The organism is Streptomyces sp. NPDC058086 (genome assembly GCF_042885015.1).
Classification (GTDB): Bacteria; Actinomycetota; Actinomycetes; order Streptomycetales; family Streptomycetaceae; genus Streptomyces.
Genome location: NZ_JBHVST010000051.1, coordinates 1 through 42,202, shown reverse-complemented (window position 1 = coordinate 42,202; position 42,202 = coordinate 1). Strand labels below are relative to the sequence as shown.

The following is a 42,202-nucleotide window of genomic DNA, read 5'->3' as shown; positions in this document are numbered from 1 at the left end:
TTCGGGGGGTGGGGCCACCCCCGCCGCGGGGGGGGGGGGGGGGGCGGGGGCCCCCCCCCCCCGCCACATGTTCGCTCGGGCGACCATCGGAATGCGGGGCCCGCCCGCGCCTGCGACGATCGCTGCATGATCGTTCGGCTCCGGTCACTCCTGACACAGTGGACGGCCGTCGTGCCCGTGGTCGCGGTGGTCCTGCTGGTCTTCACCTGGGGGCGCGACCTGCCCGGCGCGATCGTCGCACTGGTGACCCTGGTCCTGGCCGGCGCGGTGCTGGCCGCGGTCCACCACGCCGAGGTGGTCGCGCACCGGGTCGGCGAACCCTTCGGTTCCCTCGTCCTTGCCGTCGCGGTCACGATCATCGAAGTGGCGCTCATCGTCACCTTGATGGCGGACGGCGGCGCAAAGAGCTCGACGCTCGCCCGTGACACGGTGTTCGCGGCCGTGATGATCACGTGCAACGGCATCGTGGGACTGTGCCTGCTCGTCGCCTCCCTGCGTCACGGGCTCGCCGTCTTCAACGCGGAGGGCACCGGCGCCGCCCTGGCGACCGTCGCGACGCTGGCCACGCTCAGTCTGGTCTTCCCGACCTTCACCACCAGCAAGCCGGGCCCGGAGTTCTCCACGGTCCAGCTCACCTTCGCCGCGCTCGCCTCACTCGTTCTGTACGGCCTGTTCGTGACGACCCAGACCGTGCGGCACCGCGACTACTTCCTCCCGATCACCCGTCTGGGCGAGGTGATCGACGTGGACGAACACGCGAACGCCCCGTCCGCCCGTGCCGCCGGGATCAGCCTGGGCCTGCTCGCCCTGGCCCTCGTCGGAGTGGTCGGCCTCGCCAAGGGTGTGTCGCCCACTATCGAGTCCGGCGTCGAGGCGGCCGGTATGCCGCAGTCCGTGGTCGGTGTGATCATCGCGCTGCTCGTGCTGCTGCCGGAGACCATCGCCGCGGTCCGGTCGGCCCGCCGCGACCGGGTGCAGACGAGCCTGAACCTCGCCCTCGGCTCCGCGATGGCCAGCATCGGCCTGACGATTCCCGCGGTCGCCCTGGCATCCGTCTGGCTCTCCGGACCGCTCGTACTCGGCCTCGGCTCCACCCATATGGTGCTGCTCGCGCTCACGGTGGTCGTGAGTTCCCTGACGGTCGTCCCCGGACGCGCGACCCCCCTCCAGGGAGGCGTGCATCTGGTGGTGTTCGCGGCGTACCTGGAGCTGGCGGTGACTCCCTAGCGGCTCGCGCGGTGGAGCCGCCGCTCGCACGGTGGAACCGCCGCTCAGCCGGTGGAGCCGACGCTCACTCCGTGGCCGGTGCGACGGCCATCCTGGGCACCGGCCGGGTCTCCGGCAGCAGTGCGAAACACCCGAGGCTGAACAGGGCGATCCCCGTCAGATACGCCGCCACACCCCAGGGCACCCGCTCCCCCTCGGCCACCGCTGTCGCCACGATGGGCGTGAGCGCGCCGCCCAGGACCCCGCCCAGGTTGTAGCCCACCGCCGCCCCCGTGCAGCGCACCCGAGGCTCGTACAACTCCGGCAGATACGCGGAGATCACGGCGAACGTCGTGATGAACGCGAGCAGCGCCACCAGGAAGCCCAGGAACATCAACAGGGGTTCGCCGGTCGACAGCAGCGCGATCATCGGGAACATCCACAGTGCCGAGGCCGTACACCCCGCCAGACACAGCGGCCGCCGTCCGTAGCGGTCGCCGAGAAGGGCCACCACGGGCGTCAGCGAGCCCTGCACCACCACGGCCGCCATGATGCAGGACAGCATGACGGTACGGCTCACTCCGAGCCGCTCGACGCCGTAGGCGAGCGCCCAGGTCGTCACCGCGTAGAACACGGCGTAGCCGACCGCGAGTCCACCGGCCGTCAGCAGGACGAGCCGCCAGTGGTCGCGCACCACCTCGGCGAGCGGCACACGCGCGTGGTCCTCCATTTCGAGGAAGCTGGGGCTCTCCACGAGCGAACTGCGCAGCCACAGCCCCGCAGCAGCGAGCAGGCCCGCCGCCCAGAACGGCACCCGCCACCCCCATGCCGCGAACTGCGCGTCGGACAGCGTCACCGACAGCGTCAGCATCACGCCGTTGGCCAGCACGAACCCCAGGGAGGGGCCGATCTGCGGGAAGCTCGACCACAGCGCGCGCCGCTCGGCGGGCGCGTGCTCCGCGGTCAGCAGCACCGCACCGCCCCACTCCCCGCCGAGCCCGAGCCCCTGCAGAAAACGCAGTACAAGAAGGAGCACGGGAGCGGCCGTACCGATCGAGTCGTACGTCGGAACGCATCCGACCGCGACGGTCGCGGCGCCGGTCAGCAACAGCGAGGTGACGAGCACCGGCCGCCGTCCGCGCCGGTCCCCGATGTGCCCGAACAGCACCGAGCCGAGCGGACGGGCGACGAAGCCGACGCCGAACGTCGCGAAGGCCGCCAGCGTTCCCGCCAGCGGTGAGAAGGTCGGGAAGAACAACGGCCCCAGGACCAGGGCGGCAGCGGTCCCGTAGACGAAGAAGTCGTAGAACTCGATGGCCGTTCCGGCGAGCGAGGCGGCCGCGAGCCGGAGCATGGAGGGCGCCCTTACGGTGCGTACGTCGTGCATGCCGCGTCAACTACCCACGGTGACCAACGGTTACGGGGGCGTGCGGGAGCATGGTGCGCGTCGGAGGCTGATCACGATGCGCCGGAGCAGACCGGCCTCGTACTCCTCGGAGCGGGTCCCATCACGGAATGGACGGCCCGTCACCGGCGCGCCGTAGCGTGATAGACCGGGTCCGAGCAGCGGTCCTCAACGGGCCGGCAGATCTGGAAGGACCGGAGGAACCGTGCCCCGCACCCTCGCCAACGCCCCGATCATGATCCTCAACGGGCCCAATCTGAACCTCCTCGGGCAGCGTCAGCCGGAGATCTACGGCTCGGACACGCTCGCGGACGTGGAGGCCCTGTGTGCCAAGGCGGCCGCCGCGCACGGCGGCACCGTGGACTTCCGCCAGTCCAACCACGAGGGCGAGCTGGTGGACTGGATCCACGAGGCGCGCCTGAACCACGCCGGGATCGTGATCAACCCGGCCGCGTACTCGCACACCTCCGTCGCGATCCTGGACGCGCTCAACGCCTGTGACGGCCTTCCGGTGGTGGAGGTCCACATCTCCAACATCCACCAGCGCGAGGCGTTCCGGCACCACTCGTACGTCTCGCAGCGGGCCGACGGGGTCATCGCGGGGTGCGGGGTGCAGGGGTACGCGTTCGCGGTGGAGCGGGTGGCGGCGCTGGCGGGGACGGGACAGGCGCAAGCCTGACTCAGAGCCGCCCCGCCTCCACGATCCGGCGCAGGAACCGCTGGGTGCGCTCCTGTCGCGGGCTCCCGAAGAGCTCCTCGGCCGTGCCGCGTTCGAGTACCACACCGCCGTCCAGGAAGCACACCTGGTCGGCGACCTCGCGGGCGAAGCCCATCTCGTGCGTGGCCAGCACCATGGTCATGCCCTCGTCCTTCAGGTCCCGGACGACGGACAGGACCTCACCCACGAGTTCTGGGTCGAGGGCGGCGGTGATCTCGTCGAGGAGCAGCAGCCGGGGACGTACGGCCAATGCGCGGACGATCGCGGCCCGTTGCTGCTGCCCGCCGCTCAGCCGGTCGGGATACTCGCCCGCCTTCGCGCCCAGGCCGAGCCGGTCGAGCAGCTCACGCGCGTGTGCCTCGGCCTCCGCGCGGCCCACGCCGTGCACGCGGCGCGGGGCGAGCGTGATGTTCTCCAGCACGGTCATGTGCGGGAAGAGGTTGTACGCCTGGAAGACCACGCCGATCCGACGGCGCACGGCGTCGTGGTCGGCCCTCGGGTCGGTGATCTCCTCGTCGTCCAGCCAGATCGCGCCGTCGTCGATCTCCTCCAGGAGGTTCGCACAGCGCAGCAGGGTCGACTTGCCGGAGCCGGAGGCGCCGATCAGCGCGGTCACTGTGTGCGGGGCGACCTCCAGGTCGACGTCCCGCAGTACGACGGAGTCGCCGAAGGTCTTGCGGACGGATTCCATCCGCAGCACCGGTGTGCCGGTCATATGGTCCCTCCCTGGGCCCGCTGACGGTCCATCCGGGCCGTGATCCAGTCCGTGAAGCGGGTCATCGGAATGGTCAGCGCGACGAAGACCAGTCCCGCGACGATGTACGGCGTGTAGTTGAGGCTGCGGCCCACGATGATGTCGGCGGCCCGCACCGCGTCGACCGCGCCGCCGATCGACACGAGCCCGGTGTCCTTCTGGAGGGACACCAGGTCGTTGAGGAGCGGTGGCACCTGGCGGCGTACCGCCTGAGGGAGGACGACGTAGCGCAGGGCCTGCCGGTTGGTGAGCCCGAGCGAGCGGGCCGCGGCGCGCTGCGAGGGGTGGATGGACTCGATGCCGGCGCGGAACACCTCGGCGACGTACGCCGAGTACGTCAGCGTCAGCGCCGTACCGCCCAGAAGGACCGGGTCCACGGTGACGCCCTGCAGCCGCAGCGCGGGGACGCCCAGGACCACGATCATCAGGTTGATGATGAGCGGGAGGCCGCGGAAGAAGTCCGTGTACGCGGCGGCCAGCGCCCGTACGGGGAAGAACACCGGGCCGCGCAGGGTGCGGGCGATGGCGATCAGCATGCCCAGGACGAGGACCGCGACGCCACATATCAGGAGCAGCCGTACGTTCAGCCACAGCCCTTCCAGGACCTTGGGGAACGCCTCGCGCGCGTACTGCCCGTTGAAGAACGTCTCCTTGGTGCGCGACCAGCCGGGCGCGTTGACGACGACGAGGTACAGCACGATGCCGGTGACCAGGGTGGAGAGCGCGGCGATCGCCGTCGCGCGGCGGGCGCGGGCGCGCTTGTGGCGCTCCCGATCGATCCGCCGCTGCGACGGGACGTACGCCTCGGGCATGTCGCCCTCGCCGGAGTCCTCTCCCGACTCCTCCTTGGTGAGGGTCACTTGAGCACCGGGGCGTCGACGGCCTCGGACAGCCACTGCTTCTCGATCGAGGCGAGCGTGCCGTCCTGGCGCAGGGCGTCCACGGCCTTCGTCACGCACGAGGTCAGGGCGCTGCCCTTGTCGAGGACGAGTCCGAACTGTTCGGGCGTGCCGCCGGTGTTCTCGAACTGCCCGACGATCTTGGCGTCGGTCACCTCGGCCGCCGTGATGTAGAAAGCGGTCGGCAGGTCGACCACGATGGCGTCGACCTGGCCGTTCTTCAGCGCGGACTTGGCCTGGTCGTTCTTCGCGTACGCGGCCGGCTGGCGGGTCGGCTTCACCACGTCGTCGATGTAGTTCAGGCTGGTGGTGCCGACCTGGGCGCCCAGCTTGACGCCCTTGAGGTCCGCGATGCTCTTCGCCTGCGCGGCCTTGGAGCCCTTGAGCGCGATGACGGCCTGGCGGACGTCGTAGTAGCCGGACGAGAAGTCCACCGCCTTCTTGCGCTCGGCGCTGATCGACACCTGGTTGATGTCGAAGTCGAAGGTCTTCACGCCGGGCGCGAAGGCCTTGTTGAAGGGGACGGTCTGCCAGACGACGGCGCTCTTGTCGTAGCCGAGCTGCTTGGCCACGGCGTACGCGACCGCGGACTCGAAGCCCTTGCCGTTCGCGGGCTTGTCGTCCTTGAACCACGGCTCGTAGGCGGGCTCGTCGGTCGCGATGGTCAGCTTGCCGGACGTCCGGGTGCCCAACGCGCCCTTCGCGCAGGCTTCCCCGGTTGTCCCGGAGGCCTTGGCGGAGGCTTTGTCCTCCGGCTGCGGGGCACAGCCCACGGCGACGGCGAGCAGGGCGACGGTGGCGGCGGACGCGGCGCGGCGCAGGGTGCGTTGGGCGAGATGCATGGCGGGAGAGTGACAGCGCGGCATGCCGTTTGTCGAGGTCACAACGGTAAATGTCCGCATAGTGGGAACGTGTGTTGCGGTCCCGTGAACGATCGATGAGAAGAGCCGCGGATCGGCCTGCGGACGGCTTTGCCGGGGCCGCCGGCCGAGGGCGGGGATCGATAGGCCGGCGGCCCGTTTCGCGTCAGGAGCCGTCGACCTGAGCGGGGCTGCTTCCAGTGGACTGCACCACTGCACGCGCCGGGAGCGCGCGCAGGGCACCGGCGCGTGCGCTCCATTCACACGGGGCGCGTGTTCGCGGACTTCACGCCCCCCGGCCGGGGTTCGTCACCTGGCCGGAGTCACCAGCCGCGCGCGTGCCACTCCGGAAGGTGCGGCCGCTCGGCGCCCAGCGTCGTGTCGTTGCCGTGCCCCGGGTAGACCCAGGTCTCGTCCGGCAGTGCGTCGAAGATCTTCGTCTCGACGTCGTGGATGAGACTGGCGAACGCCTTCGGGTCCTTGCGGGTGTTGCCCACACCGCCGGGGAAGAGACAGTCCCCGGTGAACACGTGCGGGTGCCCGTGCGGGTCGTCGTAGACGAGGGCGATCGAGCCCGGCGTGTGCCCCACGAGGTGGCGTGCGGTGAGTTCCACGCGCCCCACCCGGATCGTGTCGCCGTCGCCCACGAGGACGTCGGTCGGCACGGGGATGCCCTCGGCGTCGTCCCGGCCCGCGTAGGTACGGGCGCCGGTGGCCACCACGACCTCCGCGAGCGCCTGCCAGTGGTCGCCGTGCTGATGTGTGGTGACGACGGACGCGATGCCGTCGTCGCCGATCAGCGTGAGCAGGGTGCCGGCATCGTTGGCCGCGTCGATCAGCAGCTGCTCGTCGGTGGCCCGGCAGCGCAGCAGATAGGCGTTGTTGTCCATCGGGCCGACCGCGACCTTGGAGATCATCAGGTTCTGCAGCTCGTGCACATCGGCTGGTCCGCCGACCTTCACCGCTCCGCTGTACGTCATGACGGCAGCCTATAGCGGGGGGAGCGCGGGGAGGGGTCCGCCATCGGCGCTCAGCCCCGAACCGTCGCGCCGTCCGCAGAGCCAGCCGAGCAGCGCCGGAGCGGGACCGGTCACCTTGACCTCGGGTCCGCCCTCGGCGTCGCGTCCCGTGCTCCATGCGCGCGCGGCGTCGGTGATCCGTGTGGACGGCACCTCGGGGTGCCCCGTGAAGCGATCGGCGAGGAACTCGATCTCCCGTTCCACGAACTCCTCCGGGAGATCTTCGAGCTCGTACCCGATCCCCAGATCCACGTGATGCAGCTCGACCTCGGCCCAGCGCCGCAACGGCACCCGGGCCGCGGAGTCCGTGACCCCGTTGCGCAGCTCCACCGTGCGCGACCAGTCCGCGGGCACGGCCCCCACGTCCTGGAACCGGGCCGCGCTCTCCCGCAGGTCCGCGAGCTGTACGTCCAGCGGGCGCGGCGCGTCCCGCTCGATGTCGGCGTCCCGGGCTTCCCCGGAGACGTACATGGGGCGCCCGTCGAGGACGTTCACGAGTGCGTCCGCGTTACGGGCGAGGTGGGCGAGCACATGGCCGCGGCTCCAGCCGGGCAGCCGTGACGGCTCGGCCACGGAAGCGTTGTCCAGTTCGGCGGCTGCGTTGAGCAGTCGTTCGGTCGCGTCGCGTACAGACGCCAGGTCGCGCACATGATCCATCATGCGGCCGACCCTAGCCCCGCCACACGTTCGGGTGAAGGTGGTCGGGCACGCCCGCAAATCGAATGCACGTGCTATACCCTCGAGTGCGGCGTCGGGCATGCTGGATGGCCCGGGATTGTTGTGAACCAGGGAAAGCAACCGGCGCTGTCAGTGGCTCCCCCTAGTCTGGGAAAGACGGGGGCCTCGGCCCCTGTCACTTCTCTCAAGAAAGGTGCGGACCGGCGTGGCCGACCGTCTCATCGTCCGTGGAGCGCGCGAGCACAATCTGAAGAATGTCTCGCTCGACCTCCCGCGCGACTCGCTCATCGTCTTCACGGGCCTGTCGGGGTCGGGCAAGTCCTCGCTGGCCTTCGACACGATCTTCGCCGAGGGGCAGCGGCGTTACGTGGAGTCACTGTCCTCGTACGCCCGGCAGTTCCTCGGCCAGATGGACAAGCCGGACGTCGACTTCATCGAAGGCCTCTCCCCGGCGGTCTCCATCGACCAGAAGTCGACCTCGCGCAACCCGCGCTCGACGGTCGGCACCATCACCGAGGTCTACGACTACCTGCGCCTGCTCTTCGCGCGCATCGGCAAGCCGCACTGTCCCGAGTGCGGCCGCCCCATCACGCGCCAGTCGCCGCAGGCCATCGTCGACAGGGTTCTGGAGCTGCCCGAGGGGAGCCGCTTCCAGGTGCTGTCCCCGCTGGTGCGCGAGCGCAAGGGCGAGTTCGTCGACCTCTTCGCCGATCTCCAGACCAAGGGGTACAGCCGGGCCAGGGTCGACGGTCAGACGATCCAGCTCACCGAGCCGCCCACGCTGAAGAAGCAGGAGAAGCACACCATCGAGGTGGTCGTCGACCGCCTCACGGTGAAGGACTCCGCCAAGCGCCGCCTCACCGACTCCGTGGAGACCGCCCTCGGGCTCTCCGGCGGCATGGTCGTGCTCGACTTCGTCGACCTCCCAGAGGACGACCCCGAGCGCGAGCGCATGTACTCGGAGCACCTGTACTGCCCGTACGACGACCTGTCGTTCGAGGAGCTGGAGCCCCGCTCCTTCTCCTTCAACTCGCCCTTCGGCGCCTGCCCCGAGTGCACCGGTATCGGTACGCGCATGGAGGTCGACCCCGAGCTGATCGTCCCGGACGAGGACAAGTCCCTCGACGAGGGAGCCATCCACCCCTGGTCGCACGGGCACACCAAGGACTACTTCGGGCGGCTCGTCGGAGCCCTCGCCGACGCGTTGGGATTCCGGACCGACATCCCCTTCGCCGGTCTCCCGCAGCGCGCCAAGAAGGCCCTGCTCTACGGCCACAAGACGCAGATCGAGGTGCGCTACCGCAACCGCTACGGGCGCGAGCGTGTCTACACCACGCCCTTCGAAGGGGCCGTCCCCTTCATCAAGCGGCGGCACAGCGAGTCCGAGAGCGACGCCAGCCGCGAGCGCTTCGAGGGCTATATGCGCGAGGTGCCCTGCCCCACCTGTGAGGGCACCCGCCTCAAGCCGCTCATCCTCGCCGTCACCGTCATGGAGAAGTCGATCGCGGAGGTCTCCGCGATGTCGATCAGCGACTGCGCGGACTTCCTGGGCGAGCTGAAGCTCGACGCACGCGACAAGAAGATCGCCGAGCGCGTCCTGAAGGAGGTCAACGAACGGCTGCGCTTCCTGGTCGACGTCGGCCTCGACTACCTGTCGCTCAACCGCGCGGCCGGCACGCTCTCCGGCGGCGAGGCCCAGCGCATCCGCCTGGCCACCCAGATCGGCTCCGGCCTCGTCGGTGTCCTGTACGTCCTCGACGAGCCGTCCATCGGTCTGCACCAGCGCGACAACCACCGGCTGATCGAGACCCTGGTCCGGCTGCGCGACATGGGCAACACGCTCATCGTCGTCGAGCACGACGAGGACACCATCAAGGTCGCCGACTGGGTCGTCGACATCGGCCCCGGCGCGGGTGAGCACGGCGGCAAGGTCGTGCACAGCGGCCCCTTGAAGGAGCTGCTCGCCAACCCCGAGTCGATGACCGGCCAGTACCTGTCGGGCAAGAGGGAGATCGCGCTTCCGGACATCCGCCGCCCCGCCGACCCGGGCCGCAGACTCACCGTGCACGGCGCCCGTGAGAACAACCTCCAGGACATCGACGTGTCCTTCCCGCTGGGCGTGCTCACGGCGGTCACGGGTGTCTCGGGTTCCGGCAAGTCGACGCTGGTCAACGACATCCTGTACACGCACCTGGCGCGCGAGCTCAACGGCGCCCGGAACGTTCCCGGGCGGCACACGCGCGTGGACGGCGACGACCTCGTCGACAAGGTCGTGCACGTCGACCAGTCGCCCATCGGCCGCACCCCGCGGTCGAACCCGGCGACGTACACCGGAGTCTTCGACCACGTCCGCAAGCTGTTCGCCGAGACGACCGAGGCGAAGGTGCGGGGCTACATGCCCGGCCGCTTCTCCTTCAACGTCAAGGGCGGCCGCTGCGAGAACTGCTCGGGCGACGGCACCATCAAGATCGAGATGAACTTCCTGCCGGACGTGTACGTCCCCTGCGAGGTCTGCCACGGGGCGCGCTACAACCGGGAGACCCTGGAGGTCCACTACAAGGGCAAGTCCATCTCCGAGATCCTCGACATGCCGATCGAGGAGGCCCTCGGCTTCTTCGAGGCCGTCCCCGCGATCGCCCGCCACCTGCGCACGCTCAACGACGTCGGTCTCGGCTACGTCCGGCTCGGTCAGTCCGCGCCGACGCTGTCCGGCGGCGAGGCCCAGCGCGTCAAGCTCGCCAGCGAGCTCCAGAAGCGTTCCACGGGCCGCACGGTGTACGTGCTGGACGAGCCGACCACGGGTCTGCACTTCGAGGACATCAGCAAGCTGATCACGGTGCTCTCCGGGCTGGTCGACAAGGGCAACACGGTCATCGTCATCGAGCACAACCTCGACGTCATCAAGACCGCTGACTGGGTCGTCGACATGGGCCCGGAGGGCGGCAACGGCGGTGGTCTCGTGGTCGCCGAGGGCACGCCCGAGCAGGTCGCCGGGGTTCCGGCCAGCCACACCGGCAAGTTCCTGCGCGACGTCCTGGGCGCGGACCGGATCAGCGACGCCGCCCCCGTACCGGCCCCCCGCAAGGCGGCGGCCAAGAAGGCGGTCGCGGCCAAGGCGACGGCCAGGAAGACGACCACGAAGGCCGTGAACAACACGGCCACGACGAAGGCCGCCGCGGCCACCAGGACGACGGCCACGAAGAAGGCCGCCCCCGCGAAGAAGACCACGCGGGCACGCAAGGCCTGATCCGGCCGGACGGGCCAGGCCCGATACATCACGAGAATGCGGTGCCCCATGGGAACTCCCCGTGGGGCACCGCCCGTTGCACGGTCAGCCGCCCTTGGACCACATCGGTCGCAGAGGATCCAGCTGCCTCAGGGGGCGTCGAGTTCCGCGGCGAACGGCGGCTCCGCGCCCGCTCGTGAGCAGGTGATCGCCGCCGCGCGGGCCGCGAACCGCAGCAGCTCGCTCCAGCCGTCGGGGCCCAGCTCGGCCAGCGCCGCCGGGGACAGCGCGTCCCGCGTGGCCAGGCCGTGCAGCAGGGCCGCGTTCACCGTGTCTCCGGCGCCGATGGTGTCCACGACCTCGACCGGCTCACCGGGCACGGAGTGGACGGAGCCGTCCTGGGTGAACACCGTCAGGCCGTCGCCGCCCTGGGTGATCACGACGGCCGCGGGACCGGACGCCAGCCACTCGCGCGGGGTGCCGCCCAGCCACAGCGCGTCCTCCTCGGAGAGCTTGAGGAGCGACACCGACGGCAGCCAGCTCTTGAAGCGGGCCCGATAGGCGTCCGCGTCGGGGATGAGCACGGCCCGGATGTTCGGGTCGAGCGTGGTGAACACACCGCGCGCGGCGGCGGCCCGCATCAGCTCCTCGTAGGCGCTCGCGCCCGGCTCCAGGACCAGCGAGCAGGTCCCGAAGGACACCGCCCGGGTGGCGTCCGGGAGGCGGTCCGGTACGGCGAACAGGCGGTCGGCCGTGCCCTCGACGTAGAAGGAGTAAGCCGCCGAGCCGTCCGCGTCGATGGAGGCGACCGCGAGGGTCGTCGGCTCCGTCCCGCGCTGCACGGAGGAGACATCGACGCCCGCCTCGTGCAGCCCGTCGAGGAGCGCCTCACCGAAGGCGTCGTACGAGACCCGGGAGCAGAAGGCGGTGGGGGAGCCGAGGCGGCCCAGCGCCACCGCCGTGTTGTAGGGGCCGCCGCCGCGTGCGGGCCGCAGGCCGACGAGCGCTCCCGCGCCCTGCGGTACCAGGTCGATCAGGGCCTCACCGGCGACGACGATCACGACAGGGATCCTTTCGCGGGACTCTTCTGACTCAGGTCGGTGTGGGTGGCCCCCGACGTCCTGGGGGGCTCGGCGCAGCCGCACGAGGTGCGGTGGACGAAGGCGCAGGGGAGCCGCACGGTGCGGGCCGGGTGGTCCGGCGAGGCGAGCCGTTCCAGGAGCAGCCGGACGGCCTGCGCGCCGATCTCCTTGCTGGGCTGGGAGATCGCGGTCAGCCGGGGCGCGAACAGATCCGCCCAGGCGAAGTCGTCGAAGCAGCACAGCGCCAGGTCGTCCGGCACGGACAGACCGCGTTCGCGCAGGGCGCGCAGGGCTCCGATGGTCATCGCGTTGTTTCCGGTGACCAGCGCGGTCGGGGGCGCCGCCAGGGACAGCAGCGCGTCGGTGCCACGTTCGGCGGCCGTCGCCTCGGAGTCGCCGTGTGCCGCGAGCCGTTCGTCGTAGGGGAGCCCGGCGCCCGCGAGGCCGTGGCGGTAGCCGGAGATCCGCTCGTTGGTGGTGCTGAGCCCGGGCAGGCCCGCGACGAGTCCGATGCGCCGGTGACCCCGTTCGGCGAGATGCCCGACCAGCTGTGCCATCGGCTCGGCGTTCTCGGCGCAGACCTGGTCGAAGCGGAAGGGGTGGCCGGCCGGGGCCTCGACCAGGCGGTCCAGGAAGACGGTCGGCACGTTGTGCTGCCCTAGGTAGCGCAGGAGTGCGTCCGGATCGGCGGAGGGCGCGACGATCAGACCGTCGACGCGTCGCTCGTGCAGCAGCTGGACGACCTTCCGCTCGTGCTGGGGGTCGTCGTGGGGATCGGCGAGGAGCAGCCCGTATCCGTGCTCCAGGGCGCCCGCCTCGACGCCCTGGAGGATCTCCGTGAAGTACGGGTTGCTGATCGCCGACACCGCGAGGCCGATGGACCGGGTGCGTGCGGTGACCAGCGAACGGGCCAGGGTGTTGGGCGTGTAGCCGAGCGCGTCGATGGCGTCCAGGACGGCCTGGCGGGTGTGGGGCAGCACAGGGCGCGTGTCGTTGAGCACATGGGAGACGGTCGCCACGGACACTCCCGCGTGCGCCGCCACGTCGACCATCGTTGCCATCGCCCTGCCTCGCCTCTCCCCGGGCGCCCCTCTGGGGCCCTCCCCGAACTCTCGGCCTGCTCCGGCGGGAACGTATCGCATTCGCCGGTGGACGTAAACGCTTGCGCAAACGTTTACGTCCTGTCACTCACACCTGTGCGGACCCCCTTCAGGCGGAATGATCCGTACCGGTATCGTCGACACGCACCCGGCCCCGACCTGTGGAGACGCCATGCCTGCCCGCCGTACCGTCCTGCGAGGAGCCGCGCTCGCCCCGGTCGCCGGGATCGCCCTCAGTGCCTGCTCCGGCGGCAGCGGTGGCGGGACGCCGGCGACGCCGACCGCGCCGGTCGAGCTGGGCGCGGAGAGCGAGATCGCCAAGGGCGGCGCCAAGCTGTACCGGGAAGAGAACGTCGTGGTCAGCCGCGCCGAGAACGGCTCCCTGAAGGCGTTCAGCACGATCTGCACGCACGCCGGGTGCGCCATCAACAAGCTTCAGGGCACGACGCTCATCTGCCCGTGCCACGGCAGCGAGTTCGACGCGGCGACGGGCAAGGTGCTGCAGGCCCCGGCCACCGTGGCGCTGAAGGAGCTGTCGGTGGAGGCCAAGGGCGGCAGGATTGTCGCGGGTCCCTGACCGCAAGCGCGGTGACGCCGCGTTCCCGGCCGACCGGGATCACTCCCAGTCCCAGCCGATGCCCACGATGCCCGACCGCACCCGCGGCTCGACGAGATGCACCGAGCGATGGCGCCCGCTGAGGGGGAGCTCCTGGCGGCCGCTGCGTGGCGCCGCCGCCGAGTGCTGGGTGAACCGGTGGCAGCGCACGGGCAGTACCTCCTCGGCGAACCGCACCTGGAGGGCGTACTGCCCGCCCGCGAAGCCGAACCCGCGTACGTACTCGCTGGACGCACCGGCCGTGCCGTCCTCGAAGCCGTAGCGGAACAGGAACGTATCTCCTGCACGCAGCCGCGTGTCGAAGAGCAGCTCGGCGACCAGCACTCCGGTGTCGCGGTGCCAGCGCACCCGTCCCGTACGGCAGTTTTCCAGGGCTCGGACCGCCGTGCGCTCCGGGGCGCAGCCCGGGTCGCCGTGGTGGACGGCCACATAGCGGTCCACGCCGTCCTTGTAGGCCCGCACGATGTGGTGGGACTCACGCGCGAGCAGCTCGCGGTGCGTGCCTATCCGGACGAGTTCGTGGTGGCCGAGGGTGTGCAGCCCGCCGTCGAGCGGTGACTCCAGCTCGGCCAGGAGCCGCTCCAGGACGCCGGAGGCCTCCACCAGGGAGCGGTACGAGCGGCCGGTGGGGCGCTGGGGGGCGCAGCGCTCGTCGGCCTTGGCCAGCAGCCGGATCAGCGATTCGTCCGGGAGCTGGAGGATCTCCTCCAGAGCGCGTACGGCGCGCAGCGACTCGGGGCGCTGCGGGCGCCGGGCGCCCTGCTGCCAGTAACTCAGGCTCGTGACCCCGACTTTGACCCCGTACCGCGACAGATGGTGCTGCACGCGCTGCAGGGGCAGGCCGCGTGCGGCGATCGCGGCGCGCAGCGCGACATGGAAGGGGCCGCCCGCCAGGGCCGTCTCCAGTTCCGCGATGGCGACGTCCGCGTGCTGTGTGCCGTACCGCATGCAGGGGCCTTTCTGTGAATGTTCACAACGGCTGGTCAGACCGTTGGATGCAGGTCGTCGGGGGCGCCCGGCCGGCGCGCGGGGCTTGTTCACACGCGCCTGTCGCCGTCCACGACCCCGAGTTCCCACGCATTGAAGCGTGTTGACCAAGCCCCGACAACACCTGATACGCAACCTACTCAACCTGCCGTACCGCCCTCTGGCCGATCTGCGATCGCGGTCCCGGCGGCCGAGTCCACGGGCGGGCCGGGAGGTCGTCGCGGTGTCAGCCCTCGCCAGTAGGGTGTGTGACATGGCCGACCCCTCCAGCTACCGCCCCAAGCCGGGACAGATCCCGGACTCTCCCGGGGTGTACAAATTTCGCGACGAGCACCGCCGGGTGATCTACGTCGGAAAGGCGAAAAGCCTGCGCCAGCGCCTGGCCAGCTACTTCCAGGACCTGGCGGGCCTCCACCCCCGCACCCGCACCATGGTCACCACGGCCGCGTCCGTGGAGTGGACGGTGGTGTCCACGGAGGTCGAGGCGCTGCAGCTGGAGTACTCCTGGATCAAGGAGTTCGACCCCCGGTTCAACGTCAAGTACCGCGACGACAAGAGCTACCCCTATCTCGCGGTGACGATGAACGAGGAGTTCCCGCGGGTGCAGGTGATGCGCGGCCACAAGCGCAAGGGCGTGCGCTATTTCGGTCCGTACGGGCACGCGTGGGCGATCCGGGACACCGTCGACCTGCTGCTGCGCGTCTTCCCGGTCCGCACCTGCTCGGCGGGCGTCTTCAAGAACGCCGCCCGCACCGGCCGCCCCTGCCTCCTGGGCTACATCGGCAAGTGCTCCGCCCCCTGTGTCGGGCGGGTCTCCGCCGAGGAACACCGTGACCTGGCCGAGGAGTTCTGTGACTTCATGGCCGGCCGTACGGGGACGTACATCCGCCGCCTCGAGAAGCAGATGACGGACGCGGCCGAGGAGATGGAGTACGAGCGGGCGGCCCGTCTGCGTGACGACATCGAGGCCCTGAAGAAGGCCATGGAGAAGAACGCGGTCGTGCTCGCCGACGCGACCGACGCCGACCTCATGGCCGTCGCCGAGGACGAGCTGGAAGCCGCCGTGCAGATCTTCCACGTGCGCGGCGGCCGGGTGCGCGGCCAGCGCGGCTGGGTCACCGACAAGGTGGAGGCCGTCACCACCGGTGACCTGGTCGAACACGCGCTGCAGCAGCTCTACGGGGAGGAGAGGGGCGACTCCGTCCCCAAGGAGGTGCTCGTCCCGGCACTGCCCGACCCCGTGGAGCCCGTCCAGGAGTGGCTGACCGAGCGCCGCGGGTCGAACGTGTCCTTGCGCATCCCGCAGCGCGGCGACAAGAAGGCGCTCATGGAGACCGTGCAGCGCAACGCGCTCCAGGCGCTGGGCCTGCACAAGACCAAGCGCGCCTCCGACCTGACCACCCGCTCGCGCGCGCTGGAGGAGATCGCCGGAGCCCTCGACCTGGACAGTGCCCCGCTCCGGATCGAGTGCTACGACATCTCGCACCTCCAGGGTGACGACGTGGTCGCCTCCATGGTCGTCTTCGAGGACGGGCTGCAGCGCAAGAGCGAGTACCGGCGCTTCCAGATCAAGGGCTTCGAGGGCCAGGACGACGTCCGCTCCATGCACGAGGTGATCACCCGCCGCTTCAGGCGCTATCTCGCCGAGAAGGAGCGGACGGGCGAGTGGACGGACGGCGAGAACGCCTCCACCGACGGGGCCTCCGCCGAAAACGCCACGCTGGGGAACGCCACTCCGGCGACCGCCACCCTGGAGAACGCCACTCCGGAGAGCGACACCACGGGGAACGCCTTCGCGGGGAACGCCTTCACCGAGGAGGACGGCCGCCCCAAGCGCTTCGCCTACCCCCCGCAGCTCGTCGTCGTCGACGGCGGCCAGCCGCAGGTCGCGGCGGCCAAGAGGGCCCTCGACGAACTGGGCATCGACGACATCGCCGTCTGTGGCCTCGCCAAGCGTCTGGAGGAGGTCTGGCTGCCGCACGAGGAAGACCCGGTGGTCCTGCCCCGCACCAGCGAGGGCCTGTACCTGCTCCAGCGGGTCCGTGACGAGGCCCACCGCTTCGCCATCACCTACCAGCGCACCAAGCGGGCCAAGCGTTTCAAGGCGAGCCCGCTGGACGAGGTGCCGGGCCTCGGCGAGACCCGCAAGCAGGCGCTGGTCAAGCACTTCGGCTCGGTGAAAAAGCTGCGATCCGCGACCATCGACCAGATCTGCGAGGTCCCCGGCATAGGCCGCAAGACCGCCGAGGCAGTCGCCGTGGCCCTCGCCCAGGCGGCTCCGGCCGCACCCGCCGTGAACACGGCGACTGGAGAGATCATGGAAGACGAGGAAGCCGGGGCGTCCGCCACCACCACCACGGGCTCCCCGGAGGAGCCCGTGTCCGCGGGCACCTCACACGAGCGACGGGGGCAGGAGACATGAGCGACAACGAACGACAAGAGAACCCAGCACAGACCGAGCAACCGGCCGAGCAACCGGCCGGACCGCAGACCGGACAGACGGCCGCACCACAGGCCGCCGACGACACCCAGGGGGGTACGACGATGGAGACGCCCGCGGTGCCCGAAGCCGCCATCCCCGAGCTGGTGATCATCTCCGGGATGTCCGGGGCGGGCCGGTCGACGGCCGCCAAGTGTCTGGAGGACCTCGGCTGGTTCGTCGTCGACAACCTGCCGCCCGCGCTGATCCCCACGATGGTGGAGCTCGGCGCCCGCTCGCAGGGCAACGTGGCGAGGATCGCGGTCGTCGTCGACGTACGAGGCCGCCGCTTCTTCGACAACCTCCGCGAGTCCCTCGCCGACCTGGAGGCGAAGAACGTCACCCGGCGGATCGTCTTCCTGGAGTCCTCCGACGAGGCCCTGGTGCGCCGCTTCGAGTCCGTGCGCCGTCCGCACCCCCTCCAGGGCGACGGCCGCATCGTCGACGGCATCGACGCCGAGCGCGAGCTGCTGCGTGAGCTGCGCGGCGACGCCGACCTGGTCATCGACACCTCCAGCCTGAACGTGCACGAGCTGCGCGCCAAGATGGACGCCCAGTTCGCCGGCGAGGAGGAGCCCGAGCTGCGGGCCACCGTCATGTCCTTCGGCTTCAAGTACGGCCTTCCGGTCGACGCCGACCTGGTCGTGGACATGCGCTTCCTGCCCAACCCGCACTGGGTCCCGGAGCTGCGCCCCTTCACCGGCCTGAACGAGGAGGTGTCGGCGTACGTCTTCAACCAGCCCGGCGCCAAGGAGTTCCTCGACCGCTACACCGAGCTGCTCCAGCTCATCGCCGCCGGCTACCGCCGCGAGGGCAAGCGCTATGTGACCATCGCGGTCGGCTGCACCGGCGGCAAGCACCGCTCGGTCGCCACCTCCGAGAAGCTCGCCGCTCGCCTCGCCTCGCAGGGCGTGGAGACCGTGGTCGTCCACCGGGACATGGGGCGCGAGTGACCGGACGTGCCGCACTGCGGCTGAGCAGGCTGCGCCGGGTCGCCTCCGAGGGACGCGGCGACAGGCCCGCCGAGGCGCGCGGCGGGAAGCCGCGCCGCCGCGGTGCCCAGCCCAAGGTCGTCGCCCTCGGCGGCGGCATGGGGCTGTCCGCCTCGCTCGCCGCGCTGCGCCGGATCACCGGCGACCTCACCGCCGTCGTCACCGTGGCCGACGACGGCGGTTCCAGCGGGCGCCTGCGCGACGAGCTGGGCGTGCTGCCGCCCGGCGACCTGCGCAAGGCCCTGGCCGCACTGTGCGGCGACGACGACTGGGGCCAGACCTGGGCCCGCGTCATCCAGCACCGCTTCCAGTCCCAGGGCGATCTGCACGAGCACGCGGTCGGCAATCTGCTGATCGTCGCCCTGTGGGAACAGCTCGGCGACCATGTCCAGGCCCTGGACCTGGTCGGCAGGCTCCTCGGCGCGCACGGCCGGGTGCTGCCCATGTCCGCCGTACCCCTGGAGCTCCAGGCCCTGGTCAAGGGGCACGACCCGGAGCGGCCCGAGGACGTGGACACGGTACGGGGACAGGCGACCGTGGCCCTCACCCCCGGTGAGGTGCAGTCCGTGCACGTCGTCCCCGCCGACCCGCCGGCCGTCCCCGAGGCCGTGGCGGCGGTCCTCGACGCGGACTGGGTGGTCCTCGGCCCCGGCTCCTGGTTCTCCTCGGTGATTCCGCACCTTCTCGTGCCCGAGCTCCTCGATGCGCTCACCGAGACGAAGGCGCGCCGGGTACTCTCCCTGAACCTCGCCCCGCAGCCCGGAGAAACCGAGGGCTTCTCCCCGCAGCGTCATTTGGAGGTTTTGGGACGACACGCCCCTAAACTCGCCCTGGACGTGGTGCTGGCCGACGAGGCCGCCGTGCCCGATCGCGACTCACTCACCGACGCCGCCAAGCGGTTCGGCGCCGCGGTCGAGCTGGCGCCGGTGGCCCGGACCGACGGATCTCCGCGGCACGACCCGGAGCTGTTGGCCGCCGCGTACGACCGTATTTTTCGGATGCATGGAAGGATCGGCCCATGGCGATGACGGCAGCGGTGAAGGATGAAATTTCCCGGCTCCCCGTCACCCGGACCTGCTGCAGAAAGGCGGAGGTCTCCGCCATTCTGCGGTTCGCCGGCGGCCTCCACCTGGTGAGCGGCCGGATTGTGATCGAGGCGGAGCTGGACACCGCGATGGCGGCGCGCCGGCTGAAGCGGGACATTCTGGAGATCTTCGGCCACAGCTCCGAACTGATCGTGATGGCGCCCGGCGGTCTGCGCCGCGGCTCCCGGTATGTCGTACGGGTCGTCGCGGGTGGCGACCAGCTGGCCCGCCAGACGGGGCTCGTGGACGGTCGTGGCCGTCCGATCCGGGGCCTCCCGCCGCAGGTGGTCTCGGGGGCCACCTGCGACGCCGAGGCGGCCTGGCGCGGGGCCTTCCTGGCGCACGGCTCGCTCACCGAGCCGGGCCGCTCCTCCTCCCTGGAGGTGACCTGCCCGGGTCCGGAGGCCGCGCTCGCGCTCGTCGGCGCCGCTCGTCGGCTCTCGATCGCCGCGAAGGCCCGCGAGGTGCGCGGCGTGGACCGCGTGGTCGTCCGTGACGGAGACGCGATCGGCGCGCTGCTCACCCGCCTCGGAGCGCACGAGTCGGTGCTGGCCTGGGAGGAGCGGCGGATGCGCCGCGAGGTCCGCGCCACGGCCAACCGGCTCGCCAACTTCGACGACGCCAACCTGCGCCGCTCGGCCCGTGCCGCCGTCGCCGCCGGGGCCCGCGTGCAGCGCGCCCTGGAGATCCTCGCGGACGAGGTGCCCGAGCACCTCGCGGCCGCCGGACGGCTGCGCATGGAGCACAAGCAGGCCTCCCTGGAGGAGCTGGGCGCGCTCGCCGAACCGCCGCTGACCAAGGACGCCGTCGCCGGCCGTATCCGGCGGCTGCTCGCGATGGCCGACAAGCGGGCCCAGGATCTCGGCATCCCCGGGACGGAGTCGAACCTCACCGAGGAGATGGCGGACAACCTCGCCGGCTGACTGGTCCGATCGATCGCCAGAAGCCCAACACGCCGGTGCCGATGCCCACTTGGGACATCGGCACCGGCGTTTGTGTTCCTGTGAGGCACCCTTGACTTGACCATGAAGTGTCATGAGCCTGGCATCTGTTCGCTGCTGTGGCGGACTCACGCAAGGGGGGCTCATGAGACGAAGAGCGAGAGCGATCCTCGCTACGGGCGCGCTCCTGCTGGGCGGTGCGGGCATGGCGCCCATCGCCCAGGCGCAGAACGGCGGTTCACCCAAGCCCGACGCGAACGCCGTGAAGGTGTTCCACGCGGAGATCACGAAGCAGCAGGTACCCCTGCTGCTCGCGGCCGGGCAGGACGGCCACGAACTCGGCGACACGACGTGGAAGAACGGCAAGAGCGCGGTCGAGGTCTACGTCACCGACCAGCAGGCCAAGAAGCTGGAGAAGCAGGGCGTCGACCTCACCGAGCACACCCTGACGGCCAAGGCCGAAGCACGGGTGGAGAAGGCGGCCCAGGGCGTGTTCCGCCCGTACAGCGGCAAGGGCAATCTCCAGGAGGAGATCGTCAAGACCGGCGCCGCCCACCCCGACCTCACCAAGGTCGTCTCCATCGGCAAGACGGTCAACGGCCAGGACATCCTCGCGCTCAAACTGACCAAGGGCGCGAAGAAGACCAAGGACGGCTCCAAGCCGTCCGTGCTGTACCTGTCCAACCAGCACGCGCGCGAGTGGATCACGCCCGAGATGACACGGCGTCTGATGCACTACTACTTGGACAACTACTCCACGGACAAACGCATCAAGAAGATCGTCGACTCCACCGAGCTGTGGTTCGTCCTGTCGGCCAACCCCGACGGCTACGACTACACGTTCAAGGACGCCGACGCCCGCCAGTGGCGCAAGAACCTGCGGGACGTGAACGGCGACGGGGTCATCTCCACCGGTGACGGTGTCGACCTCAACCGCAACTTCGCCTACAAGTGGGGCTACGACGACGAGGGTTCGTCACCCAACCCCACCAGTGAGACCTATCGCGGCGCGAGCCCCGGCTCCGAGCCCGAGACCAAGGCGCTCGACGCCTTCGAGAAGCGGATCGGCTTCACGTACGGCATCAACTACCACTCCGCCGCCCAACTGCTCCTCTACGGAGTGGGCTGGCAGGTGGCGACGCCCACCCCGGACGACGTGCTCTACAAGGCGCTCGCCGGAACCCCCGAGCACTCCGCGATCCCGGGCTACCACCCCCAGGTCTCCTCGGAGCTCTACACGACCAACGGCGAGGCGGACGGCCACGCGGGCAACGTCAACGGCATGGCGATGTTCACCCCCGAGATGTCGACCTGCCAGACCGCCTCGGACATCGACCCGAACGACGCCTGGAACGCGGCCGACTGCGCCTCGGTCTTCACCTTCCCGGACGACGAGAAGCTGATCGAGCAGGAGTTCGAGAAGAACGTCCCGTTCGCGCTCTCCGTCGCCGAGACCGCGGCCCACCCCGACCAGCCGTCGTCCTCGGTGGGCCTCGACGCACCCGACTTCACCCCGGCCCCCTTCACGACGTCGTACTCCCGCGGCGCCGACCAGGAGGTCTCCGTCGTCGTCCGCAGGTCCGTACGCGACAAGGAGCTCAAGTACCGCGTCAACGGCGGCCGTACGCTGGACATGGCGCTCAAGGCCTGGAAGGGCGGCGAGACCTACGGCGGCAAGGACAACCTCTACTTCGACGAGTACCGCGCCAAGGTGAAGGACGGCGACCCCGGCGACAAGGTCGAGGTGTGGTTCACCGGTGAGACCAGGAACGGCAAGAAGACCTCCAGTACGCGCTTCACGTACACCGTGGCCCAGCGGCCCGGTGCCGACACGCTGGTCGTCGCCGAGGAGGGCGCGACCGCCACGCAGTCCCAGGCCTACGTCGACGCCCTGAAGGCCAACGGCAAGAAGCCCCTCGTCTGGGACGTGGCGGCCCTGGGCGCGCCCGACGCGCTCGGCGTGCTCGACCACTTCAAGACGGTCGTCCACTACACCGGCGCCGCCCGGCCGGGCAACGCCACCCAGCTCCAACTGCGCGCCTTCCTCAACGAGGGCGGCAAGCTGATCGAGGCGGGCGAGCAGGCCGGCGGCAACGTCGACCTCGGCGGCGGCACCCTTTCGAACGACTTCAGCCAGTACTACCTGGGTGCCTACTCCCGTACGTCCACTCCGGGGGCCAACGGATTCGCCGGCTCCGGAAAGCTCACCGGCTTCACGGGAGCACTCGGCGACGCGCCCGGCAATCCGCTGAACTCGGCGGGTACCTACGGCGTCACCTCGGACTCGCTGGCGGCCGCGCAGTACCCGCAGTTCGCGTCGAGCGCGGGAGCGGGCCAGTTCGCCGGGACCGTCAACCCGTACGGGCCCTACGCGGGCTCGTACATGGCCGCCGCCGTGCACACCGACGACGCCTACAAGCGCCTCACCCGGACCATCGACCTCACCGGTGTCGGCGCCGCCGACAAGCCGACGCTGCGCACCCAGCTCCTGTGGGACACCGAGCCCGGCTACGACCACGCGGTGATCGAGGCCCACACCACCGGGGCCGACGACTGGACGACCCTCCCCGAGGCGGGCGGCGCCACCAGCACCGCGGTCCCCGCGGAGTGCGAGGCCGGATTCCTGGTCAGGGAGCACCCGTTCCTCAAGCGGTACCTGACGGTGAGTTCCACCGGCTGCGCCAACACCGGTACCAGCGGGGCGTGGAACAGCTTCACCGGCGCCTCCAGCGGCTGGCAGCAGGTCAACTTCGACCTCAGCGCGTACGCCGGCAAGTCGGTCGAGGTGTCGCTGAGCTACATCACCGACCCGAACACCGGCGGTCACGGCGTCCTCGCGGACAACGCCTCCCTCGTCGTCGGCGGGGCGGCCACCGAGACCGAGGGCTTCGAGACCTCGCTCGGGCCCTGGAGCGCCTCCGGACCGCCTGCGGGCAGCCCCTCCGTGCTCAAGGACTGGGCGCGCTACGGAGAGCTGTTCAAGACGTACGGCGGCATCACCACGGACGACACCGTGCTACTGGGCTTCGGCCTGGAACACGTCACCGCGGCGGCCGACCGCGCGGCCCTCATCAAGAAGGCGCTCGGGGCGCTGAAGAGCTGACCCTGTGTGACTATCTCGTCAACACCGAGGGTGTTCCGTACCCCTACTGGTGGGTACGGAACACCCTGCCGTGTATGGGGCATCTCGATGTCACCGCAGACGCCTCAGGGAGGTAGGGTCGTAGGCGGTCGGGGACATCCCATACAACTCGCCGGCACTGAGTCGGCGTACCTAACGAGGAGATCGGTTCGTGACGATCCGCGTAGGCATCAACGGCTTTGGCCGCATCGGTCGTAACTACTTCCGCGCGCTGCTGGAGCAGGGTGCTGACATCGAGATCGTGGCTGTCAACGACCTGGGTGACACCGCGACCACCGCTCACCTGCTGAAGTACGACACCATCCTGGGCCGCCTCAAGGCCGAGGTGTCGCACACCGCCGACACGATCACCGTCGACGGCCACACCATCAAGGTGCTCTCCGAGCGCAACCCCGCCGACATCCCGTGGGGCGAGCTGGGCGTCGACATCGTCATCGAGTCGACCGGCATCTTCACCAAGAAGGCCGACGCCGAGAAGCACATCGCCGGCGGCGCCAAGAAGGTCCTGATCTCGGCTCCGGCCAAGGACGAGGACATCACCATCGTGATGGGCGTCAACCAGGACAAGTACGACCCGGCGCAGCACAACATCATCTCCAACGCCTCCTGCACCACCAACTGTGTGGCGCCGATGGCCAAGGTGCTCGACGAGAACTTCGGCATCGTCAAGGGCCTGATGACGACGGTCCACGCGTACACGAACGACCAGCGCATCCTGGACTTCCCGCACTCGGACCTGCGCCGCGCCCGCGCCGCCGCCGAGAACATCATCCCGACCACGACCGGTGCCGCCAAGGCCACCGCCCTGGTCCTCCCGCAGCTCAAGGGCAAGCTGGACGGCATCGCCATGCGCGTCCCGGTCCCGACCGGCTCGGCCACCGACCTGGTCGTGACCCTCCAGCGCGAGGTCACCAAGGACGAGGTCAACGCCGCGTTCAAGAAGGCCTCCGACGACGGCGACCTCAAGGGCTACCTGTCGTACACCGAGGACCCGATCGTCTCCTCGGACATCGTCGGCGACCCGGCCTCCTGCACCTTCGACTCCTCCCTGACGATGGTTCAGGAGGGCAACTCGGTGAAGATCCTCGGCTGGTACGACAACGAGTGGGGCTACTCCAACCGCCTCGTCGACCTCACGGTCTTCGTCGGCGGCCAGCTCTAAGTCCCGGAGCAGGCACCTCTGATGTGAGAGCAGGGCTCGGGCAGCGCACAGCCGCGTTGTCCGAGCCCTGCTCTGTGCACGGATCGATCAGCCCTCCCGGACAACACAGAGCCCTCCTAGGAGTCCTTTCATGAAGACGATCGACGAACTTCTCGCCGAAGGCGTGGACGGCAAGCGGGTCTTCGTCCGCGCCGACCTGAACGTGCCGCTGGCCGACGGCCTCATCACCGACGACGGCCGTATCCGCGCCGTCCTGCCCACCATCAAGGCCCTCGCCGAAGCGGGCGCCAAGGTGGTCGTCGCCTCGCACCTGGGCCGCCCCAAGGGCGCCCCGGACCCGGCGTTCTCCCTGCTGCAGCCCGCCGAGCGTCTCGGTGAACTGCTCGGTGCCCCCGTGGCGTTCGCCCAGGACACCGTCGGGGCCGCCGCCCACGACGCCGTGAACGGCCTCCAGCCCGGCCAGGTCGCCGTGATCGAGAACCTGCGCTTCAACCCGGGCGAGACGTCCAAGGACGACACCGAGCGCGGCGAGTTCGCCGACCAGCTCGCCGCCCTGGCCGATGTCTACGTAGGCGACGGTTTCGGCGCCGTGCACCGCAAGCACGCCTCCGTGTACGACCTCCCGGCGCGCCTTCCGCACTACGCGGGCTACCTCATCGCCACCGAGGTCAACGTCCTGAAGAAGCTCACCGAGGACGTCAAGCGCCCCTACGTCGTCGCGCTCGGCGGCGCCAAGGTCTCCGACAAGCTCGCCGTCATCGACCAGCTGCTCGGCAAGGCCGACCGTCTGCTCATCGGCGGTGGCATGGCGTACACCTTCCTCAAGGCCAAGGGGTACGAGGTCGGCATCTCCCTCCTCCAGGAGGACCAGGTTCCGGCCGTCAAGGAGTACATGGACCGCGCGGAGAAGAACGGCGTCGAGCTGGTCCTCCCCGTCGACGTCCTGGTCGCTCCGGAGTTCCCGGACCTCAAGACCAAGGCCCCCGCCAACCCCACCACCGTCGCCGCGGACGCCATCCCGGCCGACCAGGAGGGTCTGGACATCGGTCCGGAGACCCGCAAGCTGTACGCCTCGAAGCTCGCCGACGCGGCCACCGTCTTCTGGAACGGTCCGATGGGCGTCTTCGAGCACCCCGACTACGCCGAGGGCACCAAGGCGGTCGCCCAGGCCCTCGTCGAATCCCCGGCCTTCACGGTCGTCGGCGGTGGCGACTCCGCCGCGGCCGTCCGCATCCTGGGCTTCGACGAGAAGGCATTCGGTCACATCTCGACCGGTGGCGGCGCCTCCCTCGAATACCTCGAGGGCAAGACGCTCCCCGGCCTCGCCGCACTGGAGGACTGACCCCGCATGACGACCCGTATGCCGCTGATGGCGGGCAACTGGAAGATGAACCTCAACCACCTCGAGGCCATCGCGCACGTCCAGAAGCTCGCCTTCGCCCTGGCCGACAAGGACTACGAGGCCTGTGAGGTCGCCGTCCTGCCGCCCTTCACCGACCTGCGCTCCGTGCAGACCCTGGTCGACGGCGACAAGCTCAAGATCAAGTACGGCGCGCAGGACCTCTCGGCGCAGGACTCCGGTGCCTACACCGGCGAGATCTCGGGCCCGATGCTGTCCAAGCTGAAGTGCACGTACGTGGCGATCGGCCACTCCGAGCGCCGGCAGTACCACAACGAGACCGACGAGATCGTCAACGCCAAGATCAAGGCCGCCTTCAAGCACGGCCTGACCCCGATCATGTGCGTCGGCGAGGAGCTGGAAATCCGCGAGGCGGGCAACCACGTCGCGCACACGCTCTCCCAGGTCGACGGGGGTCTCAAGGACGTCCCGGCCGAGCAGGCCGAGTCGATCGTGATCGCGTACGAGCCGGTCTGGGCCATCGGTACCGGCAAGGTCTGCGGCTCCGACGACGCCCAGGAGGTCTGCGCGGCGATCCGCGCCCGGCTGGCCGAGCTGTACTCCCAGGAAGTGGCCGACCAGGTCCGCATCCAGTACGGCGGCTCCGTGAAGTCCGGCAATGTCGCGGAGATCATGGCGAAGCCCGACATCGACGGCGCCCTGGTCGGCGGTGCCTCCCTGGACGCCGACGAGTTCGTCAAGATCGTCCGCTTCCGCGACCAGTAAGTATGCGCTAGCGGCGATTCGTCGTACCCTTGCGGGGGTCGTGGCCTTCGGAGTGGGCTTGAGGTGCTCACCCAGTAGGCTTCGGCCCCCGTCGTCCATTCAGTTCCGAGGAAGTTGGTCCAGCCGTGGTTTTGGGGTTCTCGATCGCCCTGATCGTCTTCAGCCTGCTGCTGATGCTGCTGGTGCTGATGCACAAGGGGAAGGGCGGCGGTCTCTCCGACATGTTCGGTGGCGGCATGCAGTCGTCCGTCGGTGGCTCCTCGGTCGCCGAGCGCAACCTCGACCGCATCACCGTGGTGATCGGTCTGCTCTGGTTCGCGTCCATTGTCGTGCTCGGCATCCTGATGAAGGTCAACAACTGATCACCGACCGGCATCGGTACAGCAGCACAACTGCACATTACGCAAGCACAATCCGCACGTAAGGCCCCATGTCCGGTACGCGCCCCCAGGCGCGGCCTATCATGGGGCTTGCGTCTAGGGGCCGGGGTGTAACTCCAATCACTGGACGCGCGTTGGGCCTTACGTAGACTGAGGCGCTCGCAGCGAAGCGTCACGCCGACTCGCTTCGCGGCACCATCACGCAGGGAGTTACGACCGTGGCAAGTGGCAACGCGATCCGAGGAAGCCGGGTCGGGGCGGGGCCGATGGGCGAGGCCGAGCGCGGCGAGTCCGCGCCACGGCTGCGCATCTCCTTCTGGTGCTCCAATGGGCACGAGACGGTGCCCAGCTTCGCCAGCGACGCGCAGGTTCCCGAGACCTGGGACTGCCCGCGCTGTGGCTTTCCCGCCGGACAGGACCAGGACAACCCGCCGGACCCGCCGCGCACCGAGCCGTACAAGACGCACCTCGCGTACGTACGGGAGCGGCGCAGCGACGCGGACGGCGAGGCGATCCTCGCTGAGGCGCTCGCCAAACTGCGGGGCGAAATCTAGGGGTTGAGAACCGGCCGGGCACCGAGGTGCCTGGCCGGATGTGTTTCGTACGCCGGGTCGCGCACGGGCGCACCGCCGGGGCGCACCGTCGTGCCGACCCGGTTGCGCAGCGCCCGCGGCGCTGCCGCGAGCCGATTGTCAGTGGTGCCCTCTACGGTTCTTGAAGTGGCGGAACCAGAGGGGGCGTTGTGACGACGGTCGAGGCGGCGGGGGTGCGGGCACCCGCGTGGCGCGGGGGCTTCGGGCGCCTGTGGAGCGCGGCGGTGGTGTCGCGCTTCGGGGACGCCCTGCGCACCGCCGCGCTGCCGCTGCTCGCCGTGCGGCTCACGGACGATCCGCTCGTCATCGCCTCCGTCACGGCCTGCGGCTACCTCCCCTGGCTCTTCTTCGGGCTGCTGGGCGGCGCGGTCGCGGACCGGGTGGACCAGCGGCGGGCGATGTGGGCCGTCGACACCGTGCGCGGCGGGCTGGTGGCCTGCTTCGCCCTCGCCGTCGGGCTCGGCCACGCCACGATCGGCCTGCTGATCATGCTCGCCTTCGCCCTGACCACCCTCCAGACGCTGTTCGACAACGCGTCCACGGCCCTGCTGCCCTCTCTGGTGGACAAAGAGGCCCTGGGCAGCGCCAATGCCCGGCTGATGAGCGGCCAGCAGTTCGCCGGCGGTTTCCTGGCCGGCCCCTTCGTGCCGCTGCTGCTCACTCTCGGTGCCGCCGCGCCGTTCGCGGTCGACGCGCTCACCTATCTGCTGGCCGCGGCCCTCGTGGCCTCCCTGCGGATCCGGGCGCCCGAGCGGGAGCCCCGGCCCGCCGGGAGCACCCTGCGGGCGGAGGTGGCCGAAGGAGTGCGCACCCTGTGGCACGACAGGGTGCTGCGCGCGGTCTGCACGGCCACACTGCTGTGCAACATCGGCATGGGGGCCCTGATCGCCACGCTGGTCCTGCACGTGACCGGCTGGCTGCACGCGGGAAGCGCGGGCTTCGCGGCCGCGATGACGGCCTACTCGGCCGGATCCCTGGCCGGGGGAGTGCCGGCCCAGTGGATCGCGCGCCGGATCGGACGGGTGCGGAGCCTGTTCCTGTGCGGATGCGTCCAGACGGCGGCCCTGGTACTCCTCGGCACCGTCCGCCACCTGGGTGCACTCCTCGTGGGCATGGCACTGCTCGGACTGATGGGCATGGTGTGGAACGTCAACCAGGTCACGCTGATGCAGCGGCGCAGTCCGGCAGCCATGGTGGGCCGCGTCAGCTCCGCGTTCCGCACCGCCTCCACCTCCGGGGCCCCGCTCGGCGCTCTGCTCGGCGGCACCGTGGCGGGTGCCTACGGGCTGAACGGGCCCGCGCTGTTCGCGGCCGTCCTCTTCGGGCTCGCCGTCATCTCGCTGATACCCGCGCATCTGCCGGACGTATCTGTTGTTGAGCCGGACGACGGCGCTACGACAGCTCTCGTCAAGCCCTGATCAATTAGGTTGGGACCGGCAGTGGGGCGAGGCAAGCAGCAGCACACGCAGGAAAGAAGGCGGAAGCCAGAGATGAACGCAGACAGCCGTGCCAGGCTCAACCAGACGCCCGAGTGGACCGCTCTGGCCAAGCACCGCGAGGAGCTCGCGGAGACCCATCTGCGGGACCTGTTCGCAACCGACCCCGGGCGCGGAACGGGGTACACCCTTCAGGTCGGCGATCTGCACGTCGACTACTCCAAGCACCTGGTCACCGACGAGACGCTGCGGCTGCTGCGCGAGCTGGCAGCGGCGACCGACGTCTTCGGGCTGCGGGACGCCATGTTCCGCGGCGAGAAGATCAACGTCACCGAGAACCGGGCCGTGCTCCACGTGGCGCTGCGCGCCCCGCGCGACGCGGTGATCGAGGTCGACGGGGAGAACGTCGTCCCCGGCGTGCACGCCGTGCTCGACAAGATGGCCGACTTCGCCGAGCGGGTCCGCTCCGGCGAGTGGACCGGCCACACCGGCAAGCGCATCAAGAACGTCGTGAACATCGGCATCGGCGGCTCCGACCTCGGCCCGGCGATGGCGTACGAGGTGCTGCGCTCCTTCACCGACCGCGACCTCACGGTCCGCTTCGTGTCGAACGTGGACGGCGCCGACCTGCACGAGGCCGTCCGTGACCTCGACCCGGCCGAGACGCTGTTCATCATCGCCTCGAAGACGTTCACCACCATCGAGACGATCACCAACGCGACCTCCGCGCGCGACTGGCTGCTGACCGAGCTGAAGGCCGGTCAGGAGGCCGTGGCCAAACACTTCGTGGCGCTGTCGACCAATGCCGAGAAGGTCGCCGACTTCGGTATCGACACGGCCAACATGTTCGAGTTCTGGGACTGGGTCGGCGGACGGTACTCGTACGACTCCGCGATCGGTCTGTCCCTGATGATCGCGATCGGTCCGGACCGCTTCCGGGAGATGCTCGACGGGTTCCATCTCGTCGACGAGCACTTCCGCACCGCGCCCGCCGAAACCAATGTGCCGCTGCTGATGGGCCTGTTGGGCATCTGGTACGGCAACTTCCACAACGCCCAGTCGCATGCGGTGCTGCCGTACTCGCATTACCTTTCGAAGTTCACGGCGTATCTGCAGCAGCTGGACATGGAGTCCAACGGCAAGTCCGTGGAGCGCGACGGACACGACGTGGAGTGGGAGACCGGCCCGGTCGTGTGGGGGACGCCCGGTACCAACGGGCAGCACGCCTACTACCAGCTCATCCACCAGGGCACGAAGTTGATCCCGGCGGACTTCATCGGCTTCGCCGAGCCGGTCGCCGATCTGCTGCCGGGGCTGGTCGCCCAGCACGACCTGCTGATGGCGAACTTCTTCGCGCAGACCCAGGCCCTCGCCTTCGGCAAGACGCCGGACGAGGTGCGCGCCGAGGGCGTGGCCGAGGAACTGGTCCCGCACAAGACGTTCAAGGGCAACCACCCGACGACGACGATTCTCGCGAGGGAGCTGTCGCCGTCGGTGCTCGGCCAGTTGGTCGCCCTCTACGAGCACAAGGTGTTCGTCCAGGGCGCGGTCTGGAACATCGACTCCTTCGACCAGTGGGGTGTCGAGCTCGGCAAGGTCCTCGCCAAGCGGGTCGAACCCGCGCTGACCGAGGGTGCGGAAGTGCCGGGCCTGGACGAGTCGACGAAGGCGCTCGTCGCGAAGTACCGGGAGCTGCGCGGCCGGTAGGCGCGGACGCGCGTGGGTCACGGAAAGCGGGCGGCGGGAGTCCGCCCGCTTCCCGTAGACTCCCGGGCGATCATGCACATGAAGGCTCGGGGGAGCGGAAGTTGACTGGTTCGCATGGGAGTTGGACGGGCGGCACGCTGACGGCGAGGTCGTTTCTGAAGCCGAAGCGGGTCGCGGAGGCGGTCTTCCATCCGGCGTGGATCCCGGAGGCGGTCGATCCGGGGGTGGAGCGGCTCAAGCGGGTACGGGTCATCGCCGGGGCGGTCGCGGCGGTCGGTGTCTACACCTTCGTGCAAGGCGGGTTCGCCTTCACGGAAATGCTGCAGAACATGCTGACGGCGTCCGTCGTGCTGCTGTTCATCACGCCGTTGACCGTCGGGGCGATGCTCTTCGTCTGGCGGCGCACCGGGACGGTCCGGCAGCTGCGGGTGCCGCTCGGCAACTCGTTCAAGCTGCTGCTGGCCTTCGTCGGGTCCATCGTCCTGACGGTGCTGATGTGGTGGCTCGCCGCCGGGGTCGGAGGGTTCGCCCTGGTGCTGGGGCTGGTGGCGATCTGGCTGACCGGGTTCGTCGGCTCGGGTGCGTTGAAGGTGTCCGGCAACTTCTTCGGTACGGCGGCGGTGCATCGCTGTCTGCCGCCGTTGCTCGCCACCGTGACGACGTGGCTGATGGCCATTCCGGACCTCGCCACGGGGGATCTGCACGGGCTCAGTCTCGGGATGGGGGTTGTCTTCATCCTGGGGGCGCCGGTGACGGTCACGGGGATAGCCGCGGTGGAGATGTACCGGTTGCGAAGTCGGCACGGGATACGGCTGGGGGCGCATCCGGCGTCGTTGCCGCCGCCGCGGCCCGCGTACACGCCGGGGGCCGGGTATGTGCCGCCGCAGGGCAACCCGTACGGGCTGGGTCCGGCGTACACGTACAACCAGGGCAACCCCTATGCGCCGGGGCCGCGGAACCCGTACAACCAAGGGCCGCGGAACCCGTACAACCAAGGACCGCAGAACCCGCACGGGTTCTGACGGCGCTCGGGTTCCGGGCTCAGGCCACCGCGCTCAGGGTGTCCGCGAGCCGTCGTCGGGCGGCGCGGCCCGCGGGGAACGCGGCGAGGGCGGCGGCACCCAGGACCGCGGCCAGACCGAACAGCGACAGCAGGAGGGGGGACGGCCCCCGGGCGATACCGGCGCCGATCCCGCTCGACTTCCCCTGGGCGTCGATCAGCCAGTGCGCCAGAGGCAGCCCCAGCGCCGTACCCGCGAGGACCGCTGCCAGCGCGGTGCAGGCGGTGCCCGTGACGGTGACCGCCGTGATCTGCCGCGGGGACAGCCCGATGGCCTTGAGTGCCAGCAGATCCCGCTCGCCCTCGCGCACGGTGCCGCCGATCGCGGTCAGCAGTTCGATGAGCCCGATGAGGGCCAGTACGGCGATCAGCCCGACGACGACGCCGCGCAGCGGCGAGAGGCCGTCGGCCGGGTTGGTCACGGCGTGCACGTCCAGGTGCCCGTGCCCGGCCGCGGTCAGCTCGGCGGCGACCTTGCCCGGGTCGGCGCCGGGGCGCAACTGGAGCTGGTAGAGGGTCGGGCGGAGCTCCGGGTCGTTCTCGCGCAGGGTGTCGAGCGAGGTGGAGATGACGCGGCCGCCGTTCTCCGGCTCGATGCTGCGGCCGACGATGTGCAGGATCTGCGGGCGCGCGCCGACGGTCATCCGCACCCAGTCCCCGACGCGCACGTCCAGCAGGTCGAGCAGCCCCTGACCGGCCACCGCCTCGTCGGGTCCGCGGGCCGGGCGGCCCTCGGCCAGCGTGAACGGGTACGGGTCCTGGTGCGTACCTAGCCCGCGCAGTGCGATCGTCGCCGTCTGGCCCGGAACCAGAGCGGCCACCTCGGCGCCCGGGTGCACGGCGGTGACCTGTGCGTTCCGGGCGAGCAGGGCGCGGGCCGCCGGATCGCCGAGGCTCTCGTCCGGGTGCGCCGTGAGCGCGGCCGCGAGGCCGATCCGCTCGGGTTCGCTGTGGAAGCGGTCGATGGTGGTCCACGCGCTCAGCGCGACCACGATCAGCAGCAGTGGCAGGGCGAGCCGGGCGACCGTGGCCAGCGAGCGCGGCCGCCGCGGGAACGCCTGGTGCCAGCCCAGCACGAGCGCGGGGGGCAGTCGCAGTCCGAGCGCCCGGCGGGCCACACCCGACAGGCGGCCGGCCGGCGGTGCCGCGGCCCGCAGCACCGGCACGGGGGGCACTCGGCCCGCCCGCCACGCCGCGATCCCGGTCGTCGCGCCGATGAAGAGCACCGCGGCCACCGGTACCGCCAACAGTGCCGCGGTGTGCCCGGGCAGTCCCTGCCAGACGCCCAAGGCGTCGCCGAGACGGCCGGGGATCCTGCTCCCCAGCGCCTGGGTGAGCGTGGCGGCGACCAGGGCGCCCAGCGACGCGTACACCACGTGCTGGATCAGGAAGATGCGCACCACCTGGGCGGGCGTGAACCCGATCGCCTTCAGTACCGAGATGTCCCGCAGGTGGCCGCGGATACGGGTGCCGATCGCGCCGTACACGGCGAGTGCGGCGGCGAGGAGCGCGCCGAGGCCGAACAGGCCCAGCACCTGTCCCAGCAGCCGGTTGTCGCCCTGGGCCTCGGCGCGGGCCTGCTGCCAGTTCGACACCTGGGTGACCGCGCCGGAGCCGAGCGCCGTCACCGCGCGCTGCACGGCGTAGTCCGTGTCGCCGGGATCGGTCAGACGCAGACCGATGACCTGGCCCGTACGTCCGTCCGCGCCCCACACCGCGGAGGGCAACGCCCAGACGACCCCCGACCGCTCGCCGGGGCGGTAGCGGGGCTCGGCGCTGTCGGCCACGCCCAGGACGGTCAGGGTGCGCGCGGTGCCGGGCACGGTGAGGGTGTCCCCGGGCTCGGCCCACAGTGCACGGGCGAGGCTGTCCTCCAGGACGACTCCGTCGGGCCGGGCGTGGTCGAGCCAGTGACCGGAGACGAGCAGCGGCCGACCGGTGGCGGGCGGCTCGACGGCGCCGCGCAGCTCGACATAGGCGCGGGTGCCGCGTGACTCGACGGTGGCGGACGCGGTGCGGTACGGGCCCGCCACGGACTCGACGCCGTCCAGCCGCGCGAGCCGCCCGGCGTCGGCGGACGCGCCGGTGTGGATCCACACATGGGCTCCGTGCGACTGCGTGAAGACGCGCTGCCAGGGGTTCGTCGCGTATCCGAAGAGCGCCGCGGCGAGCAGCAGCGAGGCGACGATTCCCGCGGTGGCCAGCACGATGAACAGCGCCTCGCCCCGATGCGTGCGCAGATCGGCATGCGCCCAGCGCAGAGTGGCCCGCACGCTGCTCAGTCCCTCAGTTCCAGCACGCCGGATATCCCGGCGCCGCGTGACGGCGTGCCGTCGAGTTCCGCGTCGTCGGCGATGCGGCCGTCGAAGAAGCTGATCACGCGGTCCGCGGCGCTGGCGAGCCGGGCGTCGTGGGTGACGAGCACGATGGTCTGACCGCGCTGGTGGAAGCGGGACAGCAGCCGCATCACCTCACGGGTGCCCTTGCTGTCCAGGCTGCCCGCGGGTTCGTCGGCCAGCAGCAGGGACGGATGGTTGACCAGTGCCCGGGCCAGGGCGACGCGCTGCTGTTCGCCGCCGGACAGCTCACCGGGCATGCTGCGTCCCTTGCCCTCCAGGCCCAGCTCGGACAGCAGCCGCTCGCGCTCGGCGCGCGCCCGCCTGGGGGAGACCCCGGCGAGCAGGGCGGGCAGCTCCACGTTGTCGGCGACCGACAGATTGGAGACCAGGTTGAAGAACTGGAAGACGATGCCGATGCGCCGTCGACGTTCCACCGCCCAGCGCGCCTCGCTGTACGCGTCCGTGCATTCGGCGTCCAGCCAGACGCTGCCGGAGTCGGGCCGCTGGAGGCCGCCGAGGAGGTGCAGCAGCGTCGACTTGCCGGCGCCGGACGGGCCGGTGACGGCCACGAACTCGCCCTGGCGCACGGCAAGATCCACTCCGCGTACGGCATACGCCGGGGCGCCCTCGCCGTAGTGGGTCTTGACCAGGCCCTCGGCGCGCAGCAAAGGACCGGTGTGGCTCATTCCAGACCCTCCAGTTCCTCCTGGCAGCGCTCCAGCCAGTCAAGATCGGCCTGCAGGTGCAGCATGGCGCCCTCGATCAGCAGCTGGGAGATGCGGTTGTCCCGGTCCTCGGCCGCGGCGAGCTTCGACAGGTTGCGCATGGTGTTCAGATACTGCCGCCGCTGCCTGTTGATCAGGGCGATCTGGTCGGCCAGGCCGGTTGTCGGGGCGAGCGCGAGTTTCATGAAGAACTCGTCCCGTACCCGGGGCTCGTCCGCAGTCTCCTGGTACCAGGAATGCAGCGCTTCGCGCCCGGTGTCGGTGAGGTGGTAGATCTTCTTGTTGGGCCGGCTCGACTGTTCGACTTCCTCGCCCTCGATCAGTCCCGTCTTCTCGAGGCGGCCGAGCGTGACGTAGATCTGGCCGACGTTGGGCTGAGGGTACGCGGAGCCCAGCAGTTGCTCAAGGTCCTGCTTGAGCTCGTACCCGTGGGCCGGGCCTCGCGCCAGCAGGGCCAGGAGGGGCAGCCGCACCCGTGCTCTCCTCCCCGCATCCTTGTCATGTGCCGCGCACCGATGTCAGGCCGCCGCCCGGTCGATGCGGCCGCAGGCCAATGTGTCGCAGGCCCTAGTATCGCCCATACCTAACAGGTATACATGGCCACTGACGCCGGGCGAAGGTGCCCGACGCCGGTGTACAGGGAGGAACCTATGCGGTGGATACGTGCCGCCGGTAGGGGCTTCCTGGTCGCAGCGGTGGTCCTGACCGGATACGTCGCCTCCGACACCCCGGCCGACGGGGCGCACGGCGCCGGTCGCGGCCCGCTCACCCTGGCGACCGCGGGCGACCTCACCGGCTATCTGGGGCCGCTGCTCGAAGGGTGGAACCGTACCCACGCCGGCGAGAAGGTGACCCTCGTCGAGCTCCCGGACTCCGCCGACGAGACGCACGCGCAGATGACGACCGACCTGCGCGGCGGTGGCAGAAGCCGCTTCGACGTCCTCAACATCGACGTCGCCTGGACCTCGGAGTTCGCCGCCGCGGGCTGGATCTCTCCGCTGGACCGCGGCCGCTTCCCGCTCCACAGCTTCCTGCCGCCGGTCGTGGACACGGCGACGTACGACGGAAGGCTGTACGCGGTCCCGTACGTCACCAACGCGGGACTCCTCCTGTACCGCAAGGACGTCCTCGCCAAGGAGGGCGTCGCGCCGCCGCGGACCTGGGCCGAGCTGGAGCGGCAGGCGAGGACCATCGCCCCGAAGTACGGACTCGACGGTTACGCCGGCCAGTTCCTGCCCTACGAGGGTCTCACCGTCAACGCGGCGGAGGCGGTCTACTCGGCGGGCGGCACCATCCTCGGCGACGAGGGCGAGCGCGTCACCGTGAACTCCGAGGCGGCCCGCGAGGGCATCGGGTTCCTCGCCGACGGCGTGCGCGACGGATGGATTCCGAAGAAGGCGCTGACGTACAAGGAAGAGGAGTCGAAACAGGCCTTCCAGGACGGCCACCTCCTCTTTCTGCGCAACTGGCCCTACGCCTACGTCGGTGCTTCCGGCAAGGGATCGGCGGTCGCCGGGAAGGTCGGCGCGGTCCCCCTGCCCGGACCCGACGGACCGGGCACGAGCGTGCTGGGCGGCTCCAACCTGGCCGTCAACACGCATGCGCGGCACCCCGATTCGGCCGCGCGCCTGATCGCGTACCTCACGACCGAGCGGGCGCAGCGCCAGGTCCTCACCAAGGGTGCGCTGCCGCCCGTACGGGCGGCGCTGTACCGGGACCCGGAGCTGATCCGGGAGTTCCCCTATCTGCCCACGCTGCGCGCCAGCGTCCTCGCGGCTGCCCCACGCCCCAAGAGCCCGCGTTACGACCAGGTCAGCCTGGTCGTGCAGGCCGTGGTCCACGACGCGATGACGGGGCAGGAGACGCCTTCCGCGGCGGTACGGCGGCTGGCGCGCGAGCTGGTGGCGATCTCACCCCGTTAGCACCCCGGCGGTGCCCTGTCGGCATCCTGCTAGTTACTTGTTAGGTAACGGGAGCATCCCATCTCCGGGTTTCGTGCCCGAAAAGTCTGCATATGGCTGCCCAACTTCCCAGTTGATGCTGCCTACTCGTTGACACCCGTGCGACACGCCTACTTAACATGCATGCATAACCACAGGCACGCACAGACAGGTCCAACGGGTGACCCTCAACACGCACCGCTGGTGGCGCGACGCAGTGATCTACCAGGTGTACGTCCGCAGCTTCCTGGACAGCACCGGTGACGGCATCGGCGATCTCGCCGGGGTTCGCGCGGGCATGCCGTACCTCAAGAAGCTCGGTGTCGACGGCATTTGGCTGAGCCCCTTCTACCCCTCGCCGCAGCACGACCACGGCTACGACGTCGCCGACTACTGCGACGTGGACCCGCTCTTCGGCGACCTCGCCGAGTTCGACCTGCTGATGACCGACGCCCGCCGCCTCGGCATCAAGGTGCTGTTGGACATCGTCCCCAACCACTGCTCCAGTGAGCACCCGTGGTTCCGGGCCGCGCTCGCGGCGGAGCCGGGCAGCCCGGCCCGTGCCCGCTTCCACTTCGCCGACGGACGCGGCCCGGAGGGCGCCGAGCCGCCCAACAACTGGCACGCCATGTTCGGCGGACCCGCCTGGTCCCGCGTCACCGAGGCGGACGGCAACCCCGGCCAGTGGTACCTGCACATGTTCACGTCCGAGCAGCCCGACCTGAACTGGCGCAACCCCGAGGTCGGCGCGCACTTCGACCAGGTGCTGCGGTTCTGGCTCGACCGGGGCGTCGACGGCTTCCGCATCGACGTCGCCGCCGGCCTCTTCAAGCACCCCGACCTGCCGGACTCGCCCGACCCTGAGGCCGACGCCCGTACCCGCGACTCGGTCAACCCGCTCGCCTGGAACCGGCCCGAGGTGCACGACGTGTGGCGCCACTGGCGGTCCGTCTGCGAGGAGTACACCGGGCGCGACGGCCGAGACCGGCTGCTGGTCGGCGAGGTCTCGGTGCCGACGGCCCGCGAACACGCCCAGTACGTACGCCCGGACGAGCTCCACCAGGCCTTCTTCTTCGACCTGCTCAGCGCGCCCTGGAACGCAGACGCCTTCCGCAAGGTCATTTCCGAGGCCATGCAGGACATAGCCGGCACCGGATCGACGGTCACCTGGGTCCTCAACAACCACGACCAGGTCCGCACCGTCACCCGCTACGGCGAGCTCGGCACCGAGGGCAGCGGCCTCGGTACGGCCCGTGCCCGCGCCGCCGCGCTGCTGATGCTGGCGCTGCCCGGAGCCGCGTACATCTACCAGGGCGAGGAGCTCGGGCTGCCCGAGGTCGTCGACCTGCCCGACGACGTGCTGACGGACCCGATCTTCCGCCGCACGGGAAGCCGCGCCCGTATCCGCGACGGCTGCCGGGTGCCGCTGCCCTGGTCCGGGCACACCTCGCCGTTCGGCTTCACCTCGGGTGCGGAGAGCGCCAAGCCGTGGCTGCCGCAGCCCGCCTACTTCGCCGAGTACGCCACCGACCGCGCGCTCGCCGACACCCGCTCCTTCTGGCACCTCTACCGCGACGGACTCCAGCTGCGCGCCGGACTCCCGCAGTTGGGCGAGGGTGCGCTGCGCTGGCTCCAGGCGCCACCCGGCGTCCTCGCCTTCGTCCGCGGCGACGGCCTGGTGTGCGCGGTCAACTTCGACGCGGCCCCGACGCCCGCACCGGTCTCCGGCACCCCGTTGCTGTCCAGCGGCCCCTGTCCGGCCGGCGTCCTGCCCGGCTCGACGGCCGCCTGGTGGATCAGCGACTGCACGAATCCCTGACCGTCCCTCCCTCCGCTTTCCGTTCCTCTGCCTTCCGTTCCTCTGGTTTCCGTCAATTCCCCTGCCCTGAAAGGGACATCAACGATGATGCGACGACGTACGACCCTGCTCGCGAGCTGCACCGCCCTCGCCCTGGCCCTCGGCGCCACCGCCTGCGGAGGCGGGCCCGTAGCCGCCGGAGGCGGCGGTAAGTCGCTCAGCGGCCAGACGATCACCGTGGCCGGTGTCTGGTCCGGCAGCGAGCAGAAGAACTTCCAGAAGGTCCTGGACGCCTTCACCGCGAAGACGGGCGCCAAGACCCAGTTCGTCTCCACCGGCGACAACGTCTCCACGGTCGTCGGCAGCAAGATCGAGGGCGGCAACGCCCCCGACGTGGTGATGGTCCCGCAGGTCGGCGTCCTCCAGCAGTTCGCGAAGGAGGGCTGGCTCAAGCCGCTCTCCAAGACCACCGAACAGTCCGTCGACACCAACTACGCGAGCGTCTGGAAGAAGTACGGCAGCGTCGGCGACACCTTCTACGGCCTGTACTTCAAGGCCGCCCACAAGTCGACCGTCTGGTACAGCCCCGACGCGCTCGACCAGGCCGGTGTCAAGCCGCCGACCACGTACGACGCCATGCTGAAGGCCGGACACGCCGTCTCCGACTCGGGCCTCGCCGCCTTCTCCGTCGCCGGACAGGACGGCTGGACGCTCACCGACTGGTTCGAGAACATCTACCTCTCCCAGGCGGGCCCCGAGAAGTACGACGCCCTGGCCGCCCACCGGCTGAAGTGGACCGACCCGACCGTGGTCAGGGCGCTCACCACCCTCGGCAAGCTCTTCAAGGACAAGCAACTGATAGCCGGCGGCCAGAAGGGGGCCCTGAACACGGACTTCCCCGGCTCCGTCGAGAAGGTCTTCGGACCCAAGCCCGAGGCGGGCATGGTCTATGAGGGCGACTTCGTCGCCGGGGTCGCCAAGGACCAGTTCGGCAAGAAGATCGGCCAGGACGCGAACTTCTTCCCCTTCCCCGCGGTCGACGGCGGCAAGGCGCCGGTGGTCAGCGGCGGCGACGCGGCCGTGGTCCTCAAGGACGGCAAGAACCAGAAGGCCGCCATGACGTTCCTGGAGTACCTGGCGACCCCCGAAGCCGCCGCCGTCTGGGCCGGGGCGGGCGGCTTCCTCTCCCCGAACAAGAAGCTCGACCTCGCCTCCTACAGCGACGACATCGCCCGCGAGACCGCCAAGTCCCTGGTCGCCGCCGGGGATTCGGTCCGCTTCGACATGTCCGACCAGGCCCCCGCCGCGTTCGGCGGCACCAAGGGCGCCGGCGAGTGGAAGATCCTCCAGGACTTCCTCCGTGACCCCTCGGACCCGAAGGCGACCGCGGCCGAACTGGAGAAGGCCGCGGCCAAGGCGTACCAGGGCTGATCACCATGACCGCCACCCTTGTGAAAGAGGCGAGCCCTCCGGCCGTCGGCATGGCCGACCACAGACGGCGCGCCAGGCGCCGCGGCCGGATCGTCGCCCTCGTCTTCGTCCTGCCCGCCCTGCTCCTGCTCGGCGCGCTCGTCGTCTACCCCGTGGTCTTCTCCGTGGGGCGCAGCTTCTTCGACGCCTCCGGCAACCGGTTCGTGGGTGGCGACAACTACACCGAGATGTTCCGCGACCCGGCCACGCTCAAGGCCGTACGCAACAGCGCCATCTGGGTCGTCGTCGCGCCGACGCTGCTCACCGGGCTCGGCCTGGTGCTCGCCGTCCTGGTCGAGAAGATCCGCTGGGCCACCGCGTTCAAGCTGCTGCTTTTCATGCCCATGGCGGTCTCCTTCCTGGCCGCCGGCATCATCTTCCGGCTCGCGTACGACGAGGACCCCGACAAGGGTGTCCTGAACGCCGCCGTGGTCGGCGTCCACGACGCGTTCGAGGGAACCTCGTCCTATCCGACCGCCCGCGCCCGCGACGGCCGAGGCCTCACCAAGGGCGCCGACGGTTCGTACCGTACGACCGCCTCCGCCTCGCCCGGCCACACGGTCGGCCTCGGGCTCGTCGGCGTCCTCTCCAAGGACCTGCCGAAGGACGCGAAGCCCGCCTACGCGGCCGCAGGGCAGAAAGCGGCCCGGGACGAGCTGCGCGGTGTCGTCTACCTGGACTTCACGCCCGGCGGGGGAGGGAGACAGGGCCAGGTCGACCGCGGGGAGAGCGGACTGCCCGGGATGAAGGTGGAGGCGGCGCGCGACGGGAAGACGGTCGCGAGCACGACCACCGCGGCCGACGGCTCCTTCCGCTTCCCCGGGCTGGATTCCGGCTCGTACACCGTGCGGCTGCCCGCTTCGAACTTCAGCCCGCCGTACGAGGGTGTGTCCTGGCTCGGTCCTGCGCTGGTCACCCCCGCCATCATCGGCGCGTACCTGTGGATCTGGACCGGCTTCGCCATGGTGCTGATCGGCGCCGGACTCGCCGCCCTGCCGCGCGACGCGCTGGAGGCGGCCCGGATGGACGGCGCCAACGAGTGGCAGATCTTCCGCCGGATCACCGTGCCGCTGCTGGCACCCGTGCTCACCGTGGTCTTCGTCACGCTCGTGATCAACGTGATGAAGGTCTTCGACCTCGTCTACATCATCGCGCCCGGACCGGTGCAGGAGGACGCCACCGTGCTCGCCACCCAGATGTGGCTGGTGTCCTTCGGCGGCGGCAACAACCAGGGCCTGGGCAGCGCACTCGGTGTGCTCCTCCTGCTCCTGGTCGTCCCCGCCATGGTCTTCAACGTCCGCCGCTTCCGAAGGAGTCAACGATGAACGCGCTCAGGCGGGGGCTCGGCAACGGCCTGGTGCAGGCGTTCCTGGTGATCGTCGGCCTGGTCTGGGTCACCCCGCTCGCAGGGCTCTTCCTCTCCTCGATGCGCTCGTCGCAGGACACCGCCAAGGGAGGCTGGTGGACGGCGCTGACCAGCCCCGGTCAGCTCTCCTTCGACAACTACTCCGCCCTCCTGGGCAATGCGGGGATGACGCGGGCGTTCTGGAACACCGTGCTGATCTCCGTGCCTGCCACCGTTCTCGTCGTGGTGATCGCGGCGCTCGCCGGATACGCCTTCGCCTGGCTGGAGTTCCCCTTCCGGGACACGATCTTCCTTGTCGTGGTGGCGTTGTTGGTGGTGCCGGTTCAGATCGGGCTGCTGCCGGTCGCCAAACTCTTCGGTGCGCTCGGGCTGTTCGGCACGATCCCCGGTGTCGTGCTCTTCCACGTCTCCTACGGGCTGCCGTTCGCCATCTTCCTGCTGCGCAACTACTTCGCGGAGATGCCGAAGGAGATGCTGGAGGCCGCCCGGATGGACGGTGGCAGCGAGTGGCGCATCTTCACCCGGCTGGTGCTGCCGGTCGGACGTCCGGCCATCGCGAGCCTGGCCATCTTCCAGTTCCTGTGGGTGTGGAACGACATGCTGGTCGCCCTGCTGTTCGCCGACAGTTCCTCGCAGCCGTTGACGGTCGAACTTCAGTCCCAGATACGGCAGTTCGGCAGCAACATCGATGTGCTGGCACCCGGGGCGTTTCTGTCGCTGATCGTTCCGGTGGTGGTGTTCTTCGCGTTCCAGCGGCACTTTGTGCAGGGGGTGATGGCCGGGTCGGTGAAGTGACGGGCTTTCTCGCCCCCGCCAAAAGACTCGCGAGGTTCGAGCGGCCCCGCTTTAGGCGGGGGGGCGGACGGGCGGAACAGGGGGTGGGGGGGAGCCGCCGGGCGGGGCAGTGGGCGG

Annotated in this window: 34 protein-coding genes; 22 read left to right on the top strand and 12 right to left on the bottom strand. The window is 70.1% G+C overall.

Annotated elements, in window-relative coordinates; genetic code table 11:
• The first annotated feature begins 126 nt into the window (after positions 1-126).
• Entirely contained in the window at positions 127-1,227 is a 1,101-nt protein-coding gene (locus ACFVWD_RS32510) for a calcium:proton antiporter (RefSeq protein WP_389601290.1), read from the top strand.
• Between the two features lie 64 nt (positions 1,228-1,291).
• Here ACFVWD_RS32510 and ACFVWD_RS32505 read toward each other — a convergent pair whose 3' ends face one another.
• On the bottom strand, positions 1,292-2,593 hold the full coding sequence (locus ACFVWD_RS32505; RefSeq protein ID WP_389601288.1) for an MFS transporter: 1,302 nt from the start codon (positions 2,591-2,593) through the stop codon (positions 1,292-1,294).
• A 223-nt stretch (positions 2,594-2,816) separates the two neighbouring features.
• Between ACFVWD_RS32505 and aroQ the strand changes: the two genes are divergently transcribed.
• Positions 2,817-3,290: a type II 3-dehydroquinate dehydratase gene (aroQ, locus tag ACFVWD_RS32500; RefSeq protein WP_168490478.1), complete on the top strand. Its 474-nt coding sequence runs from the start codon at positions 2,817-2,819 to the stop codon at positions 3,288-3,290.
• A gap of 1 nt (position 3,291) precedes the next feature.
• Here aroQ and ACFVWD_RS32495 read toward each other — a convergent pair whose 3' ends face one another.
• The 5 genes from ACFVWD_RS32495 to ACFVWD_RS32475 form a co-directional block, all read right to left on the bottom strand.
• A complete protein-coding gene (locus ACFVWD_RS32495; protein WP_067364105.1) occupies positions 3,292-4,044 on the bottom strand; it encodes an amino acid ABC transporter ATP-binding protein in 753 nt (250 codons plus the stop codon).
• Positions 4,041-4,943 carry an amino acid ABC transporter permease gene (locus ACFVWD_RS32490; protein WP_389601286.1) on the bottom strand — a complete coding sequence of 301 codons (903 nt, stop codon included), beginning with the start codon at positions 4,941-4,943 and terminating at the stop codon, positions 4,041-4,043. The genes ACFVWD_RS32495 and ACFVWD_RS32490 overlap by 4 nt, the downstream gene beginning before the upstream one ends.
• Complete coding sequence (locus tag ACFVWD_RS32485) at positions 4,940-5,824, bottom strand: ABC transporter substrate-binding protein (protein ID WP_389601284.1); 885 nt, start codon at positions 5,822-5,824, stop codon at positions 4,940-4,942. Before ACFVWD_RS32485 ends, ACFVWD_RS32490 begins: the two co-directional genes overlap by 4 nt.
• A gap of 341 nt (positions 5,825-6,165) precedes the next feature.
• Positions 6,166-6,822 carry an MBL fold metallo-hydrolase gene (locus ACFVWD_RS32480; RefSeq protein WP_075026258.1) on the bottom strand — a complete coding sequence of 219 codons (657 nt, stop codon included), beginning with the start codon at positions 6,820-6,822 and terminating at the stop codon, positions 6,166-6,168.
• A gap of 9 nt (positions 6,823-6,831) precedes the next feature.
• Positions 6,832-7,521: a maleylpyruvate isomerase family mycothiol-dependent enzyme gene (locus ACFVWD_RS32475; RefSeq protein ID WP_389601282.1), complete on the bottom strand. Its 690-nt coding sequence runs from the start codon at positions 7,519-7,521 to the stop codon at positions 6,832-6,834.
• Between the two features lie 223 nt (positions 7,522-7,744).
• Here ACFVWD_RS32475 and uvrA point away from each other — a divergent pair, with 223 nt between their 5' ends.
• A complete protein-coding gene (gene uvrA / locus ACFVWD_RS32470) occupies positions 7,745-10,786 on the top strand; it encodes an excinuclease ABC subunit UvrA (RefSeq protein ID WP_389601281.1) in 3,042 nt (1,013 codons plus the stop codon).
• Between the two features lie 128 nt (positions 10,787-10,914).
• Here the strand turns inward: uvrA and ACFVWD_RS32465 are convergent, their stop codons facing one another.
• Together ACFVWD_RS32465 and ACFVWD_RS32460 are read right to left on the bottom strand one after the other, a co-directional pair.
• Complete coding sequence (locus tag ACFVWD_RS32465; protein WP_389601279.1) at positions 10,915-11,826, bottom strand: carbohydrate kinase; 912 nt, start codon at positions 11,824-11,826, stop codon at positions 10,915-10,917.
• A complete protein-coding gene (locus tag ACFVWD_RS32460; RefSeq protein ID WP_389601278.1) occupies positions 11,823-12,908 on the bottom strand; it encodes a LacI family DNA-binding transcriptional regulator in 1,086 nt (361 codons plus the stop codon). Before ACFVWD_RS32460 ends, ACFVWD_RS32465 begins: the two co-directional genes overlap by 4 nt.
• Before the next feature lie 211 nt (positions 12,909-13,119).
• On the opposite strand from ACFVWD_RS32460, the gene ACFVWD_RS32455 reads away from it, so the two are divergent.
• A complete protein-coding gene (locus ACFVWD_RS32455; RefSeq protein ID WP_168508072.1) occupies positions 13,120-13,524 on the top strand; it encodes a Rieske (2Fe-2S) protein in 405 nt (134 codons plus the stop codon).
• A 39-nt stretch (positions 13,525-13,563) separates the two neighbouring features.
• On the opposite strand, the gene ACFVWD_RS32450 is transcribed toward ACFVWD_RS32455, so the two are convergent.
• Positions 13,564-14,511 carry a hypothetical protein gene (locus tag ACFVWD_RS32450; RefSeq protein WP_389601276.1) on the bottom strand — a complete coding sequence of 316 codons (948 nt, stop codon included), beginning with the start codon at positions 14,509-14,511 and terminating at the stop codon, positions 13,564-13,566.
• A gap of 292 nt (positions 14,512-14,803) precedes the next feature.
• Here ACFVWD_RS32450 and uvrC point away from each other — a divergent pair, with 292 nt between their 5' ends.
• From uvrC to ACFVWD_RS32385, 13 genes are all read left to right on the top strand, one after another.
• Positions 14,804-16,972, top strand: coding sequence for an excinuclease ABC subunit UvrC (gene uvrC / locus ACFVWD_RS32445; RefSeq protein ID WP_389601274.1), 2,169 nt, complete (start codon positions 14,804-14,806; stop codon positions 16,970-16,972).
• Positions 16,973-17,094: 122 nt separating this feature from the next.
• The gene (gene rapZ, locus ACFVWD_RS32440) at positions 17,095-17,982 is read left to right on the top strand and encodes an RNase adapter RapZ (RefSeq protein WP_075026813.1); all 888 of its coding nucleotides are present in this window, start codon (positions 17,095-17,097) and stop codon (positions 17,980-17,982) included.
• Complete coding sequence (gene yvcK / locus ACFVWD_RS32435) at positions 17,979-19,049, top strand: uridine diphosphate-N-acetylglucosamine-binding protein YvcK (protein WP_168508070.1); 1,071 nt, start codon at positions 17,979-17,981, stop codon at positions 19,047-19,049. Before rapZ ends, yvcK begins: the two co-directional genes overlap by 4 nt.
• A complete protein-coding gene (gene whiA, locus ACFVWD_RS32430; RefSeq protein ID WP_389601272.1) occupies positions 19,040-20,029 on the top strand; it encodes a DNA-binding protein WhiA in 990 nt (329 codons plus the stop codon). Before yvcK ends, whiA begins: the two co-directional genes overlap by 10 nt.
• 163 nt (positions 20,030-20,192) lie before the next feature.
• On the top strand, positions 20,193-23,150 hold the full coding sequence (locus ACFVWD_RS32425; RefSeq protein ID WP_389601271.1) for a M14 family zinc carboxypeptidase: 2,958 nt from the start codon (positions 20,193-20,195) through the stop codon (positions 23,148-23,150).
• Between the two features lie 190 nt (positions 23,151-23,340).
• A complete protein-coding gene (gene gap, locus ACFVWD_RS32420) occupies positions 23,341-24,351 on the top strand; it encodes a type I glyceraldehyde-3-phosphate dehydrogenase (protein ID WP_389601269.1) in 1,011 nt (336 codons plus the stop codon).
• A 130-nt stretch (positions 24,352-24,481) separates the two neighbouring features.
• Positions 24,482-25,693, top strand: a complete 1,212-nt coding sequence (locus ACFVWD_RS32415) for a phosphoglycerate kinase (protein ID WP_389601267.1) — start codon at positions 24,482-24,484, stop codon at positions 25,691-25,693.
• Positions 25,694-25,699: 6 nt separating this feature from the next.
• Positions 25,700-26,476: a triose-phosphate isomerase gene (gene tpiA, locus ACFVWD_RS32410; RefSeq protein WP_389601266.1), complete on the top strand. Its 777-nt coding sequence runs from the start codon at positions 25,700-25,702 to the stop codon at positions 26,474-26,476.
• A gap of 125 nt (positions 26,477-26,601) precedes the next feature.
• Positions 26,602-26,838, top strand: a complete 237-nt coding sequence (secG, locus tag ACFVWD_RS32405) for a preprotein translocase subunit SecG (RefSeq protein ID WP_006373292.1) — start codon at positions 26,602-26,604, stop codon at positions 26,836-26,838.
• A 236-nt stretch (positions 26,839-27,074) separates the two neighbouring features.
• Positions 27,075-27,410 (top strand): RNA polymerase-binding protein RbpA, encoded by a 336-nt coding sequence (locus ACFVWD_RS32400; protein ID WP_075026247.1) that lies wholly within the window; start codon positions 27,075-27,077, stop codon positions 27,408-27,410.
• Between the two features lie 188 nt (positions 27,411-27,598).
• The gene (locus ACFVWD_RS32395; RefSeq protein ID WP_389601264.1) at positions 27,599-28,867 is read left to right on the top strand and encodes an MFS transporter; all 1,269 of its coding nucleotides are present in this window, start codon (positions 27,599-27,601) and stop codon (positions 28,865-28,867) included.
• A 72-nt stretch (positions 28,868-28,939) separates the two neighbouring features.
• Entirely contained in the window at positions 28,940-30,592 is a 1,653-nt protein-coding gene (pgi, locus tag ACFVWD_RS32390) for a glucose-6-phosphate isomerase (protein ID WP_389601263.1), read from the top strand.
• Positions 30,593-30,693: 101 nt separating this feature from the next.
• The gene (locus tag ACFVWD_RS32385) at positions 30,694-31,614 is read left to right on the top strand and encodes a hypothetical protein (RefSeq protein ID WP_389601262.1); all 921 of its coding nucleotides are present in this window, start codon (positions 30,694-30,696) and stop codon (positions 31,612-31,614) included.
• 19 nt (positions 31,615-31,633) lie between these two features.
• Here the strand turns inward: ACFVWD_RS32385 and ACFVWD_RS32380 are convergent, their stop codons facing one another.
• From ACFVWD_RS32380 to ACFVWD_RS32370, 3 genes are read right to left on the bottom strand one after another with little or no spacing between them, the layout of a single operon-like run.
• Positions 31,634-33,925, bottom strand: a complete 2,292-nt coding sequence (locus tag ACFVWD_RS32380) for an ABC transporter permease (RefSeq protein WP_389601260.1) — start codon at positions 33,923-33,925, stop codon at positions 31,634-31,636.
• A gap of 5 nt (positions 33,926-33,930) precedes the next feature.
• A complete protein-coding gene (locus ACFVWD_RS32375; RefSeq protein WP_389601259.1) occupies positions 33,931-34,677 on the bottom strand; it encodes an ABC transporter ATP-binding protein in 747 nt (248 codons plus the stop codon).
• Positions 34,674-35,189, bottom strand: coding sequence for a PadR family transcriptional regulator (locus ACFVWD_RS32370; protein WP_389601257.1), 516 nt, complete (start codon positions 35,187-35,189; stop codon positions 34,674-34,676). The genes ACFVWD_RS32375 and ACFVWD_RS32370 overlap by 4 nt, the downstream gene beginning before the upstream one ends.
• 177 nt (positions 35,190-35,366) lie before the next feature.
• Between ACFVWD_RS32370 and ACFVWD_RS32365 the strand changes: the two genes are divergently transcribed.
• The 5 genes from ACFVWD_RS32365 (at position 35,367) to ACFVWD_RS32345 (ending at position 42,085) form a co-directional block, all read left to right on the top strand.
• Positions 35,367-36,638: an ABC transporter substrate-binding protein gene (locus ACFVWD_RS32365; RefSeq protein WP_389601255.1), complete on the top strand. Its 1,272-nt coding sequence runs from the start codon at positions 35,367-35,369 to the stop codon at positions 36,636-36,638.
• A gap of 199 nt (positions 36,639-36,837) precedes the next feature.
• Positions 36,838-38,475: an alpha-amylase family glycosyl hydrolase gene (locus tag ACFVWD_RS32360; RefSeq protein WP_389601253.1), complete on the top strand. Its 1,638-nt coding sequence runs from the start codon at positions 36,838-36,840 to the stop codon at positions 38,473-38,475.
• Between the two features lie 84 nt (positions 38,476-38,559).
• Positions 38,560-39,885: an ABC transporter substrate-binding protein gene (locus ACFVWD_RS32355; protein WP_389601252.1), complete on the top strand. Its 1,326-nt coding sequence runs from the start codon at positions 38,560-38,562 to the stop codon at positions 39,883-39,885.
• Positions 39,886-39,890: 5 nt separating this feature from the next.
• Entirely contained in the window at positions 39,891-41,249 is a 1,359-nt protein-coding gene (locus ACFVWD_RS32350) for an ABC transporter permease subunit (protein WP_389601248.1), read from the top strand.
• Positions 41,246-42,085 (top strand): carbohydrate ABC transporter permease, encoded by an 840-nt coding sequence (locus tag ACFVWD_RS32345; protein ID WP_389601247.1) that lies wholly within the window; start codon positions 41,246-41,248, stop codon positions 42,083-42,085. Before ACFVWD_RS32350 ends, ACFVWD_RS32345 begins: the two co-directional genes overlap by 4 nt.
• The last annotated feature ends 117 nt before the right edge of the window (positions 42,086-42,202 follow it).

Coding starts and splice junctions, on each gene's coding strand:
- ACFVWD_RS32425 (WP_389601271.1), top strand. CDS start 20,193: ATGAGACGAAGAGCGAGAGCGATCCTCGCTACGGGCGCGCTCCTGCTG.
- ACFVWD_RS32495 (WP_067364105.1), bottom strand. CDS start 4,044: ATGACCGGCACACCGGTGCTGCGGATGGAATCCGTCCGCAAGACCTTC.
- ACFVWD_RS32415 (WP_389601267.1), top strand. CDS start 24,482: ATGAAGACGATCGACGAACTTCTCGCCGAAGGCGTGGACGGCAAGCGG.
- ACFVWD_RS32510 (WP_389601290.1), top strand. CDS start 127: ATGATCGTTCGGCTCCGGTCACTCCTGACACAGTGGACGGCCGTCGTG.
- ACFVWD_RS32485 (WP_389601284.1), bottom strand. CDS start 5,824: ATGCATCTCGCCCAACGCACCCTGCGCCGCGCCGCGTCCGCCGCCACC.
- ACFVWD_RS32345 (WP_389601247.1), top strand. CDS start 41,246: ATGAACGCGCTCAGGCGGGGGCTCGGCAACGGCCTGGTGCAGGCGTTC.
- ACFVWD_RS32455 (WP_168508072.1), top strand. CDS start 13,120: ATGCCTGCCCGCCGTACCGTCCTGCGAGGAGCCGCGCTCGCCCCGGTC.
- rapZ (WP_075026813.1), top strand. CDS start 17,095: ATGGAGACGCCCGCGGTGCCCGAAGCCGCCATCCCCGAGCTGGTGATC.
- ACFVWD_RS32505 (WP_389601288.1), bottom strand. CDS start 2,593: ATGCACGACGTACGCACCGTAAGGGCGCCCTCCATGCTCCGGCTCGCG.
- ACFVWD_RS32450 (WP_389601276.1), bottom strand. CDS start 14,511: ATGCGGTACGGCACACAGCACGCGGACGTCGCCATCGCGGAACTGGAG.
- uvrC (WP_389601274.1), top strand. CDS start 14,804: ATGGCCGACCCCTCCAGCTACCGCCCCAAGCCGGGACAGATCCCGGAC.
- ACFVWD_RS32475 (WP_389601282.1), bottom strand. CDS start 7,521: ATGATGGATCATGTGCGCGACCTGGCGTCTGTACGCGACGCGACCGAA.
- ACFVWD_RS32365 (WP_389601255.1), top strand. CDS start 35,367: ATGCGGTGGATACGTGCCGCCGGTAGGGGCTTCCTGGTCGCAGCGGTG.
- ACFVWD_RS32375 (WP_389601259.1), bottom strand. CDS start 34,677: ATGAGCCACACCGGTCCTTTGCTGCGCGCCGAGGGCCTGGTCAAGACC.
- pgi (WP_389601263.1), top strand. CDS start 28,940: ATGAACGCAGACAGCCGTGCCAGGCTCAACCAGACGCCCGAGTGGACC.
- whiA (WP_389601272.1), top strand. CDS start 19,040: ATGGCGATGACGGCAGCGGTGAAGGATGAAATTTCCCGGCTCCCCGTC.
- ACFVWD_RS32480 (WP_075026258.1), bottom strand. CDS start 6,822: ATGACGTACAGCGGAGCGGTGAAGGTCGGCGGACCAGCCGATGTGCAC.
- ACFVWD_RS32460 (WP_389601278.1), bottom strand. CDS start 12,908: ATGGCAACGATGGTCGACGTGGCGGCGCACGCGGGAGTGTCCGTGGCG.
- ACFVWD_RS32350 (WP_389601248.1), top strand. CDS start 39,891: ATGACCGCCACCCTTGTGAAAGAGGCGAGCCCTCCGGCCGTCGGCATG.
- ACFVWD_RS32355 (WP_389601252.1), top strand. CDS start 38,560: ATGATGCGACGACGTACGACCCTGCTCGCGAGCTGCACCGCCCTCGCC.
- tpiA (WP_389601266.1), top strand. CDS start 25,700: ATGACGACCCGTATGCCGCTGATGGCGGGCAACTGGAAGATGAACCTC.